The 57,671-nt window shown below is 34.0% G+C and carries 54 protein-coding genes (2 of these 54 running past the window's edge); 34 read left to right on the top strand and 20 right to left on the bottom strand.

The features are described 5' to 3' along the window. The 3 genes in view from BHU68_RS02405 to ccmD are tightly spaced (at most 6 nt apart) and all read right to left on the bottom strand, a layout consistent with a single transcriptional unit that may run on beyond the window. Nucleotides 1-568: the start of a heme lyase CcmF/NrfE family subunit gene (locus BHU68_RS02405; protein ID WP_069469845.1), read on the bottom strand. It extends 1,343 nt beyond the left edge of the window; the window shows 568 of its 1,911 coding nt (coding positions 1-568); it begins with the start codon at nt 566-568; its stop codon lies off the left edge, out of view. Nucleotides 569-574: 6 nt separating this feature from the next. After that, the gene (ccmE, locus tag BHU68_RS02400; protein ID WP_253181006.1) at nt 575-1,024 is read right to left on the bottom strand and encodes a cytochrome c maturation protein CcmE; all 450 of its coding nucleotides are present in this window, start codon (nt 1,022-1,024) and stop codon (nt 575-577) included. Next, nucleotides 996-1,160, bottom strand: coding sequence for a heme exporter protein CcmD (ccmD, locus tag BHU68_RS02395; RefSeq protein WP_253181005.1), 165 nt, complete (start codon nt 1,158-1,160; stop codon nt 996-998). The genes ccmE and ccmD overlap by 29 nt, the downstream gene beginning before the upstream one ends. Before the next feature lie 270 nt (nt 1,161-1,430). On the opposite strand from ccmD, the gene BHU68_RS02390 reads away from it, so the two are divergent. Together BHU68_RS02390 and BHU68_RS02385 are read left to right on the top strand one after the other, a co-directional pair. Next, nucleotides 1,431-2,024: a hypothetical protein gene (locus tag BHU68_RS02390; RefSeq protein WP_069469843.1), complete on the top strand. Its 594-nt coding sequence runs from the start codon at nt 1,431-1,433 to the stop codon at nt 2,022-2,024. Between the two features lie 18 nt (nt 2,025-2,042). Continuing rightward, nucleotides 2,043-2,675, top strand: coding sequence for a hypothetical protein (locus tag BHU68_RS02385; RefSeq protein ID WP_069469842.1), 633 nt, complete (start codon nt 2,043-2,045; stop codon nt 2,673-2,675). Between the two features lie 80 nt (nt 2,676-2,755). Here BHU68_RS02385 and BHU68_RS02380 read toward each other — a convergent pair whose 3' ends face one another. The 3 genes from BHU68_RS02380 to BHU68_RS02370 are packed head-to-tail and all read right to left on the bottom strand — an operon-like array spanning nt 2,756 to nt 6,059. After that, entirely contained in the window at nt 2,756-3,391 is a 636-nt protein-coding gene (locus tag BHU68_RS02380) for a hypothetical protein (protein WP_069469841.1), read from the bottom strand. A 9-nt stretch (nt 3,392-3,400) separates the two neighbouring features. Then, nucleotides 3,401-4,387: a phytoene/squalene synthase family protein gene (locus BHU68_RS02375; protein WP_069469840.1), complete on the bottom strand. Its 987-nt coding sequence runs from the start codon at nt 4,385-4,387 to the stop codon at nt 3,401-3,403. Nucleotides 4,388-4,403: 16 nt separating this feature from the next. Then, nucleotides 4,404-6,059 (bottom strand): DUF262 domain-containing protein, encoded by a 1,656-nt coding sequence (locus BHU68_RS02370; protein ID WP_216092632.1) that lies wholly within the window; start codon nt 6,057-6,059, stop codon nt 4,404-4,406. A gap of 42 nt (nt 6,060-6,101) precedes the next feature. Between BHU68_RS02370 and msbA the strand changes: the two genes are divergently transcribed. From msbA to efp, 3 genes are all read left to right on the top strand, one after another. After that, complete coding sequence (gene msbA / locus BHU68_RS02365) at nt 6,102-7,844, top strand: lipid A export permease/ATP-binding protein MsbA (RefSeq protein ID WP_102135603.1); 1,743 nt, start codon at nt 6,102-6,104, stop codon at nt 7,842-7,844. Continuing rightward, entirely contained in the window at nt 7,819-8,580 is a 762-nt protein-coding gene (locus BHU68_RS02360; RefSeq protein WP_069469839.1) for a PP2C family protein-serine/threonine phosphatase, read from the top strand. Before msbA ends, BHU68_RS02360 begins: the two co-directional genes overlap by 26 nt. A gap of 63 nt (nt 8,581-8,643) precedes the next feature. Continuing rightward, the gene (gene efp / locus BHU68_RS02355) at nt 8,644-9,213 is read left to right on the top strand and encodes an elongation factor P (protein WP_069469838.1); all 570 of its coding nucleotides are present in this window, start codon (nt 8,644-8,646) and stop codon (nt 9,211-9,213) included. A 32-nt stretch (nt 9,214-9,245) separates the two neighbouring features. Here efp and BHU68_RS02350 read toward each other — a convergent pair whose 3' ends face one another. After that, on the bottom strand, nt 9,246-9,923 hold the full coding sequence (locus BHU68_RS02350; protein WP_083234923.1) for a class I SAM-dependent methyltransferase: 678 nt from the start codon (nt 9,921-9,923) through the stop codon (nt 9,246-9,248). 53 nt (nt 9,924-9,976) lie between these two features. After that, on the bottom strand, nt 9,977-11,131 hold the full coding sequence (locus BHU68_RS02345; RefSeq protein WP_069469837.1) for a PP2C family protein-serine/threonine phosphatase: 1,155 nt from the start codon (nt 11,129-11,131) through the stop codon (nt 9,977-9,979). Between the two features lie 41 nt (nt 11,132-11,172). Here BHU68_RS02345 and BHU68_RS02340 point away from each other — a divergent pair, with 41 nt between their 5' ends. After that, on the top strand, nt 11,173-11,886 hold the full coding sequence (locus BHU68_RS02340) for a YciK family oxidoreductase (RefSeq protein ID WP_069469836.1): 714 nt from the start codon (nt 11,173-11,175) through the stop codon (nt 11,884-11,886). Here the strand turns inward: BHU68_RS02340 and BHU68_RS02335 are convergent. Next, the gene (locus BHU68_RS02335) at nt 11,877-13,793 is read right to left on the bottom strand and encodes an Rne/Rng family ribonuclease (RefSeq protein ID WP_083234230.1); all 1,917 of its coding nucleotides are present in this window, start codon (nt 13,791-13,793) and stop codon (nt 11,877-11,879) included. The two genes, BHU68_RS02340 and BHU68_RS02335, sit on opposite strands and share 10 nt — an antisense overlap. Nucleotides 13,794-13,815: 22 nt before the next feature. On the opposite strand from BHU68_RS02335, the gene rluC reads away from it, so the two are divergent. The 10 genes from rluC (at nt 13,816) to BHU68_RS02285 (ending at nt 25,921) form a co-directional block, all read left to right on the top strand. Next, complete coding sequence (rluC, locus tag BHU68_RS02330; RefSeq protein WP_253181003.1) at nt 13,816-14,787, top strand: 23S rRNA pseudouridine(955/2504/2580) synthase RluC; 972 nt, start codon at nt 13,816-13,818, stop codon at nt 14,785-14,787. Further along, entirely contained in the window at nt 14,774-15,418 is a 645-nt protein-coding gene (locus tag BHU68_RS02325) for an HAD family hydrolase (RefSeq protein ID WP_069469834.1), read from the top strand. Before rluC ends, BHU68_RS02325 begins: the two co-directional genes overlap by 14 nt. Nucleotides 15,419-15,432: 14 nt before the next feature. Further along, on the top strand, nt 15,433-16,398 hold the full coding sequence (locus BHU68_RS02320) for a S49 family peptidase (RefSeq protein WP_069469833.1): 966 nt from the start codon (nt 15,433-15,435) through the stop codon (nt 16,396-16,398). Beyond that, nucleotides 16,398-17,003: an SPOR domain-containing protein gene (locus BHU68_RS02315; RefSeq protein ID WP_069469832.1), complete on the top strand. Its 606-nt coding sequence runs from the start codon at nt 16,398-16,400 to the stop codon at nt 17,001-17,003. Before BHU68_RS02320 ends, BHU68_RS02315 begins: the two co-directional genes overlap by 1 nt. A 4-nt stretch (nt 17,004-17,007) precedes the next feature. After that, nucleotides 17,008-17,364, top strand: a complete 357-nt coding sequence (crcB, locus tag BHU68_RS02310) for a fluoride efflux transporter CrcB (RefSeq protein WP_069469831.1) — start codon at nt 17,008-17,010, stop codon at nt 17,362-17,364. Beyond that, entirely contained in the window at nt 17,357-18,616 is a 1,260-nt protein-coding gene (gene serS, locus BHU68_RS02305; protein WP_069469830.1) for a serine--tRNA ligase, read from the top strand. The genes crcB and serS overlap by 8 nt, the downstream gene beginning before the upstream one ends. Then, complete coding sequence (locus BHU68_RS02300) at nt 18,613-20,817, top strand: molybdopterin oxidoreductase family protein (protein WP_069469829.1); 2,205 nt, start codon at nt 18,613-18,615, stop codon at nt 20,815-20,817. Before serS ends, BHU68_RS02300 begins: the two co-directional genes overlap by 4 nt. Then, nucleotides 20,817-22,679 carry a DmsC/YnfH family molybdoenzyme membrane anchor subunit gene (locus tag BHU68_RS02295; protein WP_069469828.1) on the top strand — a complete coding sequence of 621 codons (1,863 nt, stop codon included), beginning with the start codon at nt 20,817-20,819 and terminating at the stop codon, nt 22,677-22,679. The genes BHU68_RS02300 and BHU68_RS02295 overlap by 1 nt, the downstream gene beginning before the upstream one ends. 1 nt (nt 22,680) lies before the next feature. Beyond that, nucleotides 22,681-24,195: an AAA family ATPase gene (locus tag BHU68_RS02290; RefSeq protein ID WP_069469827.1), complete on the top strand. Its 1,515-nt coding sequence runs from the start codon at nt 22,681-22,683 to the stop codon at nt 24,193-24,195. Between the two features lie 295 nt (nt 24,196-24,490). Next, a complete protein-coding gene (locus tag BHU68_RS02285; RefSeq protein WP_069469826.1) occupies nt 24,491-25,921 on the top strand; it encodes a VWA domain-containing protein in 1,431 nt (476 codons plus the stop codon). A gap of 20 nt (nt 25,922-25,941) precedes the next feature. Here the strand turns inward: BHU68_RS02285 and BHU68_RS02280 are convergent, their stop codons facing one another. Further along, nucleotides 25,942-27,720: an AAA family ATPase gene (locus BHU68_RS02280; RefSeq protein ID WP_069469825.1), complete on the bottom strand. Its 1,779-nt coding sequence runs from the start codon at nt 27,718-27,720 to the stop codon at nt 25,942-25,944. Nucleotides 27,721-27,964: 244 nt separating this feature from the next. After that, nucleotides 27,965-29,737 (bottom strand): AAA family ATPase, encoded by a 1,773-nt coding sequence (locus tag BHU68_RS02275; RefSeq protein WP_069469824.1) that lies wholly within the window; start codon nt 29,735-29,737, stop codon nt 27,965-27,967. A gap of 641 nt (nt 29,738-30,378) precedes the next feature. On the opposite strand from BHU68_RS02275, the gene BHU68_RS02270 reads away from it, so the two are divergent. The 10 genes from BHU68_RS02270 (at nt 30,379) to BHU68_RS02225 (ending at nt 36,837) form a co-directional block, all read left to right on the top strand. Beyond that, nucleotides 30,379-30,801 carry a hypothetical protein gene (locus BHU68_RS02270; protein ID WP_069469823.1) on the top strand — a complete coding sequence of 141 codons (423 nt, stop codon included), beginning with the start codon at nt 30,379-30,381 and terminating at the stop codon, nt 30,799-30,801. 9 nt (nt 30,802-30,810) lie between these two features. Beyond that, nucleotides 30,811-31,038, top strand: coding sequence for a hypothetical protein (locus BHU68_RS02265; protein WP_069469822.1), 228 nt, complete (start codon nt 30,811-30,813; stop codon nt 31,036-31,038). 9 nt (nt 31,039-31,047) lie between these two features. Then, nucleotides 31,048-32,259, top strand: coding sequence for a S8 family peptidase (locus BHU68_RS02260; RefSeq protein WP_069469821.1), 1,212 nt, complete (start codon nt 31,048-31,050; stop codon nt 32,257-32,259). 49 nt (nt 32,260-32,308) lie between these two features. Then, complete coding sequence (locus BHU68_RS02255; RefSeq protein WP_069469820.1) at nt 32,309-32,638, top strand: hypothetical protein; 330 nt, start codon at nt 32,309-32,311, stop codon at nt 32,636-32,638. Nucleotides 32,639-32,839: 201 nt separating this feature from the next. Then, a complete protein-coding gene (locus BHU68_RS02250) occupies nt 32,840-33,190 on the top strand; it encodes a hypothetical protein (protein ID WP_069469819.1) in 351 nt (116 codons plus the stop codon). A 5-nt stretch (nt 33,191-33,195) separates the two neighbouring features. After that, nucleotides 33,196-33,795 carry a hypothetical protein gene (locus tag BHU68_RS02245; protein ID WP_069469818.1) on the top strand — a complete coding sequence of 200 codons (600 nt, stop codon included), beginning with the start codon at nt 33,196-33,198 and terminating at the stop codon, nt 33,793-33,795. 104 nt (nt 33,796-33,899) lie between these two features. Beyond that, entirely contained in the window at nt 33,900-34,871 is a 972-nt protein-coding gene (locus tag BHU68_RS02240) for a hypothetical protein (protein WP_069469817.1), read from the top strand. Further along, nucleotides 34,871-35,434: a CHASE2 domain-containing protein gene (locus BHU68_RS02235; protein ID WP_069469816.1), complete on the top strand. Its 564-nt coding sequence runs from the start codon at nt 34,871-34,873 to the stop codon at nt 35,432-35,434. Before BHU68_RS02240 ends, BHU68_RS02235 begins: the two co-directional genes overlap by 1 nt. Beyond that, nucleotides 35,427-35,939, top strand: a complete 513-nt coding sequence (locus BHU68_RS02230) for a CHASE2 domain-containing protein (protein WP_069469815.1) — start codon at nt 35,427-35,429, stop codon at nt 35,937-35,939. Before BHU68_RS02235 ends, BHU68_RS02230 begins: the two co-directional genes overlap by 8 nt. Before the next feature lie 10 nt (nt 35,940-35,949). Further along, entirely contained in the window at nt 35,950-36,837 is an 888-nt protein-coding gene (locus BHU68_RS02225) for a hypothetical protein (protein ID WP_141698906.1), read from the top strand. A 98-nt stretch (nt 36,838-36,935) separates the two neighbouring features. Here the strand turns inward: BHU68_RS02225 and BHU68_RS02220 are convergent, their stop codons facing one another. The 5 genes from BHU68_RS02220 to BHU68_RS02210 all read right to left on the bottom strand — a co-directional run bounded on the left by BHU68_RS02220 (nt 36,936) and on the right by BHU68_RS02210 (nt 40,189). Then, the gene (locus BHU68_RS02220) at nt 36,936-38,954 is read right to left on the bottom strand and encodes a CHAT domain-containing protein (RefSeq protein WP_069469813.1); all 2,019 of its coding nucleotides are present in this window, start codon (nt 38,952-38,954) and stop codon (nt 36,936-36,938) included. Beyond that, nucleotides 38,920-39,066 carry a hypothetical protein gene (locus BHU68_RS17055; protein ID WP_171899591.1) on the bottom strand — a complete coding sequence of 49 codons (147 nt, stop codon included), beginning with the start codon at nt 39,064-39,066 and terminating at the stop codon, nt 38,920-38,922. Before BHU68_RS17055 ends, BHU68_RS02220 begins: the two co-directional genes overlap by 35 nt. Before the next feature lie 168 nt (nt 39,067-39,234). Next, nucleotides 39,235-39,420, bottom strand: a complete 186-nt coding sequence (locus BHU68_RS18200) for a DUF4381 family protein (protein ID WP_445082163.1) — start codon at nt 39,418-39,420, stop codon at nt 39,235-39,237. 44 nt (nt 39,421-39,464) lie between these two features. Next, the gene (locus tag BHU68_RS02215) at nt 39,465-39,818 is read right to left on the bottom strand and encodes an HVO_A0114 family putative DNA-binding protein (protein WP_069469812.1); all 354 of its coding nucleotides are present in this window, start codon (nt 39,816-39,818) and stop codon (nt 39,465-39,467) included. A gap of 5 nt (nt 39,819-39,823) precedes the next feature. Further along, nucleotides 39,824-40,189 carry a toxin-antitoxin system TumE family protein gene (locus tag BHU68_RS02210; protein ID WP_216092854.1) on the bottom strand — a complete coding sequence of 122 codons (366 nt, stop codon included), beginning with the start codon at nt 40,187-40,189 and terminating at the stop codon, nt 39,824-39,826. A gap of 118 nt (nt 40,190-40,307) precedes the next feature. On the opposite strand from BHU68_RS02210, the gene BHU68_RS17980 reads away from it, so the two are divergent. From BHU68_RS17980 to radC, 7 genes are read left to right on the top strand one after another with little or no spacing between them, the layout of a single operon-like run. Next, nucleotides 40,308-40,439, top strand: coding sequence for a hypothetical protein (locus BHU68_RS17980; RefSeq protein WP_256359165.1), 132 nt, complete (start codon nt 40,308-40,310; stop codon nt 40,437-40,439). Between the two features lie 4 nt (nt 40,440-40,443). Next, nucleotides 40,444-41,295: a PD-(D/E)XK nuclease family transposase gene (locus tag BHU68_RS02205; RefSeq protein ID WP_069469811.1), complete on the top strand. Its 852-nt coding sequence runs from the start codon at nt 40,444-40,446 to the stop codon at nt 41,293-41,295. 6 nt (nt 41,296-41,301) lie between these two features. Then, nucleotides 41,302-42,897, top strand: a complete 1,596-nt coding sequence (locus BHU68_RS02200) for a ShlB/FhaC/HecB family hemolysin secretion/activation protein (RefSeq protein ID WP_069469810.1) — start codon at nt 41,302-41,304, stop codon at nt 42,895-42,897. Between the two features lie 11 nt (nt 42,898-42,908). Then, nucleotides 42,909-44,063: a hypothetical protein gene (locus BHU68_RS02195; RefSeq protein WP_069469809.1), complete on the top strand. Its 1,155-nt coding sequence runs from the start codon at nt 42,909-42,911 to the stop codon at nt 44,061-44,063. Continuing rightward, a complete protein-coding gene (pgsA, locus tag BHU68_RS02190) occupies nt 44,044-44,592 on the top strand; it encodes a CDP-diacylglycerol--glycerol-3-phosphate 3-phosphatidyltransferase (RefSeq protein ID WP_445082162.1) in 549 nt (182 codons plus the stop codon). Before BHU68_RS02195 ends, pgsA begins: the two co-directional genes overlap by 20 nt. After that, nucleotides 44,585-45,760: a bifunctional phosphopantothenoylcysteine decarboxylase/phosphopantothenate--cysteine ligase CoaBC gene (coaBC, locus tag BHU68_RS02185; protein WP_069469807.1), complete on the top strand. Its 1,176-nt coding sequence runs from the start codon at nt 44,585-44,587 to the stop codon at nt 45,758-45,760. The genes pgsA and coaBC overlap by 8 nt, the downstream gene beginning before the upstream one ends. A 7-nt stretch (nt 45,761-45,767) precedes the next feature. Further along, nucleotides 45,768-46,472, top strand: a complete 705-nt coding sequence (gene radC, locus BHU68_RS02180) for a RadC family protein (protein ID WP_253180930.1) — start codon at nt 45,768-45,770, stop codon at nt 46,470-46,472. On the opposite strand, the gene hemB is transcribed toward radC, so the two are convergent. After that, nucleotides 46,464-47,459 carry a porphobilinogen synthase gene (gene hemB / locus BHU68_RS02175; RefSeq protein WP_069469806.1) on the bottom strand — a complete coding sequence of 332 codons (996 nt, stop codon included), beginning with the start codon at nt 47,457-47,459 and terminating at the stop codon, nt 46,464-46,466. The genes radC and hemB overlap by 9 nt on opposite strands. 119 nt (nt 47,460-47,578) lie before the next feature. On the opposite strand from hemB, the gene BHU68_RS02170 reads away from it, so the two are divergent. Beyond that, nucleotides 47,579-54,082, top strand: a complete 6,504-nt coding sequence (locus BHU68_RS02170; RefSeq protein ID WP_069469805.1) for a non-ribosomal peptide synthetase — start codon at nt 47,579-47,581, stop codon at nt 54,080-54,082. On the opposite strand, the gene BHU68_RS02165 is transcribed toward BHU68_RS02170, so the two are convergent. The 3 genes from BHU68_RS02165 to BHU68_RS02155 all read right to left on the bottom strand — a co-directional run. Continuing rightward, nucleotides 54,015-56,186, bottom strand: a complete 2,172-nt coding sequence (locus tag BHU68_RS02165; protein WP_069469804.1) for a TonB-dependent receptor plug domain-containing protein — start codon at nt 56,184-56,186, stop codon at nt 54,015-54,017. The two genes, BHU68_RS02170 and BHU68_RS02165, sit on opposite strands and share 68 nt — an antisense overlap. 68 nt (nt 56,187-56,254) lie before the next feature. Next, the gene (locus BHU68_RS02160) at nt 56,255-56,803 is read right to left on the bottom strand and encodes a YfiR family protein (protein WP_069469803.1); all 549 of its coding nucleotides are present in this window, start codon (nt 56,801-56,803) and stop codon (nt 56,255-56,257) included. An 80-nt stretch (nt 56,804-56,883) separates the two neighbouring features. Continuing rightward, nucleotides 56,884-57,671: the final stretch of an McrB family protein gene (locus BHU68_RS02155; protein ID WP_069469802.1), read on the bottom strand. The gene runs 994 nt beyond the window's last position; the window shows 788 of its 1,782 coding nt (coding positions 995-1,782); its start codon lies off the right edge, out of view; its stop codon occupies nt 56,884-56,886.

The raw sequence follows: 57,671 nt of genomic DNA, 5'->3' as shown, positions 1-57,671 counted from the left end.
ATGCTACCGAAAATCCAACATAACCCATATACAACATAGGGGGATGAATTATCAAACCGAGATCTTGCAATAAAGGATTAAGATCGCGCCCATCTTGAGGAATAAGTGCAATTTCTGCAAAACGATCAAATGGGTTAGAAGTCAATAACATAAACAATAAAAAGCCAACACTCACAAAACCCATTACTGCAATGACTCGCACAGCCATAGTTTCTGGCAAGCGGCGACTACCAATGACAACTGCAACTGTCCAAAAACATAATATCAAAGTCCATAATAATAATGAACCTTCATGCCCACCCCAAACCGCTGAAATACGATAAGCCAATGGTAAAGCAGTATTAGAATTAGTGGCTACATAAATGACAGAAAAATCATTATAAACAAAAGCATAAATCAAACAGCCAAAAGCAATGCTCATAAAAAATAACTGTCCAACCGCTGCCGGGCGTGCGACAGCCATCCAGTTAGGAATAGTTCGTGCTGCCCCAATTAATGGGAAAATAGTTTGGACTAAAGCCAAAGATAATGCCAAAATTAAGGCAAAATTTCCAATTTCAGGAATCATATAATATTAGTTCTCCGTTTTTTTAGCCTTTTCTAAAGCATCAGCTACTTCAGGAGGCATATAATTTTCATCATGTTTAGCCAAAACTTCATCGGCTAAGAAAGTACCATCTGTTCGCATTGTTCCAATTGCTACAATGCCTTGCCCTTCACGAAATAAGTCAGGTAAGATGCCAGTATATTCAACTTTAACTGTATGCTTATAATCAGTGACACTAAATTTAATTAACAAACTATCACTAGCTCGTTGAACACTGCCTTTACTTACCATACCACCTAAACGAATAGAACGAGTAGTTGGAGCTTCACCAGCCATTACTTGAGAAGGGCTAAAAAAATATAACATATTTTCACGAAAAGCGGTAACAGCCAAAGCAACAGCGGCACTGATACCAATTAACATAATAAAAATCAGAATTAAGCGTTTCTTATGCTTTTTGTTTATAGTGATTATCACGATTTTGTCTCTTTGATTTGCGAGCTAATGTATATAACAATTTACGTTCATGTTTTAAAGGGATAATAAAATTAAGCAATAAAACCAGAAACGCTAAACCATAGCTAGTCCATACATAAAAAGCGTAACCGCTCATGTAAAAGAATTCATTTATCATTGTATTCAATTATTTTTTTTAAAATTAACCTTAATAAGTACCTTATCATAAATAATAAGTTAAATGGTCAGTTATCACCGACTCTACAATAATTATATATTATTAATATATAATGTATATGATTATTTTAAATTATGGTTTAACACTAAAAAAAACGGCTGTGAGCGAAATTTAGTCCTTGGTCTTGACCTCAAGTTATTTACTATGATAATATAATTTCTTCAATAATTTATGAGGAATATTCTCTATATGAAACACATTATAAATAAATACTTATTAGTAACATTAATAGCTGCAATACCTTATTTAGCCTACGCTGATGTACCGAACACTATTAGTTTTCAGGGCTATTTATCTGATGATTCTGGTAATGCTGTTAATGGCACTACTGATATTACTTTTTCTATTGTTGATACAGATTGGAATGAAGAACATAATAATGTCCCAGTAAATAATGGTGTTTTTAGTGTGCAATTAGGTAGTGAAACAGCATTTGGAAGTAATATTGATTTTAGTAAGGCTCCTAAATGGTTAGAAATTACATTTGAAAATGGTAGTTCACAGAGAGTCGAGTTGTCTAGTGTTCCTTATGCTTTTCATGCTAAGACAGTAGAGACCAATAATTGGCCACAAGGAAATTATTGTATATTACAAGCTGGCGGATCATGTCCAAAAGGTTTTACAGGAAATTCTGCTTATATGAGAGCTATAAGACTCTATTCTGGAAATTCCAATTATATTAAAGAATCTAAATTTGGGGATAGCAGTATTAATTGTCATGGTGGTTGTGGACAATATGGACAATGGACAGGTGAACTTCATTTAAAAGTTTGTTGTAAATAATACTGAATAATCAATATTATGCTAAATATACATATACTATTCATAATACTATTATTTATAGTAAATTCCACCCTCCATGCAGAAACACTAGATCGTCAAGTAATATCAGCAGCAGGAGGTAACATCAAAATAGGTAGCAATACCCTTCGATATACCATTGGACAAGCATTTGTCTCCACCAAATCTGCACCACAAGTCATAATAGGATTTTGGAATCAGGCAAAAAAAATATCACCACCTAAAACTCCTAAACCTAAAAAATCGCAAGCCATTTACGAATCTAAGACTCTGAGCCTAGAAAACATTTTAGTACCATTTATAAATGAATTCAGCGGTAAAGAAACAGGAGAAAAAGGTATTTTTACAGCCAAATTAGAAGAAAAAGCTAAACTAGTATTTGAACTCATACCGTGGAGTTTAAATTTTATAGGAAAATTTAGCGGTGAAGATACAAGTGCTTATATAAGCTATAATTATAAAACTAGAGAAGTTAATATACCTTGCTTGTTAACATCAACAAAAGCGACAATTGGAGATGTGGCTACAGAAGGAAAACCAAAATACTACAAAGATGTCATAATGAAACAGCGGCATCCAAACTACCCTATTTTTCATATTGATGAAATGATAGAAGTGGATAGTTGTATTTAAACATATTAGGGGCAAGTCGGGTTTTAGACCTGACAGGTTTTTAAAACCTGTCAGGTCTTGGGGCTTGTAACCAATCATGATTAATTTCTAATAATTTCAACCTTATTAGCTTGATCAAACAGCCAGTTTAAGCTATCAAATAATTTCTGTAAATTACTAGGCTCATCATTATCATCTAAAACTGAGATCTTATTCAACTGTTTTATAAACAACAGTTTTTCTCGATCAAACTTACCAAATTGCCACTCTTCACCAGTGGTAACTATTGCATAACACATTGTCGCACCTTGTGTTGATGCAGCATACATTTCGGCTAGTGCTTGTGCCCAACCTTGATCCCAATCAGCCTTTTTAGCTTCTACCACACAGATAGGAGGAATGCCAAATTCACCGCGTATATTAGTTGTAGGTGCTACTAGAAAGTCTGGAATACCAGAAAGACCATTATCAGGATCAACATTATAGCTCACATGTGACCAAACGCGAAAATTAGGATAACACTTATCAAGAACCTTTAATATAGGTTTGATAATATCTTCACAGGTAGCTGACTCTGATAGAAAACTTAAAGGATCCTTGAAGTTTTCTTGTATTTCCTCAAATTTGTAATTTGGTATATTTTTGAGAGCTAATGTTTTGACAAAAGGTTCAGTATCTGTTTTAAGCCTAAACCTTTTTGCCACCTCGATTTCACTTTTAAAATTACTAAATACCATTTTACATTATCACTTTATAGTTAATAGACGAAATATTATTCGTAAACTTCTATCATTACAAGTTAGCATATTGCTTATAAGTATAGTCATTTTAACGCTGTTACGCGATATTTTGACTTGTTGGCTACAAGTAAAGTTAGGCTGTTTATTTATACGCTTTAAAGTTAAAATTGCCATTCCTAATGCCCATAAACAAAAACGTCTAATACCCTTTTCTTGCTTTGGAATTAGTAAGATATAATCTAAAGCTTGTTTTAATTTATTATTAGCAATTACTATTAATTTGGCTAAACCTTGACCAAATGCAGGATCATATTGCTGATCTGATAAATTTTTAAGCTCAAATCCAGTTTCAGTAAATATATCTTGTGGTAGCCAACAAATTCCTCTTTGTTTATCTTCCCAAATATCCTTTAATATATTAGTCATTTGTAATCCTTGCCCAAAAGATGGTGCTAATTCTTTTAAACGAGTTTGATGTTTAGCTATTTCTGGTGAATAATCACAAAATAAATCTGTAAGCATTTCTCCAACTACACCTGCTACATAATAGCAATATTGCTCCATTTCCGATAAATTATTTATACCAGACTGTTGTTGGAATTTATTCATGCCTTTTGACATTATATTTACACAATTATATAAATAGCCTTGTTGTGAAACGCTAAATTTATGAGTAATAGAAATAATTATCGGAATATTAAATATTAATTCTTTTTCAGCTTCTAATGTATAACTAGAAAGGTAAGGATGTAACTTCTTACTTAATAACTTGGGATCAGCTTTAGCTTCAATCACTTGAACAAAGGTTTTAGAAAACTCTTGTTTTTGAGCCGCTGTTAAATTCGGTTCATCTTCTATAGTATCGACAATTCGACATAATAAATAAGCATTAGCCACTATTTCACATAATTGTGCTGGTAATTGTGGAATTGTCAGCGCGAAGGTACGAGATACTGAATTTAAAATTTTATATTGATAGCTTATTTCATCCATTTTTTTAATTTGCTACTTATAGCCTCCATGTATTAACAGCTTGTTCTGCAAGCCATGCTTGGTAATCATTTAAATTTTGCAAGTTCCATTCTTTATATTCTGCAATTTTTTTAGCTAGGGCAAACGGTGTGTTTAAGTAAAAGTCTGTTTTATCTTTAAAAGATGATCGTTTTAGTTCATCTTTACCAAGTAAAACCATATTTCCTAATCTATCTTTTATATCCTTTACACCTTCTCCAAAATACTCATACCAAGTTTGTTCAGGATGATAAGGGCAAATATGCTCTAAGCTGGTTTTTGTATAATCGACTTTATGATCTAAATAAGTTTCAATTTCTGCTAATAAAAATCTTATTTTCTTGGAATATTGACGGCTTGGTATTTTATGAAATTCAAAAGCGTTAAAAAACGCATTGTTTTCGGGATACAATTTTCTAAATTCTTCACCATTTTTAACATGGCTGGCTCTAGCATAGTCTTTATTAAAAATCTTTTGTGCTATTTGCTTATAGAGATTTTCTTGCTCATTAGGTGAATTATGACAAATTACATTATATCGAATAGATAAAACATAGATATATCTCGCTAATTTAATAAATTCTTTACAGGAAAATTTTGTAAAAGCTACCATCAAAACTATAAAAGCTTGTTTGATATTGAATAAATTTAAAGCTTCTAAGTATTTTCTCACAGCACGATAATCATCTTTTTGGCTTGCCCACCATTCATCGTGATGATTTAATAAAGAAGCATAAATCGGCGCGTATTCTGTTAAAGAACGTAAATATGCGTAAGCAGCTTCAGGAGTATTAATCAATTGTCTGAGTGCTATAAAAAGTTCTTTTTTGCTTGAGTTGTTCTTAAAATTGTGGTGACAATAAATAAAATAAGTAAAGTTATTTTCACCTATTTGTGAAACAATAGCCGACCATTCTTCATCTAAATCATCCAATCTTTCATCTATAATATCATCATTAGTGGTGATAATAGAAAAGATATGATTTTTTAATAAATCAGGTATAGATAGTTGTACTCCTCTTGAATTTAAGGTTTCAAATATTTTATAAGCATTCAAATCATCCTGCACTACGATTTTGGTAAACACCATACCACTAGTTAATCTTTCAATAAACGCTGCAATCTCAGTACCTGTAATTCCAATTGATTTACTCAAAAAAAACTCAAAGGCGTTTTTTAATAATTTATTGCTTGCAATCAATCCACGTGGATTAGGAGATTTTAACAGAGAACAAATTTCTCTATAGAAGCGATTATTATTGCGATTCAATGATAACTTACTGCTTACTTTTAATGAGACTAAATCTTTAGAACCAATAAAACGCGCTGTTATTTCTCTCAATCGTTCTTTATTTTTTTCATCATTATCTTGAATAGATCTCATTGCAGCCAATATGATTAGCGACAAAGTAACCAAGCGTTGTTGACCATCTATTACTGTAAAATCATATTGCCCTTTCTGTTGCAACACGATATAACCCATATAATGATAATGTTCATCTTTTAGAGTTTCTATATCAGCCCATAAATCCTCCCATTGTTCCTGATCCCAAGCATAATCTCGTTGAAATCTAGGTATGGTATATTTAATCCCATTAGCTACAAGCTCTTGAAATGTTTGATTAGTTGGCTCCATTAGCATAAACTTATACATTTTAATTTGCTACAATTATTAAACTATGATATGGTAACATACATGACTAGTAAATCCTTATACTTACGCCTATTACACTATGTAATACCCTATTGGCGTATTTTTGCTTTAGCAATTTTCGCTATTATTATAATGGCATTAACTGATCCAATTTTAGCCGCTTTAATTCAACCCTTATTAGATGGCGGATTTGTTGAAAAAGATCCAACTACTATAAAATTAATTCCATTATTTTTAATGTTATTAATTGTAGTTAAAGGCTTAGCCATGTTAGCTAGTAGTGTTGGTATGAAATGGATAGCGGCGCATTTAGTGATGGATTTACGCCGAGAAATGTTTCAAAAAATTTTAACATTACCCAGCACTGAATTTGATAAAACTTCTAGCGGCGTATTATTATCTAAAGTTACTTATGATGTAAATCGAGTTATGGCTGCGGCTACTGATGCTTTAGTAATCTTAATACGTGATACTTTAATTGTCATCGGCTTATTGTCATGGATGTTTTATCTCAATTGGAAATTATCCTTAATTGTATTTTCGATTGTGCCACTGATGATTTTAGTGATTCGTTTTGTTAGTAAACGACTCAGAAATATGAATACTTCCATGCAAGATGCGATGGGGCAAATGACAAGAGTGTTGGAAGAAGCTATCATTGGGCATAAACTGGTCAAAGTATTTGGCGGGCAGAAATATGAACATCAACGTTTCCATAAAGCCTCTAATCAGGTGCAACACTTAGAAGTAAAAACCCAACTAACATCAGGTTTAAGTGTATTTGTGGTACAACTACTTACTGGCTCAGCTTTAGGCATTATAATTTATATAGCAGCCGTACAATCAGCATCTGAAAATATAACTGTAGGTGCATTTGTATCATTATTTACCGCAATGGGAATGTTATTTGCTCCTATAAAACACTTAACCAAAATTAATGAACAATTACAACAAGGATTAGCGGCAGCACAAAGTATATTTACATTAATTGATCAAGTTTCAGAAACAGATCAAGCAAAAACTGAATCAATTAAAAAATTTAATGGTCAATTAACTTTTGATAATATCACTTTCAGCTATGAAGACCAAAAAATACCAGCATTACAACAAATTTGCTTAGATATTCAAGCAGGCGAAACTATAGCATTTGTAGGAAAATCAGGCAGCGGTAAAACCACAATAGCCAATTTAATCCCTAGATTTTATAACATTACTAAGGGAAATTTGTTATTAGATAATATTGATATTAAGCAATTATCCTTAGCCACATTACGGGCTAATATTGCCCTAGTAAGCCAAGAAGTAGTATTATTCAATGATACTGTAGCGGCAAATATTGCTTATGGAGCAATGGCAGGAGCCTCGCGCGATCAAATTATCCAAGCTGCAAAATCTGCCTATGCAATAGAATTTATTGAACAAATGCCACAAGGCTTAGATACAATAATTGGTGAAAGAGGAGTTAAATTATCAGGTGGGCAACGCCAACGTCTAGCAATAGCACGCGCTTTATTAAAAGATGCACCAATATTAATATTTGACGAAGCAACAGCCGCTTTAGATAATAATTCAGAATATCAAGTTCAACAATCATTAGAACAACTAAAACAAGGGCGTACAACTTTAATAATAGCTCACCGTTTATCAACTATAGTGAATGCAGATAGAATTATTGTAATGGAAAATGGTCGTATTGTTGAAATTGGCACACATAGCCAATTAATTACAAACAACGGAATTTACGCAAATTTATATAAAAATGAATTGGGAAATAGCATACAATAATCATATAGGTGGAAGAGAAGAACAACAAGATCGAATTGCCACATTTTCAACACCTGATAATCAACAACATTTATTAGTGGCTGCTGACGGTATGGGCGGGCATCAAGGCGGTAGTTTAGCATCAGAAATGGTAATTAAAACCGCAGAACTAGCTTGGCAACAATTTACGGATCAATATATTCCACATTTTTTACAAAGCCTTATTGCACAAGCACATGAAAATATTAATAAAATAGGTAAACAACATAATATTTCACCAAGAAGCACCTGCGTTTTAGCTTATATAAAAGATCAATACATCTGGTGGGCACATTTAGGAGACAGCCGCCTATATCATTTTCGTGGAACCAAATTACTAGAACGCACAAAAGATCATTCAATAGTACAACTATTATATGATTTAGGGCGTATAAAAGAACAAGAAATGGCAACACATCCCGATCAAGGCTGCCTACTCAAAGGCTTAGGTGGAGAAGATGAAGACATAGAAGCAGATTTTGGAGAAGCCAAATTACACCCCGGAGATAGCATAGTATTATGTACAGATGGTTTTTGGGAACATATAACAACTGAACAACTAGCTACCAGCTTAGAAGAAACCAATAAACCACTAAAGCCACGAATTGAACAACTAGTAACAGATGCTTTAGAAAATGGTGGTGCAGAAGGGGATAATATATCAATTATAGCGGCACAAACACAGAAAAAAGGATTTTTTGCTACTTTATTTAACTAGTATTTATAATATCATTAAATTTCAGGTATCATATATAATTTTAACAATAGGAAATTTTATTTAATGGCTACTCATAATACAAATGAATTTAAATCTGGATTAAAACTAATGCTTGACGGTGATCCTTGTTCTATTATAGAAAATGAATTTGTCAAACCGGGCAAGGGTCAAGCATTTAATCGAGTTAAAATTCGTAATCTTAAAACTGGGCGAGTTATTGAACGAACTTTTAAATCAGGTGACTCCGTAGAAGCCGCTGATGTCATGGAAACCGATATGGAATACTTATATAATGATGATGAATTTTATCATTTTATGGTTGCTGATACCTTTGAACAATATGCCGCTGATAACAATGCTGTAGGTGAAGCCAAAAAATGGCTAAAAGGTCAAGAAAAATGCGTAGTAACTCTATGGAATAATCAACCATTATTAGTAACGGCACCTAATTCAGTCGTTTTAAAAATTACAGAGACTGATCCCGGTTTACGTGGAGATACATCCAGCGGCGGCACTAAATCTGCAACCTTAGAAACAGGTGCAGTGGTGCGAGTGCCATTATTTATCAATATTGATGACTTAATTAAAGTTGACACACGCACTGGAGAATATTTATCACGCGCTAAAGAATAAAACATCCTGCGTTTCAGCAACCCTGAAACGCTTTATCGTTGCTGACGATATACATCAATACGTGCTGGTGGAAAATTACCCCAAATAATTTTATGAGATACACGTTTCAAATGATGTGGTAAAGACATACTGCGCCCAGTCAAATCATAAGTAAATTGAATTAATAAACCATTTTTAGGCAATGCTTGATCAATCTGTTTAATAATACCATGCCTAACTGCATGTGGTAATGAACGAAATGGTAAACTAGATACAATAGTAGTCACACGTTTAAAATCATCACCCAATAAATCTTCTAAATGTAAAGCATCACCATTGATTACACGTACATTTGGGCAACGTTTACGTACATGTTTTGTTAATTCAGGTGATTGCTCAATTGCAATTACACGCTCAGCAGCAATACCATTATTTAATAATGCCTCAGTTACAATACCAGTGCCACTACCTAATTCTATTACTATACCTTTTTTATCAGGTACAAAAGCTGCAATTGCATTAGCCAAATTAGGTGAACTTGACCAACAGGTGCCCATTACTCTAGGATTACGCACTGTTTCACGTGCAAATAATACCCATCCCGGTAACTCTGATTTTTTAAATGGTTTATTATCAGTTAAAGTGGATTCTCTACCGAAATTAACGAATGCTCGTGACAAACCTAATTCACGAATTTTAGCTACTACTTTTAATATATGACGTTGAATCACGCACTAATTTCCTTTATAATAATATTATGACGACTTAGTCATATTATCATATTTTAAACCATTCTCTCAAAAGCTAACAATGTAACATCATCATCAAATGGCACTTCCTTACGCCAATTTCGTAACTCTATATCTATTTTTTTTAATAAAGCATCTAAAGATAAATCATGATATTGTTCTAATAAACACATAAAGCGCGATTCTGAAAATTGCTCATTTTCACTATTCATACACTCAGTCACACCATCAGAATAAATAAAAAAGCGATCACCAATTTCTAATTGTAATTTAAAACTTTGATATTCTAAATCTGGTAACATTCCTACGGGAAATCCACCTTCACCATATAATTTAGCATTTGAACCTGAAACAAATATTGGTTTAGGATGCCCTGCTTGAGTTAAACAAACTTCACCACTATCTTTATTTATATAACCATAAATCATGGTGAAATAATTATCTAAAGAATTCTGAAACTCTTCATTTAAAGCAGCAACTATCTCTTCAGGTGCAATAGGAATATTATTATTTAACAATAAACTATTCATAATTCTATGATGCACAGTAAATGACAATAAAGCTGAACTCACTCCATGCCCTGCAACATCCAATTGATAAAAGCCTAAATATTTATCATTTAACTCAAAATAATTAAACATATCACCAGCAACAAAACGATAAGGGCAAAAAATCCAATCAAACTCAATATTGCCTAATCTACCCGGTTTGGGTAATAAAGCCTGTTGCATTTTAGCGGCAGATTCTAAATCCAGACTAATTTGATCATAAGCCTGTTGCACTTTCTGTTTACTACACTCTAAAGTTTTTTCTAATTGAATTATACGATTTCCTGCATTTAGACGCACACGTAATTCATTAATATTTACAGGTTTTAATAAAAAATCATCAGCCCCTGCTTCCATTCCTTGAATTAATGAATCTTTATCGTCTTTAGCAGTTAGCAATATAAAATAAATATAACAATGCCAATCCTGTTTATTACGAATCTTTTTACATAATTGCACTCCATCCATTAGCGGCATCATCCAATCGCTTAACACTAATTGAATATCAGTTTGTTGTTGTAAAATTTCCCAAGCCTGTTCTCCATTTTCTGCTGTTATGACTTCATAACCATATTTTTGCAGAGTCATAGATAAAATATATCGTGTATCTAAGGCATCCTCGACAAGTAAGATTTTCTTCATATGTTATAATTTAGCAATAGTCATTCCGATAAATAAAACTTATGTCTAAACTTACTGATCGTATAATTCTAGTTACAGGTGCTGGTGATGGTATTGGGCGTGCAGCGGCAAAAACATTTGCTGAACATGGAGCTACCGTTATCTTATTAGGGCGCACCATTAAAAAATTAGAAAGTCTTTATGACGAAATCGAACAAGCAGGCTATCCACAAGCGGCAATTTATCCAATAGATTTGGAAGGAGCGACACCTCATGATTATGAACAACTTGCTAATAGCTTAGATAAAGAATTTGGCAAACTTGATGGTTTATTACATAATGCAGCTATTTTAGGTACATTAACACCATTAGAATTATATGATATAAATCAATGGTACAAAGTTATGCAAATCAATGTTAATGCACCATTTTTACTTACAAAAGCTTGTTTAAACCTAATGAAACGCTCTTCAGATGCTTCAATAATTTTTACATCATCAGAAGTTGGAAGACAAGGCAAAGCCTATTGGGGAGCATATTCAGTATCCAAATTTGCTATTGAAGGAATGATGCAAATATTAGCAGATGAACTTGAATCTAATACTAAGATTAGAGTAAATAGTATCAACCCCGGCGATGTTAGAACAGCCATGTGGGCTGCTGCATATCCTGCAAAAGATAGCAATACAGTACCACCACCAGAGAAAATTATGTCACAATATCTTTATCTTATGACTTCAGATATTAATGGCAAAGCATTAAATGCTCAAGATTGAGATGGTTCAGTACGTTTACGACGACGATTACGACGTGCATAATTGTTAGAACGATTAGCATCCGTTCTTTTTATTTCCATAGAAAAATTATTGTTATTGTTATTGTTATTGTAGCGTTTTGAACGTGAACGTTTATGTGATGCCTTAGATTTAGTATTATTCTGTGACTTATTAGAATTCGTATCAGCCGCTACAATAGGATCTGACTTGGATTTTTTAGTAAAAATCTTCTTCCAAAAACGTTTAAAGGAAGATTGTTTTTTCTTCAAATCTTGACTAATTATTGGCGGTGTTGTGTGACTGACATCTTTAACAGCCGGTTCTTCTTCCGGCTTATTGGTTTTATTTTTATTATCATCCTGATAATTATATGCTTGAGATTTTTCTGGAGATGTTACTAATTTATAACTAGTATTACTAGCTTTCTCATCCATTCTAAGACGTTGTAGTGAATAATTAGGCGTTTCAAGATTAACATTAGGTATTAACAAAATATTAATTTGTTGACGCTCTTCAATATCCAAAATAGCTTGTCGTTTTTCATTCAGCAAATAAGTAGCCACTTCTACTGGCACTTCTGTAATCAGCTTATCAGTTTTTTCTTTCATCGCCTCTTCTTCCATCACACGTAAAATAGAAAGCGATAAAGATTCAACACTACGAATAGTACCTTGCCCATTACAACGAGGGCAGATATTATGACTAGACTCACCAAGTGAAGGGCGTAAACGTTGCCTAGACATTTCTAATAAACCAAAACGTGAAATACGTCCAATTTGTACTCGCGCCCTATCCATTTTTAAGGCTTCTTTCATACGAGTCTCAACTTCACGCTGATTTTTATGACTCAACATATCAATAAAATCTATAACAACCAAACCGCCTAAATCACGTAAGCGTAATTGTCTAGCAACTTCATCAACTGCCTCTAAATTAGTAGTTAGCGCAGTTTCTTCAATATCGACACCTTTAGTAGAACGCGCTGAATTAATGTCAATTGACAATAAAGCCTCAGTATGATCTAAAACAATTGCTCCACCAGATGGTAATTTGACTTCACGTTGAAACGCTGATTCAATTTGACTTTCAATTTGATAACGTGTAAACAGTGGAACCTTATCCTCATAAAGTTTAACTTTATTCAGATACTGCGGCATCACTTGCTGCATGAAAGCATAAGCTTCCTCATAAATATCTAGGTTATCAATTAGGATTTCATTAATATCTTCACGTAAATAGTCACGAATCGCACGAATAATGACATTACTTTCCTGATAAATCAAAAAAGGTGCAGGATGGGGTTGTGCAGAATTTTCTATTGCCTGCCATAATTGCAATAAATATTCTAAATCCCATTTTAATTCTTCAGCAGTTTTATTAACTCCAGCGGTACGTAAAATTAACCCCATACCAGTAGGTATTGCTAAAGTACTTAAAACTTCTCGCGCCTCACTACGATCATCACCTTCAATACGACGAGAAACACCGCCAGCTCTAGGGTTATTGGGCATTAATACTAAATAACGCCCTGCTAAACTAATAAAAGTAGTTAAAGCAGCTCCTTTATTGCCGCGTTCTGCTTTATCAACTTGTACAATTAACTCTTGCCCTTCATGAAGCAGATCCTTGATATGTAAACGTTCATTTACATCTTTTGCAGAATCAGAAGGAGTGAAATAACTACGAGAAACATCCTTCAATGGTAAAAAACCATGCCGATTTGCGCCAAAATCAACAAAAGCGGCTTCAAGACTTGGTTCAATGCGTGTTATTATAGCTTTATAAATATTGGATTTATTCTGTTTACGTGTAGTAGTCTCTATATCGAGATTATCCAATTTTTGACCATCAACCGTTGCAACACGCAATTCCTCTGGCTGAGTGGCATTTATTAAAATTCTTTTCATTAAAATTTAATCCTTTTTTTTCATGTCTGATATACTTTTCATTATGAGTATCAAACAGAAATCTGTAACTTATCTGGAAATTTCGGCAAATAAGGCTGGGCAACGTATTGATAATTTTTTATATACCCACCTGAAAGGTGTGCCAAAAAGTCATATTTATCGAATCTTGCGTACTGGAGAAGTTCGTATTAATAAGGGTCGTATTAAACCGAGTTATCGTCTTAATGCTAACGATGTTTTACGTTTACCACCTATAAAATGTCAAACTATTATCCCTAAAGTTCCTAATGCTAATCGCTTGACAGAACTAGCCAATGCTACTTTATATGAAGATGACCTTATACTAATCATAAATAAACCTAGCGGCATTGCAGTACATGGAGGTACTGGTATTAACGGTGGTGTTATTGAGGGTTTACGTGTTTTATATCCTAAAGCCCCATCTTTAGAGCTGGTACACCGTTTAGATCGCGAAACTTCTGGCTGTTTAATGATAGCCAAAAAACATAGTATGTTACGACGCTTACATAATTTGCTACGTTGTGGAGAAATACATAAACAGTATCTAGCTTTAGTACAAGGGCATTGGAAACCTCGCCGAACACAAGTAAATGCTCCATTGCGTAAAAATGTTTTAAAATCAGGAGAACGCATTGTTCGTGTTAGCCCTGATGGCAAATCTGCAATTACTCAGTTTAGCATTGAACGACAATTTGCCACAACGACTTTATTAAAAGTTAAGCTTTTAACAGGGCGTACTCATCAAATTCGTGTACATGCAGCCCATGTAGGAAATCCAATTGCAGGTGATAATAAATATGGTAATGATAGCTTCAATCAACAAATGCGCCATGATTATAATTTAAAACATTTATTTTTACATGCAAGTAAATTGGATATTGATTTACCAGAGATCAAGTATCATCTAAGTATCGAAGCACCATTACCACCATCTTTACAACAGGTTGTAAATAATTTAGATGTCAAAATATAATTTAATAGTGTTCGATTGGGATGGCACCCTGATGGATTCACAGGCACGCATCATCAATAGTATGCAAACCGCGAGTGCAGAATTAGGTATAGAACAGCGTACTTCAGACCAAATTCGTAATATAATAGGCTTAGGTTTAGAACAAGCCATTATGGTTTTATATCCTGAACTATCAGCATCAGAAAATACAAAGTTAGCAAATTGTTATCGTCATCATTTTTTTGACGCTAATGCTTTAGCATCTCCATTATTTCCGGGAGCTATTGAGCTATTGCAAGAATTACATAGCAAAGACTATTCTTTAGCGGTTGCTACTGGTAAAGGGCGTAGAAGTTTAACTGAAGCTTTAGAAGAAAATAATTTGGCTCATTTTTTTCATAGCACTCGTTGTGCTGAAGAAACAGCATCGAAACCAAATCCTTTGATGTTACAAGAAATTATGCAAGAATTAGATTTCTCAGCAGAACAAACTGTTATGATAGGTGATAGTGAATATGATTTAGAAATGGCTAATAACGCCAAAGTTGCATCAATTGCCGTGAGCTTCGGCGTACATGGTAAAAGCCGATTATTACAATATAAACCATTAACATGCATAGATAGTTTATCAAAACTATCGCAATTTATATAAGGATTACAACAAATATGTCATCAGAAAACAATTGGGAACGCGATACATTAAATCGTCTAGCCTTTGCAACGCTTAATGAGCAACGTCGAACACGACGCTGGCGTATCTTCTTTATATCTTTATTCTTTATCTATCTATTTATATCTTATATAACGATTATAAATCCTGAATGGTTACAAGATCCACATACAACATCAGAAAAGCATACCGCATTGGTTGAAATCAATGGAATAATTGCCGCTAATGCTGATGCTAGTGCTGATAACATAATTTCTGGATTAGGTAAAGCCTTTAAAGATACAAATACCAAGGCAGTTATTCTCCGTATAAATAGCCCCGGTGGTAGCCCAGTACAATCTGGATATATCAATGATGAAATTAAGCGATTACGTAAAAAATATCCAAAAATTCCATTATATGCAGTTGCTACTGATTTATGCGCCTCTGGTGGTTACTATATTGCAGTAGCAGCAGATAAAATCTATGCTGATAAAGCTACAATTATAGGATCAATTGGAGTATTGATGAGTGGATTTGGATTTGTCAAAGCAATGGAAGATTTAGGTATTGAACGTCGCTTACTAACAGCCGGCAAAAGTAAAGGTTTTTTAGATCCATTCTCACCAACTAAAGAATCTGATATTAAACATGTCAAAGTATTACTTGGAGAGATTCATCAACAATTTATTAACCAAGTCAAAAAAGGGCGCAAAAAAAGCTTGGAAGCAAAAGGTCAATCACATTTACTAGATAACCCAGAATTATATACAGGTTTAGTATGGACAGGTGAACAAGCCTTAGAATTAGGGTTAATTGATGGTTTAGCTAGTAGCAGATATCTAGCACGCGAAATTATAAAAACTAAAAAAATCAAAAACTTTACCCATGAAGATAATTTATTTGATCGCTTTGCTGAACGTATTGGGGCAACTATGGCAAATACCATTTCTGAACAGTTTAATGCAACCACATTAAAATAATGCAACAACGTAATATGATGCGTCGTGCTAATGCAGATACCTACGATCCAAAACAACGTCTCGTAGGTGGAATAACATTATTTATAATAATGTTATTAATTTACAGTAGCTTAAAGTTAGTGCTAGGATTTGCTAGCGTTCCAAAAGGCTATGTACTTGAACCTGCAAAGCAAGATGAAGAACTTGATTCTATAACAGTGGCTACTTCTACAAGCACAGCCACTAAAAAAATCAATCAAGTTCGTGCTAGTGTTACCAACAAAAGACTTCCTGCAAGTTTCGTATTTCTTGATCTTGATGGCAACGCCATGCAACCCGAGAATTTTCAAAATGTCTTTAATTCACCATCTGAGTTATATGCAGACAATGATGGCGAAACTAAATGGTACATACAAGCAGCAGCTTTTAGAAGTGAAGAACGCGCTCAAAGTTTTGCCCAACAGATTCAAGATAAAAATATTGCACCAGAAGTTTATATTATTCCTATGGGCAAATGGTTTCTGGTGCGACTTGCCCCAGAAACTGATCGTAATATAGTCAAACAACAATCTCGTGAATTGCGTAGATCCTTACACGTAAAACCAGCTATAAAAAAAATCAATTAACAACATGAATATATTACTAATAGCGATTGGTGGTGCTATAGGTGCCACCTTACGTTTTTTAGTATCCAGTAATATATCTGCACCTTATGGCACCTTAGCCGTAAATGTCTTAGGATCATTTCTAATCGGTTTTTTATATATTCTACTATTAGAACGTCATGTAGAATTACGACCATTTTTAATGATTGGCATGTTAGGAGCATTTACCACCTTTTCTACCTTTTCTTTGGAAACCTTGAATTTATTATTAGCCAAGGAACATACACAAGCGTTTTTAAATATATTTTTAAATGTTGTAGTATGTTTATTTGCAACTTGGTTAGGAATACAAATCGCGAAACAATTAATAAAATATGCTTGATCCACAATTATTACGCAACAATTTAACAGAAGTAGCACAAAAATTAGCGCAACGAGGATTTGTAATAGATCAAACTCGTCTAGCTGAGCTTGAAGAAGATCGTAAACAATGCCAAATTGAAACTGAAAAATTACAAAGTGAACGTAAAAATCATTCTAAAGCAATTGGCAAAGCCAAAGCGGCAGGTAAAGATGTTTCAGAATTATTCAAAAACGTTTCTCAACTAGGAGAACTATTAAAATCTCGTGCAACTGAATTAGAACAAATTCAAAACGAATTAAACACTATACTGATGGGGATACCTAATATTCCTGATGAAACAGTGCCAATTGGAGCTAGTGAAAATGACAATATCGAAATCCGTCGTTGGGGCAATGTAAAGCAATTTGAATTTGCAGTTAAAGATCATGTGGATTTAGGAATATTGGATTTTGAAACAGCGGCTAAAATTACTGGCTCACGTTTTTCAGTATTACGCGGTTCGGTTGCTAGATTACATCGGGCATTAATTCAATTTATGCTAGATTTACACAGCGAACAACATGGCTATGAGGAAGTTAATGTACCTTATATAGTAAATGCAGACAGTTTGAGAGGAACTGGGCAATTACCCAAATTTGCAGAAGATTTATTTAAAATATCAGAAGAAGAAGCTTATTATCTAATTCCGACTGGCGAAGTTCCAGTAACAAATATTGTCCGCAATGAAATATTATCAGCAGACAGTCTGCCAGCCAAATTTGTTGCACATACCCCATGTTTTCGTCGAGAAGCAGGTAGCTATGGCAAAGATACACGTGGCATGATTCGTCAACACCAATTTGAAAAAGTTGAATTAGTCCAAATAGTTAAACCAGAAGAATCTTACCAAGCATTAGAAGAACTAACTGCAAATGCAGAAAAAGTATTACAAGCCTTAGAATTACCTTATCGCGTAGTATCACTATGTACAGGCGACTTAGGATTTTCAGCGGCTAAAACCTATGACTTAGAAGTATGGCTACCGGGGCAACAAAATTATCGTGAAATTTCCTCATGCAGTAACTTTGAAGCCTTTCAAGCACGACGTATGAAAGCTCGTTGGCGCAACCCTGAAGCTAAAAAACCATCACTAGTACACACAGTAAATGGTTCTGGATTAGCTGTAGGGCGTACCTTAGTTGCGATAATGGAAAATTATCAAGATGCAAATGGGCGTATAGCTATACCTACGGTATTACAAAAATATATGAATGGGAGTAAAGAATTATGATATTTGGTAGAGGACAGAAAAAAAAGATCAAAATCGTCGATAAAGGCGTAGAAAAATGGATTTATTCAACCTGTGGTTATTGTTCTACAGGTTGTGCCATTGAAGTTGGCGTGAATGCCGAAGGCAAACCAGTGGCTTCGCGCGGTGTCAGTGGTGCAGATGTGAATCGCGGTAAACTGTGTGTAAAAGGGATTTTTGAACATGAACTATTTGAATCATCAGGGCGCGGAGATAATCCCTTAATCCGCGAACATACTCATGAAGGCTATAGTGAAACTGATTGGGATAGTGCCTTCAAAACTATGGCGGCAGAAATTCTACGCATCCAAAAAACATGGGGACGTGATTCCTTTGCTATTGTCTCAACCGGACAACTGTTGACCGAAGAGTTCTACACTCTCGGAAAACTCACCCGTGGCGTGATTGGCACTAACAATTATGATGGCAATACCACCTTGTGTATGGCTTCAGCAGTATCAGGTTATAAACGCTCCTTTGGTTCCGATGGACCTCCCGGTTGTTATGAAGATTTTGAACACACCGATGCACTGATTGCCTTTGGTTCCAATCTGCCAGAACAACATCCCATTATATATTGGCGCATGAAAGAAGCGCAGGAAAAACGCAAATTCCCCTTGATCGTGGTTGATCCGCGAGTCACAGCTTTAGCACAAAGTGCTGATATGCACTTACCAATAACTCCGGGTACTGATGTGGTGCTGTTGAACGCCATGATGCACGTCATTCTGGATGAAGGTTTGGAAGATCGTGATTACATCCAAGCCAATACCAATGGTTTTGAACAATTGGAAAATGAGGTGCAAAAATACGACCCAGTTACTGCTTCCAAAATTTGTGGTATTGATGAAGATACTATCCGTACCGTAGCACGTTTGTATGCCAAAGCTGGTTCCGCTATGAGCATCTGGACAATGGGCATTAACCAATCCACACATGGTTCTGATGGCGTTGTTGGTATCAATAATCTAAATTTAGTTACTGGCAATATAGGCAAACAAGGCGGCACCAGTTTATCAATTACTGGACAATGCAACGCTATGGGTACGCGCGAATGGTCATCCTGTTCCGGTTTACCCGGCTATCGTTATTTGGAAAACCCAGAAGAACGCGAAGAAATTGCCAATTTTTGGGGCATTGACTCTGAATTTTTCCCCAAACAACGTGGTTTAACCGAAACCGATATTTTTCCTGCAATTGAAACTGGAGAAATCAAAGGTTTATGGCTAGTGGCTACCAATCCAATGACTTCGATGGCTAATACAGCACGGATTCGCAAAACTCTTGCCAAATTAGAATATCTGGTAGTACAGGATTCCTATGCTGATGTAGAAACCACCCAATACGCACATTTATATTTACCAGCAGCCACTTGGGCAGAAAAAGAAGGTGTGTTTACCAACACCGAGCGGCGCGTCAACATAGTGCGTCAAGCCACACAGCCACACGGCAATTCTAAATCAGATTTGTGGATTTTTAACGAATTATCCAAACACTTTCCACAAGCGAAAAAACCAGAGTTTCCTGAAGCACCGGCTGAAGTATTTAATGAAATGGCAGAATTATCAAAAGGCCGTTTAGTTGATATTTCCGGCATGGATCATGACAAAATTGAACAAAATCGTGGTATTCAATGGCCTTATACCGAAGCTCAAGCAGAACGTGGTGAAGCTCCCAAACCCGGCGGCAAACGTTTATACACTGAAGATGGCACCTTCTCTTATGCCGACGGTCGCGCTAAACTGATTCCACTTCCATTTATTGACAATAACGAAGTTCCAGATGATGATTTTCCGTATTGGCTCAATACAGGGCGAGTAGTGGAACATTTTCACACTCGCACCAAAACCGGCAAACTTGGCAACAACAATAAATACAGTCCTATTCCCTATATGGAAATTAACCCAGACGCTGCCCATGAATTAGGTATTCGCCAAGGTGAATACGTGCGTTGTGTTTCGCGGCGTGGTGATGCGGTGGTGATGGCACAATTAACCCAACGTGTACCTCCTAACATGACCTTTATCCCCTTTCATTATCACGATTGCGTCAATCGTTTAACCTTGGGCTTACTTGATCCTCATTCACGGCAACCAGCTTATAAGCAATCAGCCGTTCGGATTGAATTACTCGCTGATCAAAAAGCCGCAGCGAAAATGAGCATGAAACGGAGAGATTTCTAATGTTTCAAGTACGCAGCGACGAACCTAAATATGCCCATTTATGGGACCAAGAAACCAAAGTCGAAAACCGCTACGGCAAAAAAATTGAAACTGCTCCTGAAAACGATGTTTTGCGTGAACAAGATTTCATCATCAACGATGAAATACAGCAACAACAAAACCCAAATCGTTATAAGCAACATGGCTTTTTCCTCAATGCTGACAACTGTATTTTTTGTCATGCCTGTGAAGCAGCCTGTAGCGAGAAAAATGACAATCCAGCCCATATTGCCTTTCGCTCAGTAGGTTTTGTCGAAAGTGGTAGTTATCCAGCCTATGAACGTTTGAATATTTCTATGGCTTGTAACCATTGCACCGATCCAGTGTGTCTAAAAGGTTGCCCGACTCGTGCTTATACCAAATTTGCAGAATACGGTGCGGTTTTACAAGATCCTGATGTTTGTTTTGGTTGTGGTTACTGTACATGGGTTTGTCCTTATAATGCACCCCAATTAGATCCAGTAAAAGGTCAAGTATCCAAATGCAATATGTGCGTAGATCGTTTGGAAGTTGGTTTAAAACCTGCCTGTGTCGCCGCCTGTTTGGGTAATGCCTTAGATTTTGGGGTGATTGAAAACGTGCCAGAAAACCGTAGCCAAGCTGAAGTATCAATTCCCGGTTTTCCATCTCCTGATATTACCCAACCGAACATTCGTTTTCAGCAAACCAAAACCTTGCAACGCGAAGTCACCCGTATCGACGATACACCGATAAAATACATGCGTAATGATGACACAGGGCGTTACGAGTCGGTAGTCGATGACAAACACGGACATCAACGGCAATGGAATCTGGGTAAATTACTCAGTTCACACGAAAACGCTCATGCCTTATTCACTTTAAGTGTACAAGCCTCGATGGGCATGTTTGTATTATTGTTACTTGGTAGCGAGATTCAACAATCAGCAGCTTTTATACCATTATTAGCTATGATGTTAGTGCTGATGAGCTTTGGCTTATTTAAATTACTCATGCACTTAGGCAAACCACACCGTTTTTATCGTGGCTTTAACAATTTACGTTTATCGCCCGTTAGTCGAGAAATTGCCGGAGTATCCTTATTTTTTGCTGGCTTGGCAGGTTATAGTTTTTTCAGTCTATTTAGTTATCCACTAACGATTTTGGCAGCAAATGCCTTTGCGATCATTGGACTGTTAGGATTTGCGGCAGGCTCATTTTATATGTATAAACTGTACCGGATTCCAGCGCGTCCATTTTGGGATCATTGGCAAACCGCTACAGCCTTCTATGCTACCATGCTCAGTTTAGGTAGCCTTATAATAGCTTGGTTTACTGTTGGTTTTATGACAACTCCACCATTAAAAACCTTGTCGCTAATTGCTGCAATAGGTATCGCCATTCAAAGTTTGGGCTTTTATTTTCATGCGCGTTATTTAAAACGCGGTACTGGTGAAGGCGGCGCATCACATTACACTCAAACAACCGTGTTTGGTAACACTTATTATTTACGTAATGCTCTATTTGGCTTGAATCTGATTGCTTTAAGCGTAATTGCTGTTTATGGACTTAATAGCGTGACTATGGGTATTGTTTTGAGTATTTCCTTACTAGTTGCCGCTTATTTAGAACGTATTTTATTCTTCGCTATAGTTATTCCTACCACCATGCCCGGGGCGTTTTTTTGGAAGAACCAAGGTTTTGTCGAACATGCACGTGAAATTGGTTTGGCTGAACGAGAACAAGTCGGTGTAGTTTATGAAGGACATCATAAATTTAATCTCAAGGAATTGCTACAAACCGTGCGTGAAAACAGCATTAAAGACATAATATTACATGTGCGTTGGATTTTTACCGGAAAATAAAATGCCCACATTAAAAAAACAATTAGAAGCTCTACGCAATACTCTAAGCACCAATCTAATTGAACGTGATGTCGCCATCCGACTGGCATTTTTATCAGTTTTGGCTGGCGAACATTTCCTGTTAATTGGACAACCGGGAACTGCCAAAAGCATCTTAGCACGTCGTTTGCACCTTGCTTTTCGCGATGGACAATATTTCGAGCGTTTGCTAACTCGTTTTTCCGTACCTGAAGAGTTATTTGGACCTTTGTCAATCAAAGCTTTAGAAAACGACCGTTATGAACGCATAACCCAAGGTTATTTGCCCACCGCATCCTTAGCCTTTATTGACGAAATATTCAAAGCCAACAGCGCGATTCTAAACGCCTTATTAACAGTGTTGAACGAACGCGAATTTGATAATGGCGATCAGCGTGTCAAGATTCCATTATTAGCCGTGATTGGAGCCAGCAATGAATTACCAGAAGAAGCCGAACTAGCCGCTTTATATGACCGCTTCCTCTGCCGTTACCAAGTCCAAGGTGTATCCGCAGAACGATTTATAGACTTATTACAACTACCAGAAACAGCAATCACACCACCGGATGATGATTTACGGCTTGATCCTGACAACATCATCAGTATTCAGCAACAAGCTGAGAAATTAGCCTTGCCGGATAATGTCTTACAGCTCCTAGAAGCATTGCATGGGTTTTTGCAACAACAAAACATCAGCGTTTCTGATCGACGTTGGCGCAAAGCGGTGAAATTACTCAAAGTATCAGCTTATACCAACGGACAAGATACTGTATCAATTTGGGATTGTTGGTTGTTGCAACATTGCTTATGGGAACAACCTAAACAACGCCAAGCTATTGCCGATTGGTACGTAGCACATGTTGGTATTGGTAGCGGCTTTAATCACCATCGCCTAGAAAAACTAGTCAAAACATGGGAATTAACATTAAAGACCGACACTCATAGTCAAACTCAACAACGCAATGCCAATGACGAACCCTTATACCAAGACGATCAAGGTCAAACTACAAGCTTGAAACAACAAACTATTTTGGGTCAACGTAACGGTGAAGCTTTATATCTAGCACCACCTGATGTTAAAGATGGGCAAGGCTATAGCAAACAAGAATTGCGTCAACAATTTTTTGACGATACCTATGAACAATGTCACATCAATGGACAATGGGTACACCTGAATCAATATGTGCAACAGCAAGCTAACCGTTTAGTGCAAGTGCAGGAACACACACCGCTAATGGCACCAATTTCTCATCCAGAAAGCTTTATCAACAGTCGGGTTCAAGACATTACACTGTTGCATGATGAACTTTTGACTTTATACGCAGCTTTAGAACAACAACATGCAAGCTTAGATCATAATTTGGGTGAACATCTCTGGGTGATGAGCAGTTTCATGGAAAATGCAGCTAACAGTCTAGCAGAATCCATGCAAGCAGCAAAAAGCCTAACAAAACGTTTACATACAGTTTTAGTAAGCTATCAAACGCTAGCATCATAGTATGGAAAAGTGTGACCTAAATTTATTAGCGTTACTTAGTATGATGTGAAATCATATTTGTAGGGTGGGTAGAGCGAAAGCGATACGAAGTCAGCGAAGCTAAACCCACCTGGCGAAAATGGTGAGTTTAGCTTGCTCCGCCCGCTCCGTGACTGCGTATCGCTGATTGTCATATCGCTTTTGTTTTACCCACCCTACATGAAAGTAAATTAATATCAAACTAAGAAAATGGTGGGTTTAGCTTCGCTGACTTCGTATCGCTTTCGCTCTACCCACCCTACATGAAAGTAAATATATGGAATGTAAATTTGCCGTACTAGACGAACTACCAGAAGCTTTATATGTGCCAGTGATTACACATACACATGGCAAATTACTGCCACGTGTTCACGGAATTTTAAAATGGCGGCAAGCCTTATTACAAGGCAACTTGCCAGATGAAAACAAGCTGGAATGGCCAGAGGCAGTGATCAAACGGCAAATTTTATTACGTTTAGAAGCCTTAGATATTGTACAATATTGTAATCAACAACAAACACTGACTGATGAAGTTTTGATAAGCATCTTAGAAGGTATTACTAGTGCTGAAGATTTTAACCAAAAACGCGGCAACCCTGAAGACAGTATTGACAAACTAGCACAGCGGCAAAAGATTCGAGATCGAGATTCCAGTTTTGCCGATGAAGACAGACAGTCAGATCATGTACCCCAAAATGATTCTACAGCTATAGCTGAACACACAGCCGAACATTTGGAAACTGAATGGCAAACATTAACAGAACAATGGGATGAATTAACTGAAACTTTGACCGAATTAGGCGCGTTTCTAGGACGTGGTTGGGATTTAAGCCAAGGTATTTTAGCCTCACAAGGCTGGCGTGACATAGTGCGTTATCGCAAACTGATAAAACAACTTCCCTATTTACAACGCCTTGTGGCGATGCTAGGACGTTTGCGTGAAATCAACAGTAGCGAAAAAATCAGCTCGCCCTTACGTCGCCTGATGCCAGAAGCAAAGGAAACCATAACACCCTATGCAGTCAACGAAATGGGTGGCATTCAGCGTAGCGATGCCATAAGTCGTCTATTACCCAGTGAACTTGCCTTATTAGGACATCCACGTTTAAAAACACTTTGGTATGCCAAACGTGCTGAAAACACCTTGTTGACCTATCAATTACGCGGCTTAGATGTTGAAGTTGAACTACAAGAACAGCCAGAAGAACAAATAGAAGAACAATCAACAGATTTAGGCTATGGACCAATTATTATCTGTTTGGATACCTCAGCATCAATGCACGGTGAAGCTGAATACATAGCCAAAGCTTTAACTTTGGAAGCCTTACGGATTGCCCAAATTGAACAACGAGCCTGCTATGTTTATGCTTTTAGTGGACCAGAACAAATTATCGAACATGAATTAAATTTACAGCGTGGTGGTGTGCTTGCTTTGTTGAGTTTTTTACAGCAAAGCTTTCAAGGCGGTACTGATGTCAGTCAAGCTTTATTACGCGCCTTAGCAAAACAAAGTACAGCACAATGGCAAAATGCGGATATTTTATTGATTAGTGATGGACGTTTTCCATCTCAAACTGATTTGTCGCAACGGATTGCACTAGCAAAACAGCAACAAGGCTTGCGTGTGCATGGAGTATTATTAGGCAATTGGCAAGGAAAAGCTATGATGGATTTATGTGAGCCAGTGCATAGAATAGAACTCAAATGATTGTTTATCATTACAATTGGTTAAAACTTGACAGGTTTAACTATTTTCCAAACCAACCTGTCAAACCCAACAGCAACCACACTAATCAATTGCAAATCTTCCAAACTAGATTGATAATCAAGTAATTGTTGTTCAGCTTCTGCCAATTTTTCTTGTACTAATTCTAAAGTTTCTATTTCTTCTATACTTAATAGTTTTAGTTCATTTCCAGTTAGTTTGACTTCAGATAATTTTAAATATTTGAATTCAAATAGGAAATTTTTTAAGGGAGTTTGACGAAAATCTGGGCGAACAATCATACTTAAATCACTATAGCGTCGTTCTACTGGCATTTCTGAATCCATCATATACCAAACATCATTAAAAAGTACCGTCAAAAAAGCTGTTTTAATAGTCAATTCATTTGCGGTTTTATAGTCACGATTATCAAATACTTTAAAATAACGCTGCGTCATAAAATCGCAGATTGGTTGCAAATCGACTGTTTGATAAAATTCTTCAGCTAATAAACGAACTTCTTCACGTTCAACGTCTTGTGGTAATAGCATTTCAAACAGATGCTCAACATAGAGTTTTCTTACCACCAAATTGGGAATTTTAAAACGCAATTGTCTAAGTTCTGTTTCTCCATCCAAGGTTAAAACGCCCAAATAATAAAGTATAGAGATGATAAACTGATTACTTTGACTGGTTTTTAACATCTGATCAATGCCAAAACGATTGGCTAGCAATGAGAGAATTAAAGGCGGAGTTCCATTTAATGCTTGCCAAAGAATGGCTCTGCCATTTGGCAGACGAGAGAGATAAGTAAGCTTATTTAAATCCATTGATAAATTATCATCCAACATTTGCTGGGGAAATTTGCAATTTTTTTGAAATGAGTCAAAAAAATACAATGCCAAGGTTGGATTATATATATCAGCCTTGCAAGATTCATTAAAACAATAACCATCATAAAAACTTCGTATCAGCGTTAATGCTTCGTTGATTTTGTCATTTTCAAACCCACATTCTTTAACAATTTGTGTTAATACAGCTTTGATTTCATGTTCTTGAAAGCCACATAATTCATTAAATTCTGGTTCAAGGTAAATATTTTTTGCTACATTATAAGCTGTAGTCATATCAGACATCAAAATTGGAGACGCTCCGGTGAGAAAAACTCGTTCTAAACCTAATCCGCCACTGGCAGATTTAACTGTTTTGAAAATAGCTTTAAGTGAACTATCAGCAGATGTAAGTGCTTTATAACGTTCTGGATTTATTTGACCTTTTCCCATCATTACTTCATTGGCAAAATTGTCATACTCGTCAATTAGCAGATAAAGACGATAAGGAGTTTGTAGCACCGCATTTAACATGGAAAGAAAGGAATCAATAGCATCCTCTGGATCAATTTGGATATTTATAGGAAGCAAAGCTTGATACTTGTACGCAAAATTTTTAATACAACGATTGATATAGTGATACAATCGCATTTCTATGTCTTGTGCTTCGCCTTTTGGATTGATATTAGAAAAATCCCATTTCATCACCAAATATTTATTATGCAAAGGAGTAGGATTTTTGCCAATAGCTAAGTTTCCAAATAATTTATCAAATTCATCGGCTTTTGCTACATCGTAGTAATTCTCTAGCATTGATAATAGTAAAGATTTACCAAATCTACGTGGGCGTAGAAATAGTATTTGATCACCTGCATCTTCAATCAGTCTAATGTGGTTGCTACGATCCACATAAAAGTAATTGTTGGTTACAATTCTATGGAAATTACTTATTCCGTAGGGAAATTTTAGCATTATGTTAGTTCTCCATTTTTTATAAATTATAGCATAATGGATGACAATCATACATAATAGTTTTTTAACAGCTAAGTTAGCTTTGCTGAATCTACTGGTAGAAGTAAGCCTTATTATATAATATTAAGTACAGCGAATTACGTGGATAAACTAATAAAGTTTAATTTAAATAATTTGTTTATCCACGTAATTCGTTGTACTTATTTTTGTTAATAAACTTTTTCATACCTACTTAACTTGATAATTAACTAAACTCAACTATTTTCCAAACCAACCTATCAAATCCAACAGCAACCACACTAATCAATTGCAAATCTTCCAAACTAGATTGATAATCAAGTAATTGTTGTTCAGCCTCTGCTAGTTTTTCCTGTACTAAATCTAAAGTTTCTACTTCTTCCATACTTAATAATTTTAGTTCGTTTCCAGTTAGTTTGACTTCAGATAATTTTAAATATTTGAATTCAAATAGGAAATTGTTTAATGGAGTTTGACGAAAATCTGGGCGAACTATCATACTTAAATCACTATAGCGTCGCTCTACTGGCATTTCGGAATCCATCATATACCAGACATCATTAAAAAGTACTGTCAAAAAAGCAGTTTTTATAGTCAATTCATTTGCGGTTTTATAGTCACGATTATCAAATACCTTAAAATAACGCTGTGTCATAAAATCGCAGATTGGTTGCAAATCGACTGTTTGATAAAATTCTTCTGCCAACAAGCGAACTTGTTCGCGTTCAGTGTCTTGTGGTAATAGCATTTCAAAAAGATACTCGACGTAGAGTTTTTTTACTACTAAATTAGGAATTTTAAAACGCAATTTTCTAAGTGCTGTTTCTCCATCCAAAGTTAAAACACCCAAATAATAAAGTATAGAAATTATAAATTGATTACTTTGATTGATTTTTAACATATCATCAATGCCAAACCGATTAGAAACTGAAAACAGAGCTAAAGATGGAGTTCCATTTAAGGCTTGTTTTAATATGGCTTTTCCATTAGGCAAACGAGACAAATATGTGAGTTTTCTTAAATCCATTGCTAAATTTTCATCTAACATTTGACTGGGAAATTTGCAATCTTCTTGCAAATTTTTGAGAAAATACAGTACTAGTGTTGGATTATAAATCAATTCATTGCTCATATCACTAAAAGAATAAGCATTATAAAAAGCTTTCATTACAGATTGTGCTTTTTCCACATATTCTGGTTTCAGTTTACATTCTGCGATGACTTGAGTTAAAACTGCTTTCAGTTCTGCTTCTTTAAAACCGCACAAATCATTAAATTTTTTCTTAAAATAAATATTTTCAGCTACATTATACGCTGTAGTCATATCAGACAACAAAATTGGAGAGGCACCGGTGATAAAAACTCGTTCTAATCCTAATCCACTAGTGGCAGATTTAACTGTTCTAAAAATAGCTTTAAGTGAACCTTCGGCAGATGTCAGAGTTTTATAACGTTCAGGCTTTATTTCACCTTTTCCCATCATTACTTCGTTAGCAAAATTGTCATATTCGTCAATTAACAGGTAGAGACGATAAGGAGTTTGTCTAATAGCAATTAAAGATGATTGAAACGAGGAAAGCGCGTCTTGGGGATTAATTTTAACCTGATATTGCCATAAATGTTGATAACGATCCACAAAAGCTTCAATGGTATTATTGATATGATTGTATATTGAATGTTTAATATCTTCAAGAGTACCTTGGGCATTTATATTAGAAAAATCCCATTTCATTATCAAGTATTTATTATGCAAAGGAGTAGGATTTTTGCCAATCGCTAAGTTACCAAATAATTTATTAAATTCATCGGCTTTTGCTACATCGTAGTAATTCTCTAGCATTGATAATAGTAAAGATTTCCCAAATCGGCGTGGGCGTAAAAACAGTAGCTGATGCCCTGCTGTTTCTATTAGTGGAATATGTGAAGTGCGATCAATATAGAAATAATTCTCAGTTCTTATTAGATTAAAGTCGCTGAAGCCGTAGGGAAATTTTAGCATTATGTTAGTTCTCCGGTTTTTTAGAAATTATAGCATAATGGATGACAATTAGATATTTTTGGAAGGATAGCAGGATCTATTCGTTGTACTAAACACTTAACGCTATTAAGTACAACGAAACTAAGTCAATAGTTCGGATAGTTTTTACAAAGCTTTGCTTTGAACTCCAGAAATGCTGATAATTAATCAACTATTTTCCAAACCAATCTATCAAACCCAACAGCAACCGGGCGAACAATCATACTTAAATCAGTATAGCGTCGCTCTACTGGCATTTCTGCATCCACCATCCAATTGCTGGTGGATTGTGGATGTCGTGTAGTTGTTTTATTAGTTCTATTGATTGACTCATAATTTTATTAAAGGTAACTATAAATAAAAAATTATTTGATAAATTCATAGTAATTTGCAATTATAATGTAGATACTGGAAAACTAGACATTCCAGCAGTTATAGTATTTGAGAAAGGTAAATTAGTTGGCACTTATAGAGTAGAAATTCAACAGCGTCAAGAAAATCCATTTGGTGGAATTGTTTTTAGAGTAGAAGATGCTCAAAAAATTTTATGCGGTGGACGAACAAATTTAGCTGGTTTCGGTTATATTTGTCCTAATGGTCGCAATTGTGGTTTTGATATAGCAATGTGTCAGGCAGTTTCAGCGGCTGTGCTTAATTCACCAAAAGGTAGTATTACTTTTGTTGATGTAGCAACTAGTGACAGGGCAAAAGTATTACAAGAAAAGACTGTTGATATACTTTCACTTAACACTACTTGGACTAGTAGTCGTGAGATAAAATGGGGTAATTTTACTTGGATAATTCCTGTTGTTCCTTTTGGAGATGAACAATGGCTTAATATTGTTAAAATTGTTTTATTTGGGTTGATTAATGCTGAAAAATTAAAAATTACTAAAGCTAATGCCATTCGTGCAGTTGGGAATTATGGTGAAATCTATGAACAGTATTTAGGACCAAATGGAGTAAATATACCCCGTGGACCCAATAAGTTATACAGAAATGGTGGTCAAATGTATGCACCGCCTATACTTAATTCTAAATTTTAGAGAAATACTATGATGATAATATCAGAATTTAAGCAATATCTAATTCTTTTTTGTCTATTTAGCTTCATGATAACTATAGACGCTCAGGCAGCTGAAGCTGTTGAAGGTGAATATATTGTTAAATATAAGGATTGTTATAAGAGCAACCTTGATTCTTCTAGTGATACTGTAGATCTTCCTAGTATGAATGCAAGTCTTTTAAAAATCAATCGTAGAACGAAAGATATTCCATCTTAAATTGCTAACTTGCAACAAGATCCTTGTATTGAATATATTGAACCTAATTATATTTTGAAGCTTGAAAATACTTCAATTACAAGATCAAGTAGAGACTTAAAAAAGCAGCCTAATGATCCTGAATTAGCTAAACTTTGGGGGTTAAAAAAAATTCAGGCAGAGAAAGCTTGGGATATTCATACAGGTAATACTGATGTCATAATTGCAGTAATTGATACTGGTGTAGATTATAACCATCCTGATTTGAAAGATAATATGTGGAAAAATCCGGGTGAAATAGCTGGTAATGGCATTGATGATGATAATAATGGATATATTGATGATATATATGGTTATGATTTTGCCAATAAGACAAGTGAACCTATGGATGACAATAATCATGGAACTCATATTGCAGGCATTATAGCAGCATCTGGAGATAATGAAAAGGGTATTACAGGAGTTAGTTGGTCTGCAAAAATTATGGCACTTAAAGTTACACAACATATCTCCATAAATATTTATGATACGATCTCTGCTATAGAATACGCCAAGCTTATGGGTGCAAAAATCATTAATGCTAGTTGGCATATTGATGCTGATGATCATCCAAAAGCACTTTATGATGCTATTCAAATGGCTAAAGATGCTGGAATTCTATTTGTAACTGCCGCTGGTAATAAGTCAGTAAATATAGATGCAAATAATTCTTTAACGTGTTTACAATGCCCTGCTAGCTATGATTTGGATAATATTATCTCAGTTGCCTCTACAAATGAAAATGATGGGCTTTCTCCTAGATCTAATTTTGGACCTATATCAGTAGATATAGCAGCACCGGGTACAAATATATATAGCACTAAACCTCAAGAAAAATACGTAGAAAACAGTGGTACTTCAATGGCTGCACCTTATGTATCTGGAGTGGCTAGTTTATTATGGTCTCTAAATCCTAATTTTACATATAGGGAAGTTAAAGATATTATTCTTTCCAATGTTGATCCAATAGATGCTTTAAAGGAAAAAACAGTAACAGGTGGCAGATTTAATGCTTATAAGGCACTTAAAAACATAAATTCAACTGTTTCCAAAACAAAAGTACCTGTTGCTATCTGTAAAACTTCAGTCAATAATTTTGATGTTCAATTTGACGCTTCTAACTCTTTTGGTAATATAAAAAGCTATAAGTGGATTCTGGATAGAGATAAAATTACTGAAAGTCATAATATTTTAAATAAATAAATCAATAATTAATGTTACATATAGTGAAAAAGGTGATTTTACTACAACATTGATTATTATTGATGATAAAGGTCTAACTGATGAAACGAAATGTTCTGTTAAAGTTCCTAATAAGATCCCACCTACAACTACTTGTATAACTCTAGTTTCAAATGAAATTCATACCGCATTTGAAAAAAATAAAACCGCTATAAAAACTTCTGCACCATTTACATTGAATTTAGACGGTCCCAAGTATGTTAATGAATGTATTCAAGAATCAAAAACTAATTCATTTGAAATATTTATTAAATATACCTGGTTAATTTGTAAGAAAAATACCAAAGGTAATTGTGATTATTTACCTAATGCAGAACGTAATAAAAAATTTACTAAATAATTAACAATTCCTGGAGCTTATATCGTTGAATTAACAGCAGAAAGTGAAAAAGGTAAAAAAATTCATAAAAAAATTCAAGTAAATATCTTACCAGAATTAGGTCAAAGCTTTGGATTTTATGATGATTTCAGTAAAGTAATTCCCACAACCGCTAGCTTTGCAGGTGGTATTTCTGTTAATGGTCATAATTATCAGACCAATATGAAAAAAAATATATCAGAACTTGCGGATATGACTGGTGAAATTAATGTTGATTTACGGCATGTTGGTATGAAAGCTGATCTTATTTTAGTGGTTATTCTTAATTCAGAAACACCTCAATTTTTTATGTTGGATCATCAGGGAAATTTTCAAAATTGGAATTCTGTGATTCCATCACATCTTGTTTCTTTTGAAACAGATATTCGATTAAAAAATCGTGAACTTGTTCCAATTTACAACCAAAAGACCTTAATATCAGGTAACTTTGATGTATTTTTCGGGTATCGTTTATTTATTGAGGATAAAGTTAAAATATTTGGTGGTGGATCAATTCAAATTATAGTGGAGTGATAAAAATGAAAAAATTATTATTAATATTGTTATTAACAGGCTCATTACAATCCATTGCTGAAACAAGCAATAATACTAGAGCTAGCGGTTGTATTGATGTTATTACTTATGGTCTTAATCCAGAAACTGATGAATGGCGGGTTTTTCCAACACCTTGTGATGTTCCAGAAAGATGGGTAAAGTCATATACTAGACCATCTAGTTGTTTGGATGTAATCGTATATGGTCAAAATCCTAATACTGAAAAATGGGAAAGTTTTGAAACATCTTGTGATGTACCAGCTAAATGGGAAATGAAATCTTGCCCTAATTTTGTTATTTATGGTCAAAATCCTAAAACCAAAAATTGGTATAAATTTTCAACACCTTGTGATGTAGCTAAGGGATGGAATAGTTCCAATGAAGTTCCTGAAACTTTTCAAGAAAAATGTACTGAAAAGGCTACTTATTTTTCAGAACAAGGAGTTCTTTATATACCCTTTTTAGATAATATTTATTATACTCAAATAACCAAATATAAAGACGTTGAATTTAAAAGAATTAAGAATTATAATAACTTATTATTAGAATTAACTAAATTAACTAAGATAGCAGAAGTAGAATAAGATAGTAAATAAGACATAAAGATCTGTCAGGTTGACTCCAATTTGCTCCATTACAGCATATTATCTGACAGGTATTAATTTTTTCTAAAATGAGAATCAAGCAAATGAAAAGTTTACATACTCAATTTATATCCATAATAAGTTTATTATTAATCCCTTTGTTACAAGCAACTGCTTCTCAATATTTATATGTTCCTATTGATAATAACCTAATTTCAATTAGGGATGCAAATACTGGTCAAGAAATAAAAAAAATCCCAATGGATATAACACATCCTCCAATAGATAGTGAACCAATACAACCATCTATAGATGGAGATGATAATAAAGTTATTGGTTATACAACCAATATAGAATATAAATCTAAAATAAAAGTGTTTTCATATAAAGATAAAACTATTATTAGTTCATCTAATAATAAACACATAAATGCGATTATTCTAAATCCTCTTTATTCTAATCTTGATTCACACCATTCTATTCAAGGCATTTTTCTTATAAAAATTCGTTCACTTGGTAGTGGTTTTGGCACAATTATTACACCTTCAACAATATTTTTAAATAGTAAAGACTGTTTCAATAACAATTGTCAAGATAAGGTGAATTATCGTAGCAGAAATATTGTAGATTCTATGAAGCTATCTGCTACAGCTGATGAAAATTCCAGTATTAAGGATTTTAAATGTAATTATCAAAAAGTAGAAAATGAAGATTACGAGCATGTATTGGATTGTATCGTTGAATTTAATTTAATTAACACTTGTAAAAGTAATCATGATTACGATAAATTAGATGCTAAAATTATTAGCTATGAAGCTGATATAATTGATACAACAGCAATATTTAGTGGCGGTACCTATGTAGATGAAGATGATTATAATTCTGAAAAGGATGCTGTATATGAAGCTGATAGTGTAGTAAATGTCTGTGGAATTATGAGAATTGTTACTGAACATCGCGGGCAAAATGCAGATATACTAGCAGTTGCTATGAAATCAAATATTTTTTATATGTTGGAAGAAGCTAATAGTGATGATTTTCAGAAAATTTGGGATGGTAATTTAGCTAATGTATAATGTATTTAAAGCAAAAACTTACATCCATAAAATCAAATAAAAATATCCCAACATTTGTATTTTTAGATATTGATGATAATACTCATCATGCTTGGGGTGAACCATTATTTACACCACGAAATCGTTTAAAAAATCTTATTGATGCTGCGGTTAAGGCTAAAGCGCGTTTAATATTAGTTGATGTTGATGTTAGTCAAGCAACACCTGTTGAGAAATCGCAATTACATCCTGATGATCAAGAATTGAAAAGCTATTTATCTGAATATGTAACTAAATGTAAAACATCTAAGTTAGATTGTCCAACTATTGTTTTTGTTCGTAATTTTAGTGCTAAACCTAGTGCGATTCCAGTTATACGAACTGGTTTTTTAGAAGAAATAATTAACAAAAAATCAGCACCTTATTTACAATGGGCATCCTCACATTTTTATCAGTCTGAAGATCAAATAATTAGACGTTGGAGTTTATGGGAAGCAGCTTGTAACAATGTTCAACAACCAGTAGTTATTCCTGCAATTGAATTATACCGATATACGCGGTGTTCATCAACGAATTATGTATAGTATGCCTTGGCTAGTTGAAGATGAAGCACCTAGTTTACCGTATATTGTGTATGATGAGAAGGATAAACCAATTGTAACAATTTTTTCAGCGCAAGCTTATGCAGAATCAAAGCCTCAAGCTAGTTTAGAACCGCTAACAGATAATATCGTAATTATAGGTGGTAGTTATCGTGATGGAAATGATATTCATTTAACGCCTTTAAATAAAATGCCCGGTTCTCTAATAATAATTAATGCAATTCATACTTTATTAGAATATAATTCTATTCAATCTTTATCTATTGTCTATCAGTTAATTTTCATTATTCTATGTATCTTTATAATAACTTATAGTAGAGTCAAGTTAAATTATATTTGGAATCTTGTAATTGTTAGTATAATTATTATGGTGGTAATACCATTAAGTATTATATTGTTTAGTCATGGTATTTGGTTAAATTTAGCACTACCTTTAGTAGCAGTGCAATTAAACGAGATGCTAAGTGAAAATATTAAAATTAATTAGGATATTAAAAATGCAAAACTTAAATACTAAAGTGTCGTATTCGTTATTGTTTATAATCTTATTTTTTTATATAAGCCCAGCATCAGCGGCAAAAATCATGGGTTATATTGGTTCATATAAAGGTTTGGCTAGTGATTTTAAATTGATTCGTGATGGAAAACGAGAACCTGTAAAACACAATAAGCCGCTATATGTGGGTGATAAAATCCGTGTTATTCGCAAAAATAGTTCTATCAAGTTAAAAGTATCCAATAAAAATATAAATCTTTATCGTAATAGTCTAACTTATCAAGTAAAGGATACTTCTGATCGTGCAACTATTATTAAAAATATGGTATCTGTATTTTCAGATTGGTGGGGAAGTTTGTGGGAAGCTTCTGATGAAGAGAAAAGAATAGCTGCTACTAGAGGAAATTACCCTCCAACTATACCCTTACTAAAGACAAATCAAACTAAACTCAAAGCAGGTAAAAATAGGGTATATTTAGCTTGGCGAGGCGGAAAAGCACCTTATACAGTTACTATACAAAGAAAAAATATAGAAACTCAAAAAAATTGGATGGATATTCAAAAATTGAGTTTTAAAACAGCTAAAGATAGGGCAAGTTTTAGTAAGCAACAACTTCAGTTAGAAATTGGAGGTATTTATTGGATGATTATCGAAGATAAAAACGGTGAGAAAGCATCAAAGGAATTTACTGTAATTGATAATTTACCCGCTTTTAAGTTAAATTATCAAGAGAAACATCAAATTAAAACTAGCAAAAATCAGCTATTTGCTTGTGCTGCAATGTTTAGACGTAAACAAAACCAACATAGCCAATGGAATTTTGAAATTTCTCAGATAATCGCAGGTGGTGGAGATAAAGAAATATTATCAACTTGTGGAATCAATTAATAATTGATGTCAAGATGGGGCAACCACAAAGGATTGCCCCTACGTAACATTATTTCCAATTTCCTATTAATATAAATGGTGCCCAATAATAAGGGTGTTTATATTTTTTCTTTTAATTGTCTATAAAATTCAACGATTACGCTTTGTGTTGATTGATCATTTACTTTCCATAATGTTGCTAACACACTAGGAACACCTGTCTTTATCGCAATACCTGCTAATCCTAGCGCGGCGCGATCATTTCCTACAGCGGTTTCACATGCACTTAAAGTGAGCAATTCTATTTGTTTATTTATATTCATCAAGTCTTCCAAATCATCCATTGTGATTTTACCATCATATGTACGTAAGAAGGTTTGACTGAGATCATGTTTAAATTGCCCATGAGTTGCAAAGTGCAGAATAGAATAAGGTAAAGAATTAAGCATTTTTTTTACTTTTTTCAATCTAAAATCTTCATTTAGAATTATATCTGTCTGAGCTTTTAATATTTTGGCTATGTTCTTTAATTCTCTAGGTACATATTCCAGTGGTTCAGCACCATCTATAAACTTCTTTGAACCACTTAATAATGCTTGCACATCATTAAGTTCTATAGCTTTAGTTGGAATAGTTAATTTTATTCCCGGAGAAATAACAAGCGCATATTTTTCAATTAAAAACTTATCGTTTTCATCTTGTAAAGCAGCAAAAGGGATGTTACGAAACACGCTATTAGCTACAATTATGAGTGTGTCTATTTGTTTATTTAAACTAATTGGTTTAATAAGTGATTTATAAAGAATTTGCGCATCTGTTTTTGTTAATTTTTCACGAAATTGATTAATTAATGCTTTTAAATTTTGTTTTTTAGAAACAGTTTGCTGTTGTATATTACCGCGATTAATAATTAATAATTCAATACGATCATCAAATAATAAGGGATAAAAAACAGCTACATTTTTTGGTAATTTATATAAATCTTCAATTGTGTCTTGTAATTTTTCGGTAATACAATTGTTTTGAAAGTAATTGCGTATTTCTGCTTTTTTGAATAATTCAATAGTTTCTATTGCCTGTTTTAATTGTTTTTGTTGAAGTAACAAATCTGCCCAATTAAAATAAAATTTTTCAATATCATTACGGAATTTTTGTGAAACACTAGTATATTTTTCACGAACTAATTCTAAATGAAATAATAAATCTGGATATCCCCTTTGAACATGAAATATAGCTTGTCTAGTTAATTGAATAGCTTCTTCATAACGTTTAGCTTTTGCATAAAGTTGTGCTAGGTAAAATTTTGAATAAGCAATCGCGTTATAATTGTGATTTATTTTAGCAACAGTGATAGCGTTTTTTAAAGTATCATGGATATATTGTTGTTGTTCAGTTTCTAATGGTTTGTTTAACATGATTTTAGCTATACTAATAAAAGCAAAACTTTTATCATGTGAATCAGGTAATTTCTTAATATAATTAAAAATTGCTTTGTATGTTACTTCGTTTTGAAACCATTGATCAAATAAATTAAATTGTGCTGCGGCATTAAGAAAATTAATAAATATTTTTGCGCTTAATAATTTATCTAGTGATTTGTGAGTTAATTTATTATTACTTGGACAAAATATTGATAATGCTTTTGAATTACTATCAGCTAATTTAGCACTTTCACAATATTTTTTTCCTGCATTTTGAAAGTTCTTAATTTTGTCGTTTTGAGAAATATATGGATTTAAAATATTAGGTAATAATAATATATTACCTTGTCTATTCAAAATATTAGCACACAATAATGGATGTTGAGGATTATTCCCACACTTAGCTAATTTATAAGATTCATCAAGATAATTTTCGGCTTTTTTAATTAATTTTTCCTTTTTAATCTTGCAATTCATATTTGATTCTTTTAAATTGCGCATTGCTAGATAAACATCACTTAATTGCATAAGCACATTAGCATGACTTATATTGTCATAATTAATTTTCTTAGCTGATTCTAATACTTGTAAAGCATCCTTTAAACGCCCCAAGGCATGATATGCCATTGCTAAACGTAGTGATATATCTATGTAGTTTTTTGGATTGTTTTTAGCTGATATATTAGATAGTCTCTGTGCCCCAGTGTTGCACTGCATATTCAAAATGCCCTTGTTTGAAATGGTTTAATCCGGGATCATAGTTATATTCAGCGGCTGATGTATAGTTATAAGTAAAAACTAATATTATTAATAATAAATATTTTTTCATTTTAAAATTGGTTCTGAATTATGATAGTATTTTTTTTCCAATCTTGATTTTTCCATAAGATGTATATAGCTTTTCAGAAAAAGAAAAACTGTCAGACCTGTCAGGTTTTTAAAACCTGACAGGTCTTTAGGCTAAAATCTTTATCTGAAAAACTATAGTTATTATATCTTAGTATGGTGAGAAAATAATTACATAGTTTTCAAGGTTTTTAGTAAATCCTAATGGATTATTATTTGGTAAAAATACTAGTTTAAATATCAATGTTTTATCTAAAAATTGTAGCCATGTGTTGCTATTTAGCTTGGCTACTTGATGCTGTGGAAATTTTGCTAATGTTACGTGCCTTAATAAGATTGTTGTAGTGGTTTTATTAATTATATTGATGTATTCATCAATATTTATATTCCAAACTCAACTTTAAAGTTTGTTGCTTTCACAGTAGGTATCACTTTACCATTTTCTTTGTTTAAGGTAACTATGCCATAATTTTCGAGTGTTTTTAATGTTCTTGATAAATTTGACTTTTTCCTATCACTTATTTTTTCTAGCTCAGTAAGTGATTTTGGTTTACATTCAATAATAATCTTTAATAGTGCCTGATTTTCATTACTAAGAACCTGAGCAAGTGATTTTATGGATTCAAACCAGATTTTTGGTTCATTTTTTTTAGGTTTATACATACCTTTTGCAATAGCGATGGTTCTTTTTTTGTAGTCTTCACGTGACATGATACCTACATTCATTATTTTCATTTTATTTACCTATGATTTTCAAGAAGTATTCGTTCTACATCTGTCCAAAAATCCTCTAACAATTGAGCAGCATTTTCAAATTCATAAGGCTCAACAATTTTTCTTTCATGCCGATGATCCCAAACTCTCCTTTTAGCACCATACTTTTTCTTTTTTGGTTTTATACCATGAGCATTGTCATAGCCCAATATTCTTATGTTACTTGGGTTATGTAAGGTTAGAGAATATTTTATTCCATGTGGAATATGTTCATTGATAGCAACTATTTTTGCTTCAATTTTTGTCCAATAACCATTTTCCATCGGAAATATTTCATTATTGAGCTGTAGTAGGACACCTAAGCCAAAATAATCTTTATTACTTGCTGACAAATTCTTACCTATAGAGTTATGATTAGATCATAACTCTATTTTAGCATAGTGAGGGCTTAAATTTTTTTAAAGTTGCTCGCATAATTTTATGGGCGATAAAAAATAACTATAAATAAAAATGTTATTTGATATTATAACAGTTTATGCTAATGATCCCAATTATAATACAGATACTGGAATTTTAGATATTCCAGCAGTTAAAATATTTTCTGAAGGTAAATTAGTTCTTAAAATAACAATAGAAGGTTAAAATTATGAAGGTTATTCCATTAAAATATGGAACAATGTTTAAACAAGCCTTCAGTCAACCTGATGTTTTCTGTCAGTTTGTTGAAGATATTTTAGACATAAAGTTCAATGCTACTCAAATTCATACTGAATATGAATATCCTAAACCTATTGGTTTTGTACGTAGTAAATATGATTTATTTGCTGAGGATGTTGAACAACGTATTATTGTAGAAATTCAGCATGTCAAACAAGACGATTTTTTTGATCGTTTTTTGTATTACCATTTGATTAGTATGGTGGAACAAGTTGGTGGTTGTGAAGCATACGGTTTTGATCGTACAGTATATACGATTGTGGTTCTTACCAGCACACCTCGCGATGGCAGTATCAATTTTAGTTGCGCGATTAGTGACATGAATCCAGTAGATGAATATGGCAAAACTATTGAAGTATTTCCACATCGTTTAGTTTTTCTTTGCCCACGACAAGTGAATAAGAAAACACCAGAGAAAATACGTAAATGGTTAGAATTTATTGAAGATTCATTAGATGGAAAAATGGATAAAAAAACTTATCCAAACAAATTATGGCAAAAAATTATGGATGCCATTGCCAAACAAGACATAGATCCAGAATTATTATCAGAAATCAAAGATGAAGCCGCTTGGGAAAAAGCGAAAAAACGTTTTGTTACTGAAGGAAGGCGTGAAGGAAGGCGTGAAGGAATAATTGATTTTATACAACTTAAATTTAAATCAAATCTTCCAGAAAAATATCAGAAAAAATTAGAAGCAATGACTTTGGAACAATTAGAAATTGTATCAGAAAAAATCATAACCAGCGATACATTAGAGGATGTTTTTTCCATAAGGTAGATAATTTTGAATTTACAAAAATATTTAATCACATTTTTTATACTAAACTTTGTGTGTCTTCATAGTTTAGCGGCGTTTGAATTACCTGAGATTGATCCTGATAACTCTTCTTTGTCTTCTATTTCTGATTTTGCTCTTAACAAAGTTATATTTAAGGGTAATCATATTTTTTCTGATGCTGAGCTTAATCAAGTTATCAAAGACTATCTCAATACAAACATTAATCCTGAGCAATTGCAACAGTTAAAAAATGCTATTACTAAGTATTATATAGATAAGGGTTATATTAATTCTGGTGCTGTTATTCCTGATCAGCCTGTTGATAAGGGTGTTATTAGAATTAAGATCGTTGAGGGAAGTTTGGTTGAGGTGCAAGTTTCTGGTAATCTACGTTTAAATTCTGATTATATTAAGGCGCGTGTAAAGGCTAATCAAGCTTTGAATTTGCAGGATTTGCAGGATGGTTTGCAAATGTTGTTGGAAGATCCTTTGTTAAAACGAATTAACGCGGAATTAAAACCGGGCACTGCCTTGGGTGAGGCTATTTTAAATTTGAAGGTTGAAGAAGATCGCCCTTATACTTTGCAATTTAATTTTAATAATTATCGTTCTCCTAGTATCGGTGCTTATCGTTCTGAAGTTCAAGCTTGGCATCGTAATTTAACTGGTAGCGGTGATAGTTTATATGTTCGTTATGGTTTAACTAAAGGTTTAAAAGATTATACTGTTAAGTATGATTTACCGTTAAATTATAATGGTACTACTTTATCTTTTAGAGTTGATCGTAGTGATTCTGAGGTGATTGAATTTCCTTTTGATCAGTTAGATATTGAAAGTGATGCTAAAATTTATTCTATTGGTTTGCGTCATCCTATCATTAATAAGCCTAAAGAATCGTTGGAATTGGGATTGAATTTTGAGCAGCGTAATAGTAAAAGCTTTTTGTTAGGCAGACCATTTTCTTTTTCTCCCGGTGTCAATTTTGGTGAAAGTAATATTTCTGTCATACGTTTTTCTCAGAATTATTTGAATCGTGGCAAGGAACATGTTATTGCTGCTCGTTCAGTTTTTAATTTTGGAGTTGATGCTTTTGGAGCCACTATTAATGATGATGGTTCGCCTGATAGTGAGTTTTTTAGTTGGTTAGGGCAGTTTCAGTATGTTGAACAATTAACTATAAATAGCCATATGATTTTTAGAACTGATGTTCAATTATCAGATCAAAGTTTGTTGCCTTTAGAAAAATTTTCTGTAGGTGGTTTTGCTTCTGTGCGTGGTTATAGAGAAAATTTTTTAACTCGTGATAATGGTGTAGTTTCTTCATTGGAATGGCGTATTTCTTTGAAACAGTTGATGAATATTAATACTCGGTTATTAGAATTTGTTCCATTCATTGATTATGGGCGTGCTTGGAACAATAACCATAATGAGCTGCAACAGTTAAAACATATTTATAGTGCAGGATTAGGATTACGTTGGCATCCTAATCAATATATTCGTAGTCAAGTTTATTGGGGTTATGCATTAAAAGACATACCAGAACAAGATAATGATAATTTACAAGATAAGGGTATTCATTTTGAGCTTAGCTTGGTTTATTAAGGTTAATTAAGATGCAACAAGATTTTGAAGTAACATGTGCTATTCCAAGAACTGGTAGGACATTTGAAAATTTTTTAGCTAAATTAAAAAATTTAGGGGTTAATAATGATGAAATAGATCAAATTTTAGCGATTTCTAAAAAAAGTAAGAAGATGAGCAGGGTTTCTTTTGAGGAGGCTTCTGAATTTTTGTTTGAGGCTTTGAAGGAAATTCCTTGTTTTGGTTTGTCTGTTGATCGTAAGCGGGAAAATCGCCCTTATAGAGTTGGGTTTTTAGCTTATCAATGGATGATTAATGATATTTGTGTGCGTATTGAAGGCGAAGAGCCGCATAATGGTTCGTCTTTGATTAGGTTGGATGAGATTGATTGTGCAGTAGTTGGTTTGGATGAGTTGTTGACTATGACTCAGTATTATTTGCATAATCCTACTTTGGTAACTAAGTGGGGTATGTATAATTATAATATAGAAAAACCAACTGGAATACGAATTGCTGGTTCTGCTCAATTAACTCGTTATAATCCGGTTTTGAGGCAGGATATTCAAGATATGGTTGGTTTTTTCTTGATTTCAAAAACCTCTTGTTCTATATATAAAGATTTTGTGGCTCATTTATCAAAAAATGGGCAACGGGTTTTTGTTAAGGGGCGTTATGTTGGTATTGTTGCGGCTGCTTATCCTGAGCTTAAAATCACTTCTGTAGAAGATGTAGAAGATGCAGTTTTGGAGGCTGAGGCTGGATGTGTCGGGCTTGAGATTGTTCAAACTGGTAATACTCTTAAAAGAAAGGGTTTGATTTTACATGGTGAGCCGTTATTTTTGTCTGAAAGTTTGTATGTAGTTGACTATCATAGATATATAAACAATCCAGTTTTAGAAAAATTTGTTGATAATTTAAAACCTATGGGTTATTTTGAGGATGAACATATTAAACAGTTTGCTTTATGGTATTGTGCTTTAGAAAAAAATATGGGTGATTCATGGTTAAATAAGCCATCAATTACGGATTTGTTTTGTCATTCAGAAGATATAAAAAATGGTTTGCGCCCTTATAGATTGCAAACTCGCAATTGGAAAGCTGATGATAATTATAAACAAGAACAAGCACTTGATTTAATTCAGCAAGCTAAATTAAAATTAGATAGTTATTATAATGAATACACCTAATATCTTAACTTTGCTAAGAATTGCGTTAATTCCAATTTTAGTTATTTGTTTTTATTTACCGTGGGAAGGGAAAAATATAATTACTACTGGTATTTTTGCGGTAGCGGCACTGACGGATTGGTTTGATGGGCATTTAGCTAGACGTTGGAATCAAACTACTGCTTTAGGTGCTTTTTTAGATCCAGTGGCAGATAAGTTAATTGTAGCAGTAGCATTAGTTTTGTTGGTAGAACAGAATCCAACCCCGTGGATGGCAATTCCTGCGGCGGTTATTATTGGACGTGAAATTACTATTTCTGCTTTACGGGAATGGATGGCAGAATTGGGTGAACGCGCCGCTGTTGGGGTATCAAACTTTGGTAAAGTTAAAACTACTGCGCAAATGTGTGCATTGTTAATGTTGTTGTATGGTGAAGCGTTTTTAGGATTAGGTTTTATTTGTTTATATATTGCAGCAATTTTAACTTTATGGTCAATGATTTTGTATTTAAAAGCAGCAATGCCGATTTTGTTGAAAGCAGATGATTAAATCTGACAGCTTACTAAAAAACAAACAAATCCTGTTAGGCATTACCGGCGGCATTGCCGCTTATAAATCCGCTGATTTAGTACGACGCTTAATTGAGCAGCAAGCCCAAGTACAAGTAGTAATGACTGAAATGGCTACTAAGTTTATTACTCCTTTGACTTTAGAAGCTCTATCTGGAAAATCTGTATATGTTGTACAAGACGCTATGGCACATATTGAATTAGCGCGTTGGGCTGATATGGTTTTAATAGCCCCTGCTACTGCTAATTTTTTAGCTAATTTGACTTATGGTCATGCTCATGATTTACTTAGTACGCTCTGTTTAGCTACAGCGGCTCCGATTTGTGTAGCTCCTGCTATGAATCAACAAATGTGGCACGCTGCTATTACTCAGGAAAATTGTCAGAAATTACAACAACGAGGAATTACGATTTTTGGTCCAGCTATTGGCTCACAAGCTTGTGGTGATGTTGGAGCTGGTAGAATGTTAGAAGTTGTTGATTTAATTGATTCTTTACAATTGTTTTTTCATAAAACCACTCAAAAAGTCTTAATAACCGCTGGACCAACTCGTGAACATATTGATCCTGTTAGATTTATTAGTAATCGTAGCAGTGGGAAAATGGGTTATGCGATTGCAGAAGCCGCCTCAGCCGCTGGATATGAAGTCACATTAATAAGTGGACCAGTATGTTTATCTTCATCAACAGCAACTATTTCTGTGAATAGTGCCCAAGACATGTATGAAGCCGTAATGGCACAGATTAAAAATACAGATATATTTATCTCAACCGCCGCAGTAGCAGATTATCGCCCAGTCAAACAAGCCGAACAAAAATTAAAAAAAACGGCTGTTACATTACAACTCAATTTAGAACCAACCCCTGACATTCTAGCCAGCGTCAGCAACTTAGAAAATCCACCATTTACAGTAGGCTTTGCCGCTGAAACTAACAATCTGGTTGAATACGCCAAGAAAAAATTAGTGGCAAAAAAACTAGACATGATAGCCGCCAACCAAGTTGGTATTGAAGGTTTAGGTTTTGACAGTGAAGATAATGCTCTATCTCTATTTTGGCAAGATGGAGGGCTAGAATTAGCGCGTGCTAATAAAAAAATTTTAGCTAAACAATTAATTGATGTTATTATTGAGCGTTTTAATTCCTAGAATTATTATGGCAGATAGCAACAATACAAAAGCGGCAATCAAAATCACAGACATGCCGCTAGAAGATCGCCCTCGCGAAAAACTATTAAAACGCGGTGCAGAAGTATTAACCAATGTCGAATTATTAGCAATATTCTTACGCACAGGAGTAAAAGGAAAAAGTGCTTTAGACTTAGCCAAAGACTTATTAGATCACTTTGGAGACTTACGTAGCCTATTAGCCGCTGATCGCGATCAATTTTGTGAAGCCAAAGGCTTAGGCGATGCCAAATATGTACAACTAAGAGCCTGTGTAGAAATAAGTCGCCGCTACTTACGAGAATGCTTAGAACGCGGCGATGCCCTAACCAATCCCGATGACACACGTAACTACCTAATGTCAGAACTAAGTGGGCGCAGCTACGAAGTCTTTGGTTGCTTATTTTTAGACAACAAAAATCGAGTTATAACATTCCAAGAATTATTTTATGGCACCATAGATGGAGCCAGTGTATATCCACGCGAAGTAGTAAAACGAGCCTTACAACTAAATGCAGCGGCATTAATTCTAGCCCATAACCACCCATCAGGCATCGCCGAACCTAGCCAAGCCGACATTTCAATCACCCATCGCCTAATCGAAGCCCTAAAATTAATAGACGTAAGAATACTAGACCACTTTGTAATTGGCGATGGATACTGTGTATCCCTTGCAGAAAAGGGTTTAATGTAAAACCTGAGCAGCCTTTTTAGCAAAATAAGTCAAAACACCATCAGCCCCTGCTCGCTTAATACTCAACAAAGATTCCATCATAACCGCCTGCTCATCCAACCAACCATTCTGCGCCGCTGCCATCAACATAGCATATTCACCACTAACTTGATAAACAAAAGTTGGCGCACCAAATTCTTGTTTTACCCGCTGTACAATATCCAAATAAGGCATTCCCGGCTTAATCATCACCATATCAGCCCCTTCCTGTAAATCCAAAGCCACTTCACGCAAAGCCTCATCACTATTAGCTGGATCCATTTGATAACTATACTTATTACCACCACCTAAAGCACCAGCAGAACCAACAGCATCACGAAATGGACCATAAAAACTAGAAGCATACTTAGCAGAATAAGCCAAAATTCTAGTATTAATATAACCAGCCCTCTCAAGCCCATCACGAATACTACCAATACGCCCATCCATCATATCAGAAGGCGCGACAACATCAGCTCCAGCCTCAGCATGAGACAAAGCCTGCTTAACCAACACCTCAACCGTCTCATCATTGATCACATAATTACTATCATCAATCAAACCATCCTGCCCATGAGTAGTAAAAGGATCCAAAGCCACATCAGTAATAACACCCAACTCAGGAAATTCAGCCTTCAGAGCTAGCACAGCTCGTTGCGCCAAACCATCAGGATTATAAGCCTCAGCGGCATCCAACGACTTCTTCTCACTAGGCACAACCGGAAACAGTGCGATTGCAGGAATACCCAACTCAACCAACTCAGCCGCTTCCTTAATTAATTCATCAATACTCAATCGAGATTGATCTGGCATAGAATTTATAGCAACGCGCTGCTTCTCACCCTCAAGCACAAACAAAGGATAAATCAAATCATCAACAGTCAAAACATTCTCACGCATCAAACGTCGAGAAAAATCATCACGACGCATTCTACGCATACGTGAATTAGGAAAAGAAAAATTATTCATGATAATATTAAAATGTATATAAAATATAGGCGTATTAATTGCACTGTTTTCAATTAATACAATAAAATCTTACTAACTATATAAATAACAGACATTAAGATTAAAGAGGATCATAAATTATGATACCACCAGTTGAATGGAATAATACCTACAGTTCGTATCCAGATAATATGTGCATTCACCAATTGTTTGAACAACAAGTAGAACGCACTCCTGAAGCAATTGCAATTGTTTTTGAAGATAAACAGTTTACTTATCGACAACTGAACAATCAAGCCAACCAACTCGCCCATTATCTCAGAAAATTAGGCATAAGACGAGAAATATTAGTAGGAATTTGTATTGAACGCTCAATAGAAATGATAGTAGGCTTACTAGGCATTCTCAAAGCTGGTGGAGCTTATCTACCTTTAGATCCATCTTATCCAAAAGAACGTTTAGCATTTATGCTAAAAGATTCTCAAATATCAGTAATAGTAACTCAAGATCAATTATCCACAAGCCTACCACAGAATAAAGCAAAAATAGTATCAATAGATAAAGATTGGCACAACATATTTCAAGAAACTACTAAAAACCCAATAAACCAAACCAAGCCAGACAACTTAGCTTACTGCATATATACATCAGGATCAACTGGTCAACCAAAAGGCGTACTACTTGAACATCGTGGCTTATGTAATTTAGCTGCTGCACTGATTAAAACTTTCAAAATAAAAGCTGAGAATCGTGTACTCCAATTTGCTTCTATTAGTTTTGATGTATCTATATCAGAAATTATTATGGCTCTGGTGTCAGGCGCATCTCTATATTTAGAAACAAAACAAAAATTATTACCCGGTACACCTTTATTACAAGTATTACGTGATAATGCAATTACTACAATCAGTTTATTACCTTCGGTGTTAGACACCTTATCACCTGAACAATTACCAAATTTAAAGACTATTATTATTGGAGGAGAAACTGCTTCAGCGAAACAAATATCTCGTTGGGCACCTAGTCGTAACTTTTACAATGCTTATGGACCAACAGAAGCAACAGTATGTGCCACTATAGAAAAATGTACCAACAACAATCAAACCCCTCCCATAGGTACTCCTATAGCCAATACTCAAATCTATATCTTAGATAAACAAATGCAACCAGTAGAAATAGGTGTTGCAGGAGAACTTTATATAGGCAGTGTTGGCTTAGCCAGAGCTTATCTCAATCGTCCTGAACTGACTAGGGAAAAGTTTATTAATACTCCAAATGGAAGATTATATAAAACTGGTGACTTAGCGCGTTATTGTTCAGATGGCAAACTAGAATTTTTAGGCAGGATTGATCATCAAGTTAAAATTCGTGGTTTTCGTATAGAATTAGAAGAAATTGAAGCTAAATTACACAAACATCCCGGTATAGAAGATACAGTGGTTGTTGCTCAAAAAGATAAACTTAATGATAAACAAATAGTTGCTTATATTGTATATCAATCAGCTTTAGAACGAGTACCACTACACAGTGCATGTATAGTAGAATTTGATAATAAACATCAAATAGAATTAACAACAGAAGAAATATCCCCATGTGGAGTTGACTTATTAGGAATGCCTGATGATTACAAAATCGGTCAACAACTTCGCCTACAACTATGGCTACCAGAAGCAGATAACGACTTATGGGTAAAAGGCAAAATTGCATGGATTTACAAGCAACGAGCAGGAATTGAATTTGACTTAACACCTAAGAAACAAGACCAAATACGCAATAGCATAAAATATATACTAGAAAAAAAAGGCTTAGTTCACACTTTACAAAACATTTTAGTAGAACATCTACGCGACTTTTTACAAAAGTCATTACCCAGTTACATGATACCATCATATTTTGTGATACTTGATAGTTTACCACTGACAGCAAATGGAAAAATTGATCGCCAAGCATTACCCGCCGCTGAATCATTCCAAACATATTCTTTCATTCAAGAAAAACTCATACAAATTTGGTCTGAATTCCTACCACAAAAAGTCATTGGTATTCATGACAATTTTTTAGCTCTAGGTGGAAATTCATTATTAGCAACTCGTATTATTTCTCGCGTTAATAATGAATTAGGAATTAACTTGCCTTTATACAGTTTATTTGAAACACCCACAATTGCGGAATTATCTAAGCAGATAGAAACTCAAACCAAACATAATTCACAAAACACTATCAAACCAGCACCACGAAACGATAATATTCCATTATCCTTTGCTCAACAACAATTATGGCTAGTTCAACAACTAATACCGGAATCTATGCCAGTCTATAATGAGCCAACTACCATTCATCTAGGAGGAGCTATTAATGCCGCTATTTTAGAACAAAGCATCAAAGAAATTATACAGCGTCACGAAGCCTTCCGAACCACATTTAAAACAGTAGAAGGCAAACCAGTTCAGATTATTTCTCCATCCATTGCATTCACATTGCCGCTAATAGATCTTACTAAGTTGCCAGCAAATGAACGAAAAACTGAAAGTTTAAAAATTGCCACCAAAGAAGCAATCAAACCATTTGATTTGCTAACAGGTCCATTATTCCGTGCCACTCTAATAAAATTAGATGATCAAGACTATCGCTTATTTCTGACTTGGCATCATATTATTTTAGATGGTATTTCCATATATAACATATTATTACCAGAATTAGAAAGCCTTTATAAAAGCTTTTCTAAGGGCACAATTTCTCAACTTGAAACACCTTATATTCAATACGCAGACTATGCAATTTGGCAACGACAACAATCAGATTTAGAAGATCAAATAAAATACTGGAAACAACAACTCGCAGATTTACCAAAGCTACAACTACCAATAGATCATTCAAGAACAGCACAACAAACCTATAATGGCGCGAGAGAATGTTTGGCATTACCCAAACAATTGACTGAATCCTTAAAAGAACTAAGCAAAAAAGAGGGCGTAACCTTATTTATGACCCTATTCGCAGCATTTAATGTGTTATTATACCGTTATACTGGACAAGAAGACATTTCCGTAGGAACAGTAACCGCTGGTCGCAATAAACCTGAACTAGAATCCGTTTTTGGATTTTTTCTCAACACCTTAGTTTTACGTACTGATTTATCAAAACAACCAAGTTTTCAACAACTACTTAAACGGGTACGAGAAGTTACCTTAGAAGCTTATGCTCATGAAGACTTAGCATTTGAAAAATTAGTTAAAGAATTACAACCAGACCGTCAATTAGGAACCAATCCACTATTTCAAGTCTCCTTTATTATGGAACCGACGATCTTGAATCTGGATTCTGGTTGGATTCCAAGTCAACTTGATATTCATACAGCTACATCAAAATTTGACTTAACTATAGAATTAGATGAAAGAGCAGAAGGTATTATTGGTCGCATTGAATACAACACTGACCTATTTGATCAATCACGTATTATCCGTATGATAGGTCATTATCAAACCCTATTAGAAAGCATAATAACTAACCCTCAACAATCTATCTCACACTTAGCTATATTAACAAAACAAGAACAACAACAATTCAGAGAATGGAATAACACCTCACAAGTTTTACCAGACAAACAATGTATTCACCAACTATTTGAAGAACAGGTTGAACGTACACCAGAAGCAATAGCCCTTGTTTTTGAAGACCAACAACTAACTTACCAACAACTAAACCAACGCGCCAACCAACTAGCACACTATCTAAGAAAACGAGGCGTAAAACCAGAAACATTAGTAGGTATTTGCGTAGAACGTTCATTAGAAATGATAATAGGCATATTAGGCATCCTCAAAGCTGGTGGAGCCTATGTACCTTTGGATCCCACTTATCCAGAACAACGCCTAAACTTCATGTTAGAAGATGCCAAAGTACAAATATTATTGACCCAAAAACATTTAGAAAACAAACTACTAACACAATCACAAATCAACTTAGATAGCAACTGGGAAAAAATCGCGCAAGAAAGTACAGAAAATCCAGTAAATACTACAATACCAGATAATTTAGTCTATGTTATTTATACATCTGGCTCAACTGGAAAACCCAAAGGGGTTATGATTGAACACCGAGGATTGTGTAATTTAGCCATTGAACTCATTAACATATTTAATGTAGAACAAAATAGTCGAGTACTTCAATTTGCTTCTTTTAGTTTTGATGTTTTTATATCAGAATTTGTTATGGCATTGTTATCTGGTGCTACTCTATGTTTAGCTAAAAAGAATGACTTGTTGCCAGGAATTCCATTATTGCAAACTTTACGTAAACAAGATATTAGCATAGTTAATTTACTACCATCAGTACTTGCTACTTTACCTTTTGAAGCATTACCATCTTTGAAAACAATTGTTGTTGGAGGAAATAAATGTGAAATTGAATTAGTAAAACCTTGGGCACGAAATCGTAGCTTCTTCAATGCTTATGGGCTTACAGAAACAACAGTATGTGTTACTACTAATAAATACAATGACAACAATCTATTACCAATAGGACATCCTATATCTAATACAGAAACTTATGCATTAGATAAATATTTACAACAGATACCTATAGGTATGGTAGGCGAATTATATATTAGCGGAATTAGTGTAGCGCGTGGCTATATCAATAACCCTGAACTAACAGCAAACAGCTTTATTTATTATAAAGATAATGGTAATCAAAAAATTTTATATAAAACTGGTGATTTAGTTAGATATTTACCAAATGGTAAACTGGAATTTTTAGCTCGTATTGATAACCAAGTTAAAATTCGTGGCTTTCGCATTGAATTAGGGGAAATTGAAGCTATATTGAAGCAACATGCAGCAATACAAGAGGTAGCAGTAATAACAACACAGAGTAATATAAATAGTGATAAAAGATTAATAGCCTATTTTACTACTCAGATACAACATACCCTCTCTACAAAAGAATTACGGGATTTTCTACAAGAAAAATTACCTGATTATATGATACCATCTGTATTTGTTTTTCAAGAAACATTACCATTACTTCCAAATGGAAAAGTGGATAAAAGTTCCTTATTTTCACCTTCTGATAATTTATATTTAAATTTGAAAGAATCCTTTGTAGCACCACGTAACCCATTGGAAACATTGCTTGCAGATATATGGGCAAAATTATTACAACTTGATAAAGTTGGTATTTATGATAATTTTTTTGAAATAGGTGGAAACTCTTTAGTTGCCGTTCAAGTCATCACAAAACTACAAAAAACTTTATCTGTCGAATTATCTATCAAATACTTATTTGAAAAACCCACTATAGAAAAATTAGCTAAGACAATTGAAAAACTTCAACAACAAGATGGAATTTATGATCTTACAAAAGTAATTGATTTTAATGCAGAAGCAGTTTTAGATCCAAAAATCTATCCAAAAAACCAATTTGTTATAGAAAATGTAACAAAACCACGTAATATTTTTATTACAGGAACCACTGGATTTATTGGTGCTTATTTGATTGATGAATTACTTAAAAATACTGATGCAAAAATATATTGTCTTATTCGTGCCGTTAATGAGCGTGAAGCTCTAAAAAGATTGCACAACAACCTTGATAAATATAATATTAATTATTATCATTCCTCAAGATTAATACCTATATGTGGGGATTTAGAGCAACCCCTTATAGGGCTTTCTTTTGAAAAGTTTGAAATATTAGCAGAACAAATTGATATTATTTATCATAATGGCGCTCAGGTTAATTTTGCTAAACCTTATTCAGTTCTTAAGGCAGCAAATGTTCTTGGTACTCAAGAAGTATTGAGATTAGCATGTCGTAAAAAAGTAAAACCAGTACATTATATATCTACTCTAGCTGTTTTTAGTTTAGTAGGATGTTTAAATTTTCCGAAAGTCATAACAGAAAAAGATGATATTAATAATCATAAAACCTATCTTAATGAAGATATAGGTTATACTCAAACTAAATGGGTAGCCGAACAATTGATATGGAGTGCTAAATCAAGGGGAATACCTATTACTGTATTTAGAACTGGGTTTATAATGGGTCATAGTAAAACTGGTCATACTTATAGTAGTCATTATATATTTAGGATGATTAAAAGATGCATACAAACAGGATACATTCCAAATATAGTTAATCAGAAATATGAATTCATTCCAGTAGATTATGCTAGCAAAGCTATTGTATATTTATCAAGACAACAAGAGTCTCTAGGAAAAGCTTTTCATATAGTACCATTACATTCTCAAAATATTAGTTTGATTAATTTCTTTGAAATGATATGTTCATATGGTTATAAATTCAAAAAAATTCCCTATCAAGACTGGATAGAAAAAAATATTTCTAATATTCATGATAATAACAATCCTCTACTTCCTTTTTTACCTTTACTAACAGAAAAAGTAAATGGAAATATTACTAGATTGGAATGGTATCAAAATACACCAGACGTTGATTGTCAAAACACATTAAATGGATTAGCAAATACCTCAATTTCTTGTCCACCAATGAATGTGCAATTAATTGATACATACTTATCCTACTTAATTAAGATTGGTTTCATACAGCCACCGTCTAAAAATGATAACGCAATTCCAACCAATAATGTCGTCCAGCCAAAGGCAAATCATATGGTATGTTAATAACTCCATTGGAGTCTGGTCCCTGACTTGGTTCACGGGCATCAACATCAAATAGATTTCTAACACTGACTGCAAAGTTCCAATGTCCTTTTTTAATATTTTTGCGGCGTAAGGTAAAATCTACAGTAGTATAATCGTCAACAGGGGACCTTGAATCTCCAAAAGCCCTTTGTCTTTCGGAAACCCAATTTATTTGGGTATCAAGGAACCAGTTAGGCATTAGTAGCCAATCACTACGTACATAAGCAGAATGCTGGGGATAATTACCAGCATCATGCTTATTATTTTCATCGCTAGCTTTAACAAAAGCATAATTAGCCAATAAACTAGATTTTTTTGTCATTTTCCAACGTGCTTCAAATTCTAAACCATAAGCTTTTTGAATACCAACATTGTCTGCTATAAAAATACCTTTTGATGCACCGGGTACATAACGAATGCCATCTGACCATTTATAACTAAATAAATTTGTTGCTAGATGCAGATTATTTCTGACATGATAGTTAAATGCCAATTCCCAAGTATCAATTGTTTCAGGATTAAGATTTAAATTACCTTTGTGTACAGGATTACTAGTAATATATAACTCTGAAAAAGTAGGGGCACGAAAAGCACTAGCATACATAAGTTTAGTAGAAAATTTTGAAATAGGTTGCCAACTTAGTGCGAAACGAGGGTTTAGAGTTGATTTAAAATCAGAATAATTATCATACCTGAAACCAGTAGTCCATTCCCAATTTGGAGTTAAATTCCAAACATCCTGTAAGAATACATGCCAATTTTTACGAGAACCTTCTGGAATAAAGCTGTATGATGTATTACTAATATCCATTAGATTTTGAATCGGAAACCCTGTTGTTGGATTAGTATTGGTATAATGTTTAATTTTATACATTTCACCATAATGATAGCCAATACCTAAACGAACTGTATGTTTTTTAAAACCAGTATAAAATCCTGATAAATCTAGACGGTTGTTACGTTCAGAGATAGATGTATCAATAATCATTCCATTTGGATAAGCACCACCAAAAGCACCCGACGGAAAAATAGTTTGATTATTAGTATTATATCTAGTTTGAAAATAACTGAGTTGTGCAGTAACATCCCAATTTTCAGTAAATGTACTATTATGATAAGTAAGATCAGCGTTGAAACGGTCATCAGTAAAATGACCAATAGGATCTAATGCTTCTCCTGTACCTGCACCAGTTCCAATATTACGTCGTCCTTGATAACCACTACGTAATTGCCAATTTTCTTTAGAAATATCTAATCGTGCATCAAGATTACGTTTTTGCATATTTACGCCTCCCGGCGCAAGAGAGGCATTGGTACCAAATTGATTATCAAAATGGCTTTGAGCATCTATATCAATAATTTCATTATGTCCATCGGTATTACGGTATTCTAAAGAAGATGCAATATCAAAACCTGCCCAAGTTCCACCATGTAATATATAGGCATCTTGAGTATTAAAACTGCCTATTCGTGTACCTATTTCAGTACCTTCAATATCTTTTTTAGTTTTAGTAATAATATTAATAACTCCAGCAAAAGCATTAGCCCCAAAAACCGCAGAACCCGGTCCACGTATAACTTCTATACGAGCAATATTCGCTACTGGCATACCTGCCCACATAGCACCTTTATTACCAAAATACAATCTATTAATAGGAATACCATTAACTAGCATTAAGATTTGTGGATTAAAAGTTGAATAAATTCCTCTAATAATATAAATAGGATTGTAAGCGCGATTTCGAGCCACATGCAGGCCAGGCACCATTTCTAATACTTCATCTAAATCAGTTGCACCAGTTGCCTCAATATCTTGTGCTGTTATCACAGTAGTAACTGATGGGGCGCGATCTGTTGTTTGTTCTTTACCCGTGGCAATTGTGACCTTTCTTGCCTTTATTAGCCCATCAAATACATTAAAAACATTATCTAGTGTTACTTCTACTTCTACTAATTCCTCTAGTTTTAAGCCTTTTAAAAATTCTATTGCTTCACGATCTGCTTCTGTTGTTTCATCTTCTGCATAGCTTGGAAAGCTTATTATTGTTAAATTTATTAAAATTATTAATAATCTTATATACATATTCTGCCTCATTTTACATTCTTTAATTAAAATTAGTTATATTATTCATAATAGATGCAAAATATAGGCTATTGAAAAACTTTTCTGGCTATATACAATAAATTCGCACTGATTCTCACATTCGCTTTTATTGCAACACGACGATTCATATAAAATCTGATATTTTTACCCATATTCACAAACTGAATCATGCCACCATCACGAGCAAAATTTTCAATACCACTAACAGTAAGAATGGCACGTTGTTTGAGATATTTAAATATTTTTCTTAGATTTTTTACTTCAGAGCGGCTTATAAAGAGGATGTGGCATGAATTAGTGTTTTTAACAGTGCTATGAACTTGTATCTGAACATTATGTGCATCAACTGTTTCATTTTTTACAGCTAATTTCAGCAATCCACGAAATGGATCTGTACCTAAAACACAAATCCTGAATGGAGATATAGAACTTTCAAATACGCTTGGTGGCCATCTTACAAAGTATGTAAAATTATATAAAAAGACCGCTTTTATTTGATATTCACGTATGGTAGGTTGTTTGGCGTAGCTTAATGACGATTGTAATAATAATATGATTATGCTTATTATTATTATTTTAAATTGATATAAACCCATATTATATATGATATAATTTATTGAATAGAAACTTGATTCTATAATAACAAGCTACTTATGACAAGTAGCTTTTTTAAAAATTATGCTTGTATTACATCTCGCCCATCTTTTAAAGCCTCAGCCCAACTATTAATAAGACTAGCGGATTTACGCAGATATTTACCATAACTTTCACTCCAATCTTCTAATCCCTGCATTAAACTCTCATTTGCAGGATCACCAACCATTAATTTTACTTTAGTCAAAACTTGTTGTAATAAAACTATATCTAAAGCATCCCATGCACTATTCATATTTAATAATTGTAAATTTTCTAAGCAACGTTTTAAAGATTCAGCAGCACGCAATGAAAACATCGCATTCTTATATTTTAATAATACATCAAGTTCCTCAATAGACATAATTTGTTGCTCTTCTAACTCTAATTTAGAACGTTGCAAAGTCGCCCTTGGTTCCAATTCCAGTTCTATAATTGAAGCGCGATCTAAAACACGAGGCGATAATGATAAAGTTGTATGATCATTATTTATAGTTGCTATAAAACGTAATGCAGGTGAAATAAATATTTTACTGCCATTAGTTGTAACACCTCGAATACTTTTACCACCTAATTCAATCATACGTGATTGTTCTGCATTATCTGAATATTGTGATCGCACTAATATATCGGCAAACCAATACTCTGGCTGACTTAAATTAAATTCTTCAAATATAACCATATATGTACGTTTATCGTTTTTACGCCAAGCAGATTCAGCTTTTACTAAAAAACGAGTAAACTCAGTAGGTTCAAATTCATTACTAATTGGATTTAAATAACCTAATAAATCTTCGCGTCCACGCCAAGTTGAACCCACTGGAACTATTA

It is taken from the genome of Candidatus Marithrix sp. Canyon 246 (genome assembly GCF_001723685.1).
In the GTDB taxonomy this organism is placed as follows: domain Bacteria; phylum Pseudomonadota; class Gammaproteobacteria; order Beggiatoales; family Beggiatoaceae; genus Marithrix.
This window is presented reverse-complemented; position numbering and strand designations above follow the sequence as displayed.

Bases quoted from the DNA above. Each gene is read 5' to 3' on its own strand.
- ccmD (WP_253181005.1), bottom strand. From the start codon at position 1,160: ATGAGCGGTTACGCTTTTTATGTATGGACTAGCTATGGTTTAGCGTTT.
- BHU68_RS02390 (WP_069469843.1), top strand. From the start codon at position 1,431: ATGAAACACATTATAAATAAATACTTATTAGTAACATTAATAGCTGCA.
- BHU68_RS02385 (WP_069469842.1), top strand. From the start codon at position 2,043: ATGCTAAATATACATATACTATTCATAATACTATTATTTATAGTAAAT.
- BHU68_RS02380 (WP_069469841.1), bottom strand. From the start codon at position 3,391: ATGGTATTTAGTAATTTTAAAAGTGAAATCGAGGTGGCAAAAAGGTTT.
- BHU68_RS02375 (WP_069469840.1), bottom strand. From the start codon at position 4,387: ATGGATGAAATAAGCTATCAATATAAAATTTTAAATTCAGTATCTCGT.
- BHU68_RS02370 (WP_216092632.1), bottom strand. From the start codon at position 6,059: ATGTATAAGTTTATGCTAATGGAGCCAACTAATCAAACATTTCAAGAG.
- msbA (WP_102135603.1), top strand. From the start codon at position 6,102: ATGACTAGTAAATCCTTATACTTACGCCTATTACACTATGTAATACCC.
- BHU68_RS02360 (WP_069469839.1), top strand. From the start codon at position 7,819: ATGAATTGGGAAATAGCATACAATAATCATATAGGTGGAAGAGAAGAA.
- efp (WP_069469838.1), top strand. From the start codon at position 8,644: ATGGCTACTCATAATACAAATGAATTTAAATCTGGATTAAAACTAATG.
- BHU68_RS02345 (WP_069469837.1), bottom strand. From the start codon at position 11,131: ATGAAGAAAATCTTACTTGTCGAGGATGCCTTAGATACACGATATATT.
- BHU68_RS02340 (WP_069469836.1), top strand. From the start codon at position 11,173: ATGTCTAAACTTACTGATCGTATAATTCTAGTTACAGGTGCTGGTGAT.
- BHU68_RS02335 (WP_083234230.1), bottom strand. From the start codon at position 13,793: ATGAAAAGAATTTTAATAAATGCCACTCAGCCAGAGGAATTGCGTGTT.
- rluC (WP_253181003.1), top strand. From the start codon at position 13,816: ATGTCTGATATACTTTTCATTATGAGTATCAAACAGAAATCTGTAACT.
- BHU68_RS02325 (WP_069469834.1), top strand. From the start codon at position 14,774: ATGTCAAAATATAATTTAATAGTGTTCGATTGGGATGGCACCCTGATG.
- BHU68_RS02320 (WP_069469833.1), top strand. From the start codon at position 15,433: ATGTCATCAGAAAACAATTGGGAACGCGATACATTAAATCGTCTAGCC.
- BHU68_RS02315 (WP_069469832.1), top strand. From the start codon at position 16,398: ATGCAACAACGTAATATGATGCGTCGTGCTAATGCAGATACCTACGAT.
- crcB (WP_069469831.1), top strand. From the start codon at position 17,008: ATGAATATATTACTAATAGCGATTGGTGGTGCTATAGGTGCCACCTTA.
- serS (WP_069469830.1), top strand. From the start codon at position 17,357: ATGCTTGATCCACAATTATTACGCAACAATTTAACAGAAGTAGCACAA.
- BHU68_RS02300 (WP_069469829.1), top strand. From the start codon at position 18,613: ATGATATTTGGTAGAGGACAGAAAAAAAAGATCAAAATCGTCGATAAA.
- BHU68_RS02295 (WP_069469828.1), top strand. From the start codon at position 20,817: ATGTTTCAAGTACGCAGCGACGAACCTAAATATGCCCATTTATGGGAC.
- BHU68_RS02290 (WP_069469827.1), top strand. From the start codon at position 22,681: ATGCCCACATTAAAAAAACAATTAGAAGCTCTACGCAATACTCTAAGC.
- BHU68_RS02285 (WP_069469826.1), top strand. From the start codon at position 24,491: ATGGAATGTAAATTTGCCGTACTAGACGAACTACCAGAAGCTTTATAT.
- BHU68_RS02280 (WP_069469825.1), bottom strand. From the start codon at position 27,720: ATGCTAAAATTTCCCTACGGAATAAGTAATTTCCATAGAATTGTAACC.
- BHU68_RS02275 (WP_069469824.1), bottom strand. From the start codon at position 29,737: ATGCTAAAATTTCCCTACGGCTTCAGCGACTTTAATCTAATAAGAACT.
- BHU68_RS02270 (WP_069469823.1), top strand. From the start codon at position 30,379: ATGTGTCAGGCAGTTTCAGCGGCTGTGCTTAATTCACCAAAAGGTAGT.
- BHU68_RS02265 (WP_069469822.1), top strand. From the start codon at position 30,811: ATGATGATAATATCAGAATTTAAGCAATATCTAATTCTTTTTTGTCTA.
- BHU68_RS02250 (WP_069469819.1), top strand. From the start codon at position 32,840: ATGAAAAAAAATATATCAGAACTTGCGGATATGACTGGTGAAATTAAT.
- BHU68_RS02245 (WP_069469818.1), top strand. From the start codon at position 33,196: ATGAAAAAATTATTATTAATATTGTTATTAACAGGCTCATTACAATCC.
- BHU68_RS02240 (WP_069469817.1), top strand. From the start codon at position 33,900: ATGAAAAGTTTACATACTCAATTTATATCCATAATAAGTTTATTATTA.
- BHU68_RS02235 (WP_069469816.1), top strand. From the start codon at position 34,871: ATGTATTTAAAGCAAAAACTTACATCCATAAAATCAAATAAAAATATC.
- BHU68_RS02230 (WP_069469815.1), top strand. From the start codon at position 35,427: ATGTATAGTATGCCTTGGCTAGTTGAAGATGAAGCACCTAGTTTACCG.
- BHU68_RS02225 (WP_141698906.1), top strand. From the start codon at position 35,950: ATGCAAAACTTAAATACTAAAGTGTCGTATTCGTTATTGTTTATAATC.
- BHU68_RS02220 (WP_069469813.1), bottom strand. From the start codon at position 38,954: ATGCAGTGCAACACTGGGGCACAGAGACTATCTAATATATCAGCTAAA.
- BHU68_RS17055 (WP_171899591.1), bottom strand. From the start codon at position 39,066: ATGAAAAAATATTTATTATTAATAATATTAGTTTTTACTTATAACTAT.
- BHU68_RS02215 (WP_069469812.1), bottom strand. From the start codon at position 39,818: ATGAAAATAATGAATGTAGGTATCATGTCACGTGAAGACTACAAAAAA.
- BHU68_RS17980 (WP_256359165.1), top strand. From the start codon at position 40,308: ATGTTATTTGATATTATAACAGTTTATGCTAATGATCCCAATTATAAT.
- BHU68_RS02205 (WP_069469811.1), top strand. From the start codon at position 40,444: ATGAAGGTTATTCCATTAAAATATGGAACAATGTTTAAACAAGCCTTC.
- BHU68_RS02195 (WP_069469809.1), top strand. From the start codon at position 42,909: ATGCAACAAGATTTTGAAGTAACATGTGCTATTCCAAGAACTGGTAGG.
- coaBC (WP_069469807.1), top strand. From the start codon at position 44,585: ATGATTAAATCTGACAGCTTACTAAAAAACAAACAAATCCTGTTAGGC.
- radC (WP_253180930.1), top strand. From the start codon at position 45,768: ATGGCAGATAGCAACAATACAAAAGCGGCAATCAAAATCACAGACATG.
- hemB (WP_069469806.1), bottom strand. From the start codon at position 47,459: ATGAATAATTTTTCTTTTCCTAATTCACGTATGCGTAGAATGCGTCGT.
- BHU68_RS02170 (WP_069469805.1), top strand. From the start codon at position 47,579: ATGATACCACCAGTTGAATGGAATAATACCTACAGTTCGTATCCAGAT.
- BHU68_RS02165 (WP_069469804.1), bottom strand. From the start codon at position 56,186: ATGTATATAAGATTATTAATAATTTTAATAAATTTAACAATAATAAGC.
- BHU68_RS02160 (WP_069469803.1), bottom strand. From the start codon at position 56,803: ATGGGTTTATATCAATTTAAAATAATAATAATAAGCATAATCATATTA.